50 protein-coding genes (1 of these 50 running past the window's edge) are annotated in these 57,671 nt (G+C 67.1%); 28 read left to right on the top strand and 22 right to left on the bottom strand.

The features are described 5' to 3' along the window. The 3 genes from OSB52_RS17030 to OSB52_RS17020 form a co-directional block, all read left to right on the top strand. Positions 1 to 1,347, top strand: partial view of a UDP-glucose dehydrogenase family protein gene (locus tag OSB52_RS17030; RefSeq protein ID WP_266062823.1) — the 3' portion only. It extends 63 nt beyond the left edge of the window; 1,347 of the gene's 1,410 nt are visible here — the last part of the coding sequence; the start codon falls outside the window, past its left edge; the stop codon is at positions 1,345 to 1,347. Positions 1,348 to 1,446: 99 nt separating this feature from the next. Beyond that, a complete protein-coding gene (locus tag OSB52_RS17025; RefSeq protein WP_266062822.1) occupies positions 1,447 to 3,066 on the top strand; it encodes a hypothetical protein in 1,620 nt (539 codons plus the stop codon). A 204-nt stretch (positions 3,067 to 3,270) separates the two neighbouring features. Beyond that, the gene (locus tag OSB52_RS17020) at positions 3,271 to 4,263 is read left to right on the top strand and encodes a hypothetical protein (RefSeq protein ID WP_266062821.1); all 993 of its coding nucleotides are present in this window, start codon (positions 3,271 to 3,273) and stop codon (positions 4,261 to 4,263) included. 25 nt (positions 4,264 to 4,288) lie between these two features. Here the strand turns inward: OSB52_RS17020 and OSB52_RS17015 are convergent, their stop codons facing one another. Both OSB52_RS17015 and OSB52_RS17010 read right to left on the bottom strand, forming a co-directional pair. Continuing rightward, positions 4,289 to 5,068, bottom strand: coding sequence for a MerR family transcriptional regulator (locus OSB52_RS17015; protein WP_266062820.1), 780 nt, complete (start codon positions 5,066 to 5,068; stop codon positions 4,289 to 4,291). 35 nt (positions 5,069 to 5,103) lie between these two features. Then, entirely contained in the window at positions 5,104 to 5,679 is a 576-nt protein-coding gene (locus OSB52_RS17010; RefSeq protein WP_235721903.1) for a TetR/AcrR family transcriptional regulator, read from the bottom strand. Between the two features lie 98 nt (positions 5,680 to 5,777). Here OSB52_RS17010 and OSB52_RS17005 point away from each other — a divergent pair, with 98 nt between their 5' ends. Next, positions 5,778 to 7,337 carry a DHA2 family efflux MFS transporter permease subunit gene (locus OSB52_RS17005; RefSeq protein ID WP_266062819.1) on the top strand — a complete coding sequence of 520 codons (1,560 nt, stop codon included), beginning with the start codon at positions 5,778 to 5,780 and terminating at the stop codon, positions 7,335 to 7,337. Here the strand turns inward: OSB52_RS17005 and OSB52_RS17000 are convergent. From OSB52_RS17000 to OSB52_RS16975, 6 genes are all read right to left on the bottom strand, one after another. Then, a complete protein-coding gene (locus tag OSB52_RS17000) occupies positions 7,302 to 8,438 on the bottom strand; it encodes a PDR/VanB family oxidoreductase (RefSeq protein WP_266062818.1) in 1,137 nt (378 codons plus the stop codon). The genes OSB52_RS17005 and OSB52_RS17000 overlap by 36 nt on opposite strands. A 4-nt stretch (positions 8,439 to 8,442) precedes the next feature. After that, positions 8,443 to 9,336, bottom strand: a complete 894-nt coding sequence (locus OSB52_RS16995; protein ID WP_235721906.1) for a metal-dependent hydrolase — start codon at positions 9,334 to 9,336, stop codon at positions 8,443 to 8,445. Between the two features lie 4 nt (positions 9,337 to 9,340). Further along, positions 9,341 to 11,128 (bottom strand): SDR family oxidoreductase, encoded by a 1,788-nt coding sequence (locus OSB52_RS16990; RefSeq protein ID WP_266062817.1) that lies wholly within the window; start codon positions 11,126 to 11,128, stop codon positions 9,341 to 9,343. A 240-nt stretch (positions 11,129 to 11,368) separates the two neighbouring features. After that, the gene (locus OSB52_RS16985) at positions 11,369 to 12,622 is read right to left on the bottom strand and encodes a pyridoxal phosphate-dependent aminotransferase (protein ID WP_266062816.1); all 1,254 of its coding nucleotides are present in this window, start codon (positions 12,620 to 12,622) and stop codon (positions 11,369 to 11,371) included. A 161-nt stretch (positions 12,623 to 12,783) separates the two neighbouring features. Then, positions 12,784 to 16,269: a (Fe-S)-binding protein gene (locus OSB52_RS16980; RefSeq protein ID WP_266062815.1), complete on the bottom strand. Its 3,486-nt coding sequence runs from the start codon at positions 16,267 to 16,269 to the stop codon at positions 12,784 to 12,786. 271 nt (positions 16,270 to 16,540) lie between these two features. Beyond that, a complete protein-coding gene (locus tag OSB52_RS16975; RefSeq protein ID WP_266062814.1) occupies positions 16,541 to 17,950 on the bottom strand; it encodes a WS/DGAT/MGAT family O-acyltransferase in 1,410 nt (469 codons plus the stop codon). Positions 17,951 to 18,108: 158 nt separating this feature from the next. Between OSB52_RS16975 and OSB52_RS16970 the strand changes: the two genes are divergently transcribed. Beyond that, positions 18,109 to 18,726, top strand: coding sequence for a SanA/YdcF family protein (locus OSB52_RS16970; protein WP_235721911.1), 618 nt, complete (start codon positions 18,109 to 18,111; stop codon positions 18,724 to 18,726). Positions 18,727 to 18,780: 54 nt separating this feature from the next. Here the strand turns inward: OSB52_RS16970 and OSB52_RS16965 are convergent, their stop codons facing one another. Together OSB52_RS16965 and OSB52_RS16960 are read right to left on the bottom strand one after the other, a co-directional pair. Next, the gene (locus tag OSB52_RS16965; RefSeq protein WP_235721912.1) at positions 18,781 to 20,037 is read right to left on the bottom strand and encodes an acyltransferase; all 1,257 of its coding nucleotides are present in this window, start codon (positions 20,035 to 20,037) and stop codon (positions 18,781 to 18,783) included. Positions 20,038 to 20,186: 149 nt separating this feature from the next. Then, positions 20,187 to 22,322, bottom strand: coding sequence for an acyltransferase family protein (locus OSB52_RS16960; RefSeq protein ID WP_235721913.1), 2,136 nt, complete (start codon positions 22,320 to 22,322; stop codon positions 20,187 to 20,189). Positions 22,323 to 22,526: 204 nt separating this feature from the next. Here OSB52_RS16960 and OSB52_RS16955 point away from each other — a divergent pair, with 204 nt between their 5' ends. From OSB52_RS16955 to OSB52_RS16945, 3 genes are all read left to right on the top strand, one after another. After that, complete coding sequence (locus OSB52_RS16955; protein WP_235721914.1) at positions 22,527 to 22,742, top strand: hypothetical protein; 216 nt, start codon at positions 22,527 to 22,529, stop codon at positions 22,740 to 22,742. A 128-nt stretch (positions 22,743 to 22,870) separates the two neighbouring features. Continuing rightward, positions 22,871 to 23,935, top strand: coding sequence for a hypothetical protein (locus OSB52_RS16950; protein ID WP_235721915.1), 1,065 nt, complete (start codon positions 22,871 to 22,873; stop codon positions 23,933 to 23,935). A gap of 123 nt (positions 23,936 to 24,058) precedes the next feature. Beyond that, positions 24,059 to 24,499, top strand: a complete 441-nt coding sequence (locus tag OSB52_RS16945) for an anti-sigma factor (RefSeq protein WP_235721916.1) — start codon at positions 24,059 to 24,061, stop codon at positions 24,497 to 24,499. 56 nt (positions 24,500 to 24,555) lie between these two features. On the opposite strand, the gene OSB52_RS16940 is transcribed toward OSB52_RS16945, so the two are convergent. Then, entirely contained in the window at positions 24,556 to 24,957 is a 402-nt protein-coding gene (locus OSB52_RS16940; protein WP_235721917.1) for an STAS domain-containing protein, read from the bottom strand. A 382-nt stretch (positions 24,958 to 25,339) separates the two neighbouring features. Here OSB52_RS16940 and OSB52_RS16935 point away from each other — a divergent pair, with 382 nt between their 5' ends. Then, complete coding sequence (locus tag OSB52_RS16935; RefSeq protein ID WP_235722017.1) at positions 25,340 to 26,107, top strand: SigB/SigF/SigG family RNA polymerase sigma factor; 768 nt, start codon at positions 25,340 to 25,342, stop codon at positions 26,105 to 26,107. 23 nt (positions 26,108 to 26,130) lie between these two features. Here the strand turns inward: OSB52_RS16935 and OSB52_RS16930 are convergent, their stop codons facing one another. After that, positions 26,131 to 27,309 carry a zinc-dependent alcohol dehydrogenase gene (locus tag OSB52_RS16930; protein ID WP_235721918.1) on the bottom strand — a complete coding sequence of 393 codons (1,179 nt, stop codon included), beginning with the start codon at positions 27,307 to 27,309 and terminating at the stop codon, positions 26,131 to 26,133. A gap of 207 nt (positions 27,310 to 27,516) precedes the next feature. Between OSB52_RS16930 and OSB52_RS16925 the strand changes: the two genes are divergently transcribed. The 3 genes from OSB52_RS16925 (at position 27,517) to OSB52_RS16915 (ending at position 29,769) form a co-directional block, all read left to right on the top strand. Next, a complete protein-coding gene (locus OSB52_RS16925; protein ID WP_235722018.1) occupies positions 27,517 to 28,314 on the top strand; it encodes an SDR family oxidoreductase in 798 nt (265 codons plus the stop codon). An 86-nt stretch (positions 28,315 to 28,400) separates the two neighbouring features. Beyond that, positions 28,401 to 28,790: a hypothetical protein gene (locus OSB52_RS16920; protein WP_235721919.1), complete on the top strand. Its 390-nt coding sequence runs from the start codon at positions 28,401 to 28,403 to the stop codon at positions 28,788 to 28,790. A 43-nt stretch (positions 28,791 to 28,833) separates the two neighbouring features. Further along, positions 28,834 to 29,769, top strand: coding sequence for an oxidoreductase (locus OSB52_RS16915; RefSeq protein ID WP_235721920.1), 936 nt, complete (start codon positions 28,834 to 28,836; stop codon positions 29,767 to 29,769). Here the strand turns inward: OSB52_RS16915 and OSB52_RS16910 are convergent, their stop codons facing one another. After that, positions 29,770 to 30,627, bottom strand: coding sequence for an MmyB family transcriptional regulator (locus tag OSB52_RS16910; protein WP_235721921.1), 858 nt, complete (start codon positions 30,625 to 30,627; stop codon positions 29,770 to 29,772). A 171-nt stretch (positions 30,628 to 30,798) separates the two neighbouring features. On the opposite strand from OSB52_RS16910, the gene OSB52_RS16905 reads away from it, so the two are divergent. Next, the gene (locus OSB52_RS16905) at positions 30,799 to 31,545 is read left to right on the top strand and encodes an SDR family oxidoreductase (protein ID WP_266062813.1); all 747 of its coding nucleotides are present in this window, start codon (positions 30,799 to 30,801) and stop codon (positions 31,543 to 31,545) included. Positions 31,546 to 31,649: 104 nt separating this feature from the next. Here OSB52_RS16905 and OSB52_RS16900 read toward each other — a convergent pair whose 3' ends face one another. The 4 genes from OSB52_RS16900 to OSB52_RS16885 all read right to left on the bottom strand — a co-directional run bounded on the left by OSB52_RS16900 (position 31,650) and on the right by OSB52_RS16885 (position 37,635). Next, complete coding sequence (locus OSB52_RS16900) at positions 31,650 to 33,245, bottom strand: hypothetical protein (RefSeq protein WP_266062812.1); 1,596 nt, start codon at positions 33,243 to 33,245, stop codon at positions 31,650 to 31,652. Between the two features lie 259 nt (positions 33,246 to 33,504). Further along, on the bottom strand, positions 33,505 to 33,846 hold the full coding sequence (locus OSB52_RS16895) for a DUF1801 domain-containing protein (RefSeq protein ID WP_235721924.1): 342 nt from the start codon (positions 33,844 to 33,846) through the stop codon (positions 33,505 to 33,507). A gap of 103 nt (positions 33,847 to 33,949) precedes the next feature. Further along, entirely contained in the window at positions 33,950 to 35,752 is a 1,803-nt protein-coding gene (locus tag OSB52_RS16890; RefSeq protein WP_235721925.1) for a thiamine pyrophosphate-requiring protein, read from the bottom strand. A gap of 113 nt (positions 35,753 to 35,865) precedes the next feature. Beyond that, positions 35,866 to 37,635, bottom strand: a complete 1,770-nt coding sequence (locus OSB52_RS16885) for a glycoside hydrolase family 15 protein (protein WP_266062811.1) — start codon at positions 37,633 to 37,635, stop codon at positions 35,866 to 35,868. Between the two features lie 87 nt (positions 37,636 to 37,722). Between OSB52_RS16885 and OSB52_RS16880 the strand changes: the two genes are divergently transcribed. Beyond that, on the top strand, positions 37,723 to 39,090 hold the full coding sequence (locus tag OSB52_RS16880) for a glucose-6-phosphate dehydrogenase (RefSeq protein WP_266062810.1): 1,368 nt from the start codon (positions 37,723 to 37,725) through the stop codon (positions 39,088 to 39,090). A 71-nt stretch (positions 39,091 to 39,161) separates the two neighbouring features. Here the strand turns inward: OSB52_RS16880 and OSB52_RS16875 are convergent, their stop codons facing one another. Next, positions 39,162 to 40,760: a hypothetical protein gene (locus OSB52_RS16875; protein WP_266062809.1), complete on the bottom strand. Its 1,599-nt coding sequence runs from the start codon at positions 40,758 to 40,760 to the stop codon at positions 39,162 to 39,164. Positions 40,761 to 41,127: 367 nt separating this feature from the next. Between OSB52_RS16875 and OSB52_RS16870 the strand changes: the two genes are divergently transcribed. Next, positions 41,128 to 42,528 (top strand): MFS transporter, encoded by a 1,401-nt coding sequence (locus OSB52_RS16870; protein ID WP_266062808.1) that lies wholly within the window; start codon positions 41,128 to 41,130, stop codon positions 42,526 to 42,528. Between the two features lie 22 nt (positions 42,529 to 42,550). Here the strand turns inward: OSB52_RS16870 and OSB52_RS16865 are convergent, their stop codons facing one another. Further along, positions 42,551 to 44,215, bottom strand: a complete 1,665-nt coding sequence (locus tag OSB52_RS16865; protein ID WP_266062807.1) for a PucR family transcriptional regulator — start codon at positions 44,213 to 44,215, stop codon at positions 42,551 to 42,553. A 227-nt stretch (positions 44,216 to 44,442) separates the two neighbouring features. On the opposite strand from OSB52_RS16865, the gene OSB52_RS16860 reads away from it, so the two are divergent. The 13 genes from OSB52_RS16860 (at position 44,443) to OSB52_RS16800 (ending at position 55,353) form a co-directional block, all read left to right on the top strand. Continuing rightward, positions 44,443 to 44,892, top strand: coding sequence for a GlcG/HbpS family heme-binding protein (locus OSB52_RS16860; RefSeq protein WP_266062806.1), 450 nt, complete (start codon positions 44,443 to 44,445; stop codon positions 44,890 to 44,892). Positions 44,893 to 45,075: 183 nt separating this feature from the next. After that, complete coding sequence (locus OSB52_RS16855) at positions 45,076 to 45,795, top strand: iron-containing redox enzyme family protein (RefSeq protein ID WP_266062805.1); 720 nt, start codon at positions 45,076 to 45,078, stop codon at positions 45,793 to 45,795. A gap of 71 nt (positions 45,796 to 45,866) precedes the next feature. Continuing rightward, positions 45,867 to 46,241 (top strand): Rieske (2Fe-2S) protein, encoded by a 375-nt coding sequence (locus OSB52_RS16850; protein WP_266062804.1) that lies wholly within the window; start codon positions 45,867 to 45,869, stop codon positions 46,239 to 46,241. After that, entirely contained in the window at positions 46,238 to 47,461 is a 1,224-nt protein-coding gene (locus OSB52_RS16845) for an NAD(P)/FAD-dependent oxidoreductase (protein ID WP_266062803.1), read from the top strand. Before OSB52_RS16850 ends, OSB52_RS16845 begins: the two co-directional genes overlap by 4 nt. A gap of 1 nt (position 47,462) precedes the next feature. Beyond that, the gene (locus OSB52_RS16840; protein WP_277615220.1) at positions 47,463 to 48,920 is read left to right on the top strand and encodes an aldehyde dehydrogenase family protein; all 1,458 of its coding nucleotides are present in this window, start codon (positions 47,463 to 47,465) and stop codon (positions 48,918 to 48,920) included. A gap of 28 nt (positions 48,921 to 48,948) precedes the next feature. Further along, complete coding sequence (locus tag OSB52_RS16835) at positions 48,949 to 49,305, top strand: Rieske (2Fe-2S) protein (protein ID WP_235721935.1); 357 nt, start codon at positions 48,949 to 48,951, stop codon at positions 49,303 to 49,305. Then, a complete protein-coding gene (locus OSB52_RS16830; RefSeq protein ID WP_266062802.1) occupies positions 49,302 to 50,903 on the top strand; it encodes a gamma-glutamyltransferase family protein in 1,602 nt (533 codons plus the stop codon). Before OSB52_RS16835 ends, OSB52_RS16830 begins: the two co-directional genes overlap by 4 nt. Further along, positions 50,890 to 51,327 (top strand): RidA family protein, encoded by a 438-nt coding sequence (locus tag OSB52_RS16825; RefSeq protein WP_266062801.1) that lies wholly within the window; start codon positions 50,890 to 50,892, stop codon positions 51,325 to 51,327. Before OSB52_RS16830 ends, OSB52_RS16825 begins: the two co-directional genes overlap by 14 nt. Continuing rightward, positions 51,324 to 52,022 carry a YoaK family protein gene (locus tag OSB52_RS16820; RefSeq protein ID WP_266062800.1) on the top strand — a complete coding sequence of 233 codons (699 nt, stop codon included), beginning with the start codon at positions 51,324 to 51,326 and terminating at the stop codon, positions 52,020 to 52,022. The genes OSB52_RS16825 and OSB52_RS16820 overlap by 4 nt, the downstream gene beginning before the upstream one ends. Before the next feature lie 54 nt (positions 52,023 to 52,076). Continuing rightward, positions 52,077 to 52,700, top strand: coding sequence for a VOC family protein (locus OSB52_RS16815; RefSeq protein WP_266062799.1), 624 nt, complete (start codon positions 52,077 to 52,079; stop codon positions 52,698 to 52,700). An 82-nt stretch (positions 52,701 to 52,782) separates the two neighbouring features. Further along, on the top strand, positions 52,783 to 53,145 hold the full coding sequence (locus OSB52_RS16810) for a nuclear transport factor 2 family protein (protein ID WP_266062798.1): 363 nt from the start codon (positions 52,783 to 52,785) through the stop codon (positions 53,143 to 53,145). 115 nt (positions 53,146 to 53,260) lie between these two features. Continuing rightward, the gene (locus tag OSB52_RS16805; protein WP_266062797.1) at positions 53,261 to 53,803 is read left to right on the top strand and encodes a hypothetical protein; all 543 of its coding nucleotides are present in this window, start codon (positions 53,261 to 53,263) and stop codon (positions 53,801 to 53,803) included. Between the two features lie 68 nt (positions 53,804 to 53,871). Then, positions 53,872 to 55,353 (top strand): MFS transporter, encoded by a 1,482-nt coding sequence (locus OSB52_RS16800; RefSeq protein WP_266062796.1) that lies wholly within the window; start codon positions 53,872 to 53,874, stop codon positions 55,351 to 55,353. Positions 55,354 to 55,377: 24 nt separating this feature from the next. Here the strand turns inward: OSB52_RS16800 and OSB52_RS16795 are convergent, their stop codons facing one another. From OSB52_RS16795 to OSB52_RS16785, 3 genes are all read right to left on the bottom strand, one after another. After that, positions 55,378 to 55,854, bottom strand: a complete 477-nt coding sequence (locus tag OSB52_RS16795) for an SRPBCC family protein (RefSeq protein WP_266062795.1) — start codon at positions 55,852 to 55,854, stop codon at positions 55,378 to 55,380. Positions 55,855 to 55,859: 5 nt separating this feature from the next. After that, a complete protein-coding gene (locus OSB52_RS16790; RefSeq protein WP_266062794.1) occupies positions 55,860 to 56,480 on the bottom strand; it encodes a dihydrofolate reductase family protein in 621 nt (206 codons plus the stop codon). Between the two features lie 89 nt (positions 56,481 to 56,569). Then, entirely contained in the window at positions 56,570 to 57,295 is a 726-nt protein-coding gene (locus tag OSB52_RS16785) for a cutinase family protein (protein WP_266062793.1), read from the bottom strand. Positions 57,296 to 57,671 lie beyond the last annotated feature (376 nt).

Below are 57,671 nucleotides of genomic sequence, written 5' to 3'. Positions count from 1 at the left end.
CTGGGACATGACGTACTGGGTGTGGATGTCGACGCCGACAAGGTGGCGCGGCTCCAGAACGGCGAGGTCCCGTTCTTCGAGCCCGGACTGTCCGATGTGTTGCGTCGCAATCTGGCCGCCGGACGGCTGCGCTTCACCACCGATCACCGCGAGGCAGCCGACTTCGCCTCGGTGCATTTCCTCGGCGTCGGCACCCCGCAGCAGCGTCGCGGGTACGGGGTCGACCTGTCGCACGTCGAGGCGGCGGTCGACGCCCTGACGCCGCTGGTCCGCGGCGACCACCTCATCATCGGCAAGTCGACGGTGCCGGTGGGGACCGCGGCAGCACTCGCACAGCGGATCGCGGTGCTCGCCGCACCTGACACACACGTCGAACTCGTGTGGAGCCCGGAGTTCCTCCGGGAGGGTTTCGCCGTCGAGGACACCCTCGAACCCGACCGACTGGTGCTGGGCGCCGATCCCGACCGCGACGACACCCGCGCGGCGCGAGTGCTCGCTGAGATCTACCGAGACATGCTGCAATCCGGCGTACCGTTCGTTCGAACCGACTGGGCCACCGCAGAGTTGGTCAAGGTATCGGCGAATGCCTTCCTGGCCACCAAGATCTCGTTCATCAACGCGGTCAGCGAGATCTGCGAGAACGTGGGCGCCGATGTCTCCACCCTGGCCGATGCGATCGGCTACGACAACCGCATCGGTCGTCGATTCCTCAATGCCGGACTGGGATTCGGCGGCGGTTGCCTGCCCAAGGACATCCGCGGGTTCCTGGCCCGCGCCGATGAAGTGGGCGCCGGGCGCGCGCTGCGGTTCCTGCGGGAGGTCGACGCCATCAACACCCGTCGCCGCGGCGCGCTGGTCGACCTGGTCGCCGACGCGGTCGGCGGCGACGTGTTGGGCACCAACATCGCGATCCTGGGGGCCGCGTTCAAACCGGAGAGCGACGACGTGCGGGACTCGCCCGCACTCAACGTCGCCGGTCAGTTGGCGCTGCGCGGCGCCACCGTGACGGTTTTCGACCCCAAGGCGACGGGAAACTCGCGTCGTCTGTATCCGACGCTGGGCTATGCCGACAGCGCGGTGGAAGCCTGTGAGGCCGCCGACGCCGTCGTCGTGGCGACCGAGTGGGCGGAGTTCGTGCACATGGTGCCCGAGGAACTGTCCGACGTCGTGCGCGCTCGGGTCATCGTCGACGGTCGGCGTTGCCTGGACGCCGGCGCCTGGCAGTCGGCGGGGTGGCGGTTGCATGCGCTCGGCGGCCCCATGCGGCCTGCGGTCTCTTACTTTCCCGCAGACCTGGCATCCGGCGGCGATCCGATGGCTCCGGAGATCGCCCGACCGCACGTGTGAGGCGGTCATGTTAGTGTCGTGACCGCGTGCCATGGAGCGACGTTGTCGCCGAGGCGCGCACCCGGGGGAAGTGTTCACGGACGCAGGGCATCGGATCGGATGACAGACGACTCGACGGATGACGATCGGTCGGTCGACGCGACCACCGACTTCGACGCACGTCCGATCGACCGGTCGGTTCTCGCTGACGTCTCGGCCCAGCAGAACGCGCTCGCCATCCCGCCAGAGCTGCCGTTCGTCGTGATCGACGTGCGGCCCGGCGGTCTACGAGTGGGGCTGGCCGACCCGCGACTGGAAGCGGTGATCGGGGAGCGCACCGCCGCCGGTATCCGTCCAGACGTGCTCGATCAGCTCCTCGCCGATCATCTCGTGAGCACCGGTCGTGTTGCCGAGCCGACCGGTGACGAGTGGACCGCGGAGTTACTCACGCTTGCCGCACGAGCCCGCGCTCGGCTGGCCACCGCGGATGCGACCTTCATCATGGGCCGTGAGCACGTGCGGTTCTTTCGTGTCGCCCAACGTGACCTGGACGAGGCGACGGCATCACTGGCCGACGAGGTCGTCCGACTCTGCGACGAGGTGGCCACGACCACCACCGAATCCGTGCGGTCGGTGGTGCTCGCGCCAGGACACCAGACATGGCCGGGTCTGCTCACGGCGCTCGCCGCGCGCACACCGTGGCCCGTCCTGGCGATCGGGACGGCGGTCGACGCGGGCCCGCGTAGCCGCCATGACGCGCACGATGAGGTCGGTGAATCGGTCGTCGAGCGGCCGGCCGGTCCGATGCCGAGCGAGGCGATCGGGGCGCAGCTCATCGACTCGGCGACAACCGAATTCCCGCACAGTGACGGTGGTTCGGAGGCTGTCGACGCGGAACTCCTCGGCGCCGACACCGTTGCCCCCGAATCCGTTACCCCCGAACCGATTCCCGCAGAATCCGTTGCCCCCGAACCGATTCCCGCAGAATCCGTTGCCGCGGAATCCGTTGCCGCAGAACCTGCTGACGCCGAGCCGGTCGCGCAACCCACTCAATCGGGGGACTTCCCCGTCGCGTGGATCGATGATGTGCTGACACCGATCACCGAGCCGATTGCAGTGGTGACCGCCACCCACGATCGCCACGGTCATCGGCCGGACGATGTCGCGGCGCGTGCCGGTCAGCCACCTTCGCCCCACGGCGAACCCGAGCGGAGCACAGCCGGCGACCCATATCTGCTCGATGCCCCCGCGACGCTCGACGACCCGGCACCGCGCACGGTCACCGACGTTCCGTCCCCGCCCCCGGGTGGTTACGACCCGCGCGACTGGTCTCTCGAACCCGCCGCTGCGGTGCCGTCGGTGCCCGCCGGAAAGTCGCGGCCGCGCATGCCGACAAGGCTGCTGGTGGGCGTCGGCGCTGCGGGAGTGGTAGCGGCGATCGCGGTGACTGTCGCATTCGGGGCCAGCGGTGACGGCGACCCGGCCGAGCGGCCGACCGCATCGTCGGCTGCCACCCACACCACTGACGCCCCCACGTCGACCTATGCGGACCCGGCCGATGTGGTGGACGCGGGGGTGGCGGCGGCACGTTACACGCCGCCCCCGCCACCACCGCCGTCCACCACCACCAGCGAGCCGACCCAACAGCAGCAGAATCAGCCGCGTCCACGCCCGCGTCCGCGTCAGCGCGTGATCCCCAACCCGATTCCCGGGTTGCCGCCGATCATCTTGCCCGGCTGACGGGCACCGGCCCGGCAAGGCTGTGCCGGCGATGCGGCTGTAACTGTGTCCTGCGATGATGCGTGTTACTGTCGGGAACGCGGCACGCTGGGACGATCCGTCGTGCCGAGGTCGGTTGATCGATGATCGCCATGTCATTTGGAGAACCGGCAACCAGCCGGCGTGCGGTCCGGAACTGCTCGAAACCGCAGGGCATCAGGTCCCATGACTCATTCTGTGACAACCGTCGGTCGCGGCGCCGCCGCCACGACCAGATCTCCGGTGCGCCGACTCAGTGCCGGCTTTCTGCGTGAGGTCGCGGAGAGTCAACGGGCGCGGGACATCGACCCGTCGCCGCTGTTTCTGCTGGTGAACATCACCGAGAACGGTGCGCACGTATCGACGATCGACCCGGAGACCGCGGCGGTGGTCGCTGATCGCCGCGACCGCATGCGCCGACCTGGCCAACGCGATGTCGCCGCAATGTGTCACACGGCGGAACTGACCGCGCCGGGACACGTCGGCTCGGTAGTGCTCTCGACCGGTCACGACTCATCTCCCGATCTCGTCGCGACGATCGAAGCGCAGACCGAGCTACCGGTCCTGGTAGTGGAGCCGCGCTCGCCGCATGCCGGTGGCGGCGCGATGCCGACACCGGCCCCCACGGCGCAGACGCCGCCCGATCCGGCCACGGATCCGACGTCGGATCGGCCTGCCGAGAAGCGGCAGTGGCTCGCCAAACCTCGGGTCGCCCTCGGTATCGTCGCGGTCTGCGCCATCATCGGCGTCGGCACCGCACTGGTCTTCGCTGCGGTGATCGCAGCGTTCGCCGGCGACGATGTCGACAACCCCGACGGATTGTCCGCATTCGTCGGCGACGAACAGACGTCGGCCCTGGCCGACCCTGCCGGCGGTGGCGACGACGATTCGGGGCCGAAGCAGCCCGATCCGGTGAATCCCGGTCAGGTGGAGCCGACGCAACTCGACGCGGCGCGGCGACCGGCCGCGCAGTACGTCCCACCCCCACCGCCAGAGCCCACGTGGTCGGCCACCGATCCGGCGCCGGGTGGTCCGCCACAGCGGCGTACTCCGGGCGAACCGGCGCCACCGCCTCCGCCGGCCCCCGCTCCGGCGCCGATCCCGGCACCGCCTCCACCCCAGCAGCGGACCATTCCCAATCCGATTCCTGGGCTTCCGCCGATCGTCGTGCCGTTCTGACGAGGCGGAGGTCGCGGGCCCCGGTCTATTGTGCGGGCGGAATGTCCGCAGGGCCCGTGGCCGACGCGCGCGCCCGGTTGAGGTAGTCGTTGAGCTGGCGAGCCAGGTCGCGATCGAGAGCACGGTCGAGCGCGTTGTGCGCCGACACCGAACCGGCTCGTCTCAGCTCCCCCAAAAGTTGTGCTGCCCAGTCAGATTCGGCTGCGGTGCGAGGTATCCACCCATCCTCGTGGCCCTCGGTCACGGCGCGTCGGCCGGCCGAGATGACGATCTCCGCGACGGCCGACATCTCGTGGTCGAGCCGACCGTGTACATCGAGGATGCCGCTCAACGGCAGACCGAGCTTCACCAGACGTCCGTAGGCGGACACGGTCTCCTGGTCGAGGATCGTGTACCGCTCTGGTGGGTCGCCGGGTCCGTCGGCCTCGATCAGCCCGTAGGCGGCCAGCCGCTCGTAGTGTGCGGGATTCCCCGAGTTGAGCAGGTCGCGCAGCTCGTCGGCGGAGATCGTCGTCGAGGTCGCCGTCGACCACGGCTCGGAGACGAGCTCTTCGACGCCGAGTACCTCGGCCAGATTCTCGCCACGCTGCAAACCCGACAGGAACTCGCCGATGTGGCGGATCGTGAAGCCTCGTTTGAGAAGGTCGTTGATCACTTTGAGGCGCGCCAGATGTGCGTCGGTGTAGATCGCGATCCGGCCGCGGCGCAACGGCCGGGGCAGGAGACCGCGGTCCTGGTAGCCGCGGACGTTGCGGGTCGTGGTGCCGGCGGCGCGTGCGAGATCGTCGATCCGGTATTCGGTCACCGCGACATTCTCCCAGATCGACTGCCGCTCTCGGGTCACGGTGCCAGGCCCCGGGCGATCAACAGCAGGACGTCCTCGTAGTTCGCGGCGGCGTCGACGAACGGCGGATGCGCCGACGTCAGTTCCAGGCTCACCGCCCCGTGAACGCAGGCCCATGTCTGCGCGGCCAGCGCCACGGGGTCGCCGTCGCGGATGACGCCTGCTGCCTGGCCGTATCGCACGATGTCGACGAGGACCCCGAAGGCGGCCGCCGCCACTTCGTCGTCGGCGTGGCACTCGGTGGAGAACATCAGCTCGTAGAGACGGGGGTGGGCCACCGCGAACTCGCGATACCTGTGCCCGCTGGCCAGAAGTCGCGCCGAAGCATCGGCGTCGACCGCCGCGATATGCGTGCTGAAGTCCCGGAAACCGTCGGTGACGACCGCGTCGAGGAGGCCGTCCTTGCCGTCGAAATGGTTGTAGACGCCCATCGGCGCCACGCCGGCTTCGGTCGCCACCGCCCGCACGGTCAAGGCCGACGGACCCTCCCGCTCGAGCAATGTGCGCGCCGCGGACAGCAGGTTGGCGCGAACCTCCGTCGCGCGGGTGCGCGGATTCTTGGTCGGCGACATGTTGACAACCCTACTAGCACGGCGTTCTACTTGAATAGAACAACGTGCTACAACACTATGACAGCGTTCTAAATATCCGCTTCTTCGGAGGAAAGACCATGCGTACTCGTTGGTGGGCCCTGGCGGCCCTCTGCTTTGCCGAGCTGTTGGTGATGGTCGACAACACGATCGTCAACGTCGCGCTGCCCACCATGGCGCGCGATCTCGATGCCGGGATTTCCGGGCTGCAGTGGATCGTCGACACCTACACCCTGGTGTTCGCCGGGTTGCTGCTCACCGGCGGCTACCTCGGTGACCGCTTCGGACATCGGCGGATGCTGCTGAGCGGCATCGCCGGTTTCGCCGCGGTCTCCGCCCTCGCCGCGTCCTCGCAGACCCTCGGGCAGCTCATCGCGGCACGCGCCGGACTCGGCCTGTTCGCCGCGCTGGTGTTTCCCGCCACCCTCGCCATCATCGTCTCGATCTTCGTCGGGTCACGCGAACGTGCTGCGGCGGTGGGTATCTGGGCCGCGACCTCGGGTATCGCGGTGGCGATCGGTCCGGTGCTGGGTGGCTGGCTGCTCGAGCACTACACCTGGGCTTCGGTGTTCTGGGTGAATCTGCCGCTCGCCGCACTCGCCGTGATCGCCATCGTCGCGGTGGTCCCGGGCACCCGGCCCGCGCGCGTCTCCCGGTTCGATCTGCCCGGACTCGCCTTGTCGGTGGTGGGCCTGGGCCTGCTGACCTATTCGGTGATCGAGGGGCCGCACTTCGGGTGGACCGACCCGCGGACGATCGGCGGTCTGGTGGTCGCAGTGGTGGCGCTGGGCCTGTTCGCGTGGCGTGAGCTCACCGTGGACCATCCGATTCTCAACGTGCGGCTGTTCGCCAACCGCCACTTCGCCACCGCCGCAGCGATGATCAGCGTCGCCTTCTTCGCACTGTTCGGCTTCATCTTCCTGATCACCCAGTTCTTCCAGGCGGTCAAGGGCTACGGTCCGCTCGAGGCCGGCCTGCGCACGGTGCCGTTCGCAGTGGTGATGGCCGTGTTCTCACCGGTGGCGATGGCGCTGTCGCATCGGTTCGGGCCGCGACTGGTGGCGGTGGCCGGGGCGCTGCTGATGTCCGGCGGCTTCGCCCTGGTCGAGGTGTCGTCGCGAACCTCGGGGTATTGGGAATTGATCATCTGGTCGATGTCGCTGATGGCGATGGGCCTCGCGTTCATCTCCGGGCCGTGCACACAGGTGATCATGGACGCGCTCGACCCCGAGCAGGCCGGCGCGGGGTCGGCGGTCAACGACACCACCCGCGAGATCGGCGGCACCCTGGGCGTTGCGGTGTTGGGATCGGTGCTCACCTCGGTCTACACCACGGGGGTGGCGGATCGACTGTCTGCGTTGGGTTTGCCGCAGACCGTGTCGGGCCTCGCCGAGGACTCGGTGATGGCCGGCGTGGAGGTGGCGCGACAGGCGCCCGCGACGGTGGCCGACCCGATCCGGATCGCGGTGCAGGAGGTGTTCGTCGACGGACTCCACGGCGCGGTGTGGGTGGCCGTCGCCATCACTTCGGCCGCTGCGCTCGCTGCGTTGATTCTGCTGCGGGGCGCACCGCGAGGCCACCGCGCCCAGCCCGACACCGAAGCGTCACAGCTCGAGCGTGAGGTCCCCGCGACCGCGTGACACGCAGGTGAGGAATGCGCCGCCGGCTCGTTCGGGTTCGGTGAGGATGTTGTCGCGGTGATCGGGCTCGCCGGACAACATTCTCACCTTGCACGTGCCACAGAAGCCCTGCTGACACGAGTACGGCACCGATCCGACCTCACGCCGCAAGGCCGCCAGCGCAGTCTCGTCGGCGCTCACCTCGACCTGCCGGCCGGTCGAGGCGATGGTGACCGTGAACGGCTCGCCGTCCTCGACCGGGGGTGGGCTGAACCGTTCGTAATGCAGTTCGATGTCCGGTCGGTCGGCGAGATGGGCGCGTAGGGACTCCAACATGGGCACCGGTCCGCAGCAGTACACCGCGAGTCCGGACGGGGCGCGGCCGGTGTGCGGGTCGAGCGGTCCCAACAGGTCGTCCATCGAGGGTAGTCCGTGTTCGTCGTCGGTGCGGATCACCACCCGATCGTCGTAGCGGGCCACCTCGTCGACGAACGGGATCGACGCGCGACTGCGCCCGGTGTAGACCATCGACCAGTCGAGTTCGAAGCGCTCGGCCGCGGCGAGCATCGGCAGGATCGGGGTGATGCCGATGCCGGCGGCGATGAAGCGAACCGTGCGTGCCGGCGATCCGTGCCCGGGGATCGACAACGGGAAAGCGTTGCGTGGTCCCTTGACCGACACATCGGTGCCCACGGTCACGGTATCGTGGACCTCGATCGATCCGCCACCGCCGTCGGGGATGCGCCGCACCGCGATCCGGTAGTGGAGGCGGTCGGCGGGGTCGCCGCACAGTGAGTATTCGCGCATACGGCCCGAGGCCAGCAGCAGGTCGAGGTGCGCGCCGGGATGCCACTGCGGGAGCGGACCGCCATCCGGGGCGCCGAAGGTCAGGGCCACCACATTCTCGTCCTCGGCCACCACGGTGCGGTCGATGACCCGCAGGGTCCGTACGCCGTCGTCGGTGGGCGGCTCGTGCAGCGGTGCCAGTGGACGCCAGAACGGCCACCACATCTTCGCAATCATGGTGCCGGCCAACAGCAACGGATCGTGCCGCCAACGGCCATAGAGATGCGGTGGGGGAGAAGTCATCTCGGTGCTGTGCGGGTGCGCGCGCTGATTCACCGGATCACCTTGCGTTGCGCGCTGCCGGTGATGCCGCGAGGTAGGCCACCGCCTGCGCGGTGCTGCCGATCTCGTTGGGATGGAAACCGGGGCGGAAGTAGCTGAAGGTGGCCCACACGATCTTGCGCATCTTCGGCAGCACACCGGCACGCACCCCGCGGTAGTAATGGTACTGGCGCTGAAAGAAGTTGTAGTGCACCGTGCAATCCTGCTTCATGATGAATCCGAACCCTCGATGGATCAGCACGAGCAGGATGGGTAGCACCACCAGCATCGCGCGGCCGCGGCGGAGATAACTGTCACCGAAATGGACCGCCACATCGTGGGCCACCGCACGGTGCTCCACTTCTTCGGCGCCATGCCAGGTGAACAGGTCGGTCATTGCGGGGTCGGCACCTGTCTCGACCCAGGTGTTGTTGAGGGCGAAATCCCCGAGGATGGCGGTGTAGTGCTCGAGCGCCGCGATCAGCCAGAGGCGTTCGATCAGGTGCTTGCGCCGGGCAACTGGTGTTCCGGAGTCCATGGGACCCAACACTTTGCGGAAGATCCATTCCATCTGCCGCTGATATGGCCGGGGGTCGATGCCGTGGATGTCCAGGAATTCCCACAGCACATGGTCGTGGGCTTCGGCGTGCATGGCCTCCTGGCCGATGAATCCGCGCATCGACGCCGCGAGCTCGTCGTCGGCGACCAGGGGCAGCGCCTCGTTGTAGGTCTGCACGAACCATCGTTCGCCCTCCGGCAGCATCAGATTGAGCACGCTGATGAAGTTCGATGCGACCGGGTGGCCGGGTATCCAGTGCAGCGGGGTCTCGGTCCAGTCGAAGGTCACGTTGCGGGCATGCAACTCGACCGGCCCGGGATCGGAGCTGTCGACATCGAGCGGTTGGCCGATCATGGGGCTACCCCGTCACTTTCCGGCGCGCGGCGATCCGCGACAGCCACGGCGCGAATCGATAGATGCGGTAACCGATCGCGGCTTCCGGGGTGACCGGCACGACGGCCTTGTTGTGCACGATCGCGTCGACGATGGCGCGGGCGACGCGGTCGGGTGTGAATCCCCGGCGACGGTACAGGCCGTCGAGGCGTCGCCGTTCGGCGTCCTCATCATCGGCCTGCAGGCCCGCGATCGGGGTGGCGCCGACGATGTTGGTGTCCACGATGCCGGGGCAGATCGCCGACACCCCGATCCGATGCTCGCCGAGCTCGGCGCGCAACGATTCCGAGAACAGCAGCACACCCGCCTTGGAAGCGGCATACAACCCTAGGGAGCGCTGCGGGGTGAAGGCCGCCGCCGACGCCACGTTGACGATGTGCCCGCCGATCCCGCGTTCCACCATCTGCCGGCCGAACGCCCTGCTGCCGGAGATGACCCCGCGCAGATTCACGTCGAGTAGTCGGTCGACCTGATCGTCGGTGGCGGCCAACGCGCCTCCGGCCAGGCCGATCCCGGCATTGTTGACGACGAGGTCGGGGGTTCCGTGTCGATCGCGCACTCGCGTGGCGAACTCGGTCACCGCCTCGACATCGGCGACGTCGACCTCGTAGGCCGTGGCCTGCGCGCCCAGTGCCTTGCTCTGACGGGCCGTCTCGTCGGCCCTGGTGAGGTCGATGTCGGCGACGACCAACTCACATCCCTGCTCGGCCAAAGCGAACGCGGTCTCGCGCCCGATGCCGCTGCCGGCTCCGGTGATCACGGCCAGCTTCCCCGACAACGCATGCGGTGCACCGAACACGCGGGTGCGGTCCATCCGGGCGGCGATGTCGGGCGTCGACCGCGCGGCCTGCGTTGCGATGAAGTCGGATGCGCTGCGCACCAGATGGTCTGGGTTGGTGTAGGGCAGCCAGTGACCGGTTGGGGTAGAGCGGCGCCACAAGCGCTGCGCGTACTGGTAGGTGTCATCGAAGATTGCCGGTCGCAAGGCGATGTCGCGTTCGTTGACCAATTCGAGGGTCGGGACCAGGGTCGATCGGGTCCGCGGATCGATCAGCTTGGCGCGAATGTTGGCGCGGTACAGCCGAAGCCCTGAGACCATGTCCTGTCGCAGGGTGTCACCCACGATCACCCGGTCGCGTGGGGTGCCCTCCACCCGGTGCAGGAACTCGCGCCACACCGCCGCAGAACCGGCGACACCGAAGAACATCCGCGGTAGCACCGGCAGCTGGAAGAACACGGTGTACGCCGACGAACCCACCTGCGCCGCGGCGTGACCCAGGTTGCGCGGAGTGGGTCGCCGTAGTTTCTGCCGGGCCCACGTGCCGAGCTGATCGAGGTTGGGTCCCGATACCGAGACGAAGGACGCGATCCGGTCTTCCGCGCCGGGCCGGGTGACCGCCTCCCACGCCTGCACCGACCCCCAGTCGTGGCCGATCACATGGACGGGCCGATCGGGGCTCACAGCGTCGGCGACTGCGAACAGGTCGTCGGCGAGCGCCTCGAGCCGGTAGGCGGCGTCCCCGTCGGGTCGGTCGCTCTGGCCGAACCCGCGGCAGTCATAGGCGACGACGTGGTTGTCGGCGGCCAACGCCGGTGCGACATGTGTCCACAGATGGTGGGTGTCCGGCCAGCCGTGTACGAGCAGCACCGTTGGCCGGTGCCTGTCGTCGGCGGAGGTGGCCGACCCTGCCACCTCGAAGACGGCCAATGACACGCCGCCGTTGTTGACTCGCTGCATACGCCAATCGACCATGCGACTCCCCTTCGAGACGATCGAATGGTGTTAGACGTTACCAAGCGTCACAGCAATACGTCCAGAGTTGTCTGTGACAAGGAGTCACAGTGAAGGAGCGTCGGGTGAGGACTGGTCTCGATACACCACCTCGCCTAGCGGCTCGGCGGTTACTCGACCAGCGGTTTGGTAGTTACTGCGTGGATCGAGTAGCCGCGAACGAAGTGAGTGGCGTATCGAGATCGACCAGCGGTTTGGCGGTCACTGTCGGTACGACGACAGGAAATTGCCGATCCGATCGATCGCCTCGTCGAGGTCACGCGCCCACGGCAGAGTGACGATCCGGAAGTGGTTGTGGTCGGTGAGGTTGAAGCCGGTGCCCTGCACCACCAGGATCTTCTCCTGTAGCAGCAGGTCCTGGACGAACAGCTCGTCGTTGTGGATCTCGTGCACGTTGGGGTCGAGTTTCGGAAAGGCATAGAGCGCGCCCATCGGTTTCACGCAGCTGACACCGGGGATATTGTTGAGCTTCTCCCAGGTCACGTTGCGTTGCTCGAACAGGCGTCCGCCCGGTGCGACGAGTGCGTCGATGCTCTGGTAGCCGCCGAGGGCCACCTGGATGGCGTGCTGGCCGGGGACATTGGAGCACAGGCGGGTCGACGCGAGGATGCCGAGCCCCTCGATGAAGCCGCGCGCATGGTCCTTGGGGCCGGTCAGTACCAGCCAGCCGGCGCGGTATCCGCACACCCGGTAGGCCTTGGACAATCCGTTGAAGGTCAGGCACAACAGATCCGGCGCCAGCGAGGCGACGTTGATGTGCTCGGCGTCGTCGTAGAGGATCTTGTCGTAGATCTCGTCGGCCATGATCAGCAGCGAGTGCTGCCGGGCGAGTTCGACGAGTTGCTCGAGTACCTGGCGGGAGTAGACCGCGCCGGTCGGGTTGTTCGGGTTGATGATCACGATCGCCTTGGTGCGATCGGTGATCTTGGAAGCGATGTCGGCGACGTCGGGGTTCCAGCCGTTGTCCTCGTCGCAGCGGTAGTGCACCGGCCGACCACCCGACAGTGACGTCATCGCCGTCCACAGCGGATAGTCCGGCGCCGGGATCAACACCTCGTCGCCGTCGTTGAGCAAAGCCTGCATCGTCATGGTGATGAGCTCGGACACCCCGTTGCCGAGGATGACGTCGTCGACGTCGAAGTAGGGGAACTCGGGGAGGAGCTCGTAGCGGGTGACCACGGCGCGGCGCGCCGACAGCACCCCCGCGGACTCCGAATAGCCCTGGGAGTAGGGCAGCGCATGGATCATGTCGCGCATGATCACGTCGGGGGCCTCGAACCCGAACAGCGCCGGATTGCCGATGTTGAGCTTGAGAATCCGGTGTCCCTCGGACTCGAGCCGCGCCGCGTTCGCGTGAACCGGACCTCTGATCTCGTAGCACACGTTCTGCAGCTTCTGGGACTGCTCGAGCGGCTTGAGGTTCTGGTTCAGGTGGGATACATGCGGTCTACTCACGAGTTCAATTGTGACAGTCCAGCGCAAACGGGTTTTCCGCGACACCGTGACCACGACGACGCGGCGAGCTCACGGTGTCACAACAGATACCCCGAAACGCCAACACCACCTTGGTTCGGTTCCAAGGTGGTGTTGGCGAATAAGGGGTGGCGACCCGATGACTAGGAGTGGCCGGGCCGCTTCTTGCCCGCGGCGATGCCGAATCCCTTGGCCTTGGATGCGCCGGTCTCGGCGATCGTCTTGTCCGACGACCCGTTCGGCGACGGGGCCGATTCCTCGGCAGGCGAATCGGCTTCGGTGTCGGCTGGGGTTTCGGCCGTCTCCGGTTCCGCCGGGGGTGCGGGTTGGGTCGGCTCCGGTTCGCTCGCGGGCTCCGGTGTCGCGGGCTCTGCTGTCTCGGGAGACGGTGCGGCTGCGGCCGGTGCCGCCTTGCCGATGCCGCCGGGACGCTTCTTGCCCGCCGCCATGCCGAAGCCCTTGGCCTTGCCGGGCTTCGCTTCCGTGGCAGCAGCTGCGGAGGTCGTCGCGGATGCATCCTCGGCTGCTGCGGCCCCGCCATCGGCAGGAGCCCCGGCGGTCTCCGCCGGAGCGGACGCCTCAGCCGGTGCCGCGGTCCCCGCCGGTGCCGCCGACGCGTCCGGCGCGGCGGCCTTGCCGATGCCACCGGGACGCTTCTTGCCGGCGGCCATGCCGAAGCCCTTGGCCTTCCCCGCCTTTGCCTCAGTGGCTGCGCCGCCGGAGGTCGCGGCGGTCTCGGTGTCGGCCGTGGCTGCTGCCTCGGGCGCCGATTCCGCTTCGGCCACCTTGTTCTCCGCCGGCGCGGTCACCCCCGCGGCCGGGGCCGCGGCGTTCGACGCCGCACCCGGGCGCTTGGCCTTGCCCATGCCGAAGCCCTTGGCGGCCGGCTTCTTCTCCACTGGCGGGTTGTCGGCGGAGGTGGCCGCCGCGGTGGATTCGACTGCCGCCGACGACTCGGCCTCGGCGGGCGCGGGTGCCGCGGACCCGGCGTCGGCCTTGGCCGTACCGGGCTTCTTGGCTTTGGCGCCCATGCCGAAGCCCTTGGCAGCGGGCTTCTTCTCGGCGGGCTTGCTCTCGGCGGGCTTGCTTTCGGCTGGTGCGGAATCGGCAGGCTTGGCCTCGGTCGGCGCCGTGGCCTTCGCCGACGCCCCCGGCTTCTTGCCGCCCTTCATGCCCAGGCCGACCTTCGGTTTCGGCTTGGCCTCGGTGGCCGTCGCGGTTGCCCCCGCCGCCGTCGCAGCCGCAGCCGGCTCCGGTTCGGATTCCTGCGCTGCCGCGGGCTCGGGTTCGGTGGTCGGCACCGATGCGGGACCGAGGTACCGTCCGCCACGCTTGACCTCGGGGGCGCCGCGCTTGACCGACTCCAGCAGCAGCTGGGCCACGTCGACGACCTCGATCTTGCCTTCTTGCTCGGTATTCGCCGTGCGGGCGGTCACGCCGTCGGTGAGCATCACGCGGCAGAACGGGCAGCCGGTGGCAACCTTCTGCGGCGCATCCCCGTTCGGCGTGCCGAGAGTATCGAGCGCCTCGTCGACCCGGTCGATGTTGATGCGCTTGCCGATCTGCTCTTCCATCCACATGCGGGCGCCACCGGCACCGCAGCACATGGACCGTTCGCCGTGCCGCGGCATCTCGGTGAGGTTCGAGCCGGATGCGGCCATCAGCTCACGCGGGGCGTCGTAGACCTTGTTGTGGCGGCCCAGGTAGCAGGGGTCGTGGTAGGTGACGCCCTCGCCGAGCGGGGCGACCGGCACCAGGCGCTTCTCCCGGACCAGTTTGTTGAGCAGCTGCGTGTGGTGTACGACCTCGTACTTCGCGCCGAGCTGCGGGTACTCGTTGCCCAGCGCGTTGAAGCAGTGCGCACAGGTGACGACGATCTTCTTGCGCTGCTGCGGCGCGGTGGCGAACACCTCGCCGAGCATCTCGATGTTCTGCTGGGCGAGCATCTGGAACAGGAACTCGTTGCCCGCGCGGCGTGCGGAGTCGCCGGTACAGGTCTCGCCCTCGCCGAGCACCAGGAAGTTCACCGCCGCGACGTCGAGCAGCTCGGCGACGGCCTTGGTGGTCTTCTTCGCGCGATCCTCGTATGCGCCGGCGCAACCGACCCAGAACAGGTACTCGAAGCCTTCGAAGGTCTCCACGTCCTGGCCGAAGACCGGGATCTCGATGTCCATCTCGGAGATCCAGTTGGTGCGCGCCGAGGCGTTCTGGCCCCACGGGTTGCCCTTGTTCTCCAGGTTCTTGAACATGCCGGCGAGCTCGGTCGGGAAGTCCGACTCGATCAGCACCTGATAGCGACGCATGTCCAGGATGTGGTCGACGTGTTCGATGTCGACCGGGCACTGCTCCACGCAGGCACCGCAGGTGGTGCAGCTCCACAGGGTCTCGGTGTCGATGACGGCACCGAGGGCGGCCGGATCGAACTCGCCGTCGGCGGCCTCGATGCCGTTGCCGCCGCCCAGCGCGCCGTGCGATTCGCCGACCAGCTTGCGCGCTGCCTCGGCGCGGGCTTCCTCGGGAATCGCGTTGAGCTTGGCTTCATCGACGTTGCCGTCGGCGTCGACCAGTCCCACCTCGTCGCCGGCCATGTCCTGCTTGCCGCCCGCGAGCAGGTAGGGCGCCTTGGCGTAGCCGTGGTCGCGCAGCGACATGATCAGCAGCTTCGGCGACAGCGGCTTACCGGTGTTCCATGCCGGGCACTGACTCTGGCATCGGCCACACTCGGTGCAGGTGGTGAAGTCCAGCCAGCCCTTCCAGGAGAAGTCCTCGATCTTGCCGGCACCGAACGCGTCGACGTCGGGGTCGGCGGTCTCCATGTCGAGGACCTTGCCCTGGCTCATCATCGGCTTGAGCGCGCCCAGAGCGACGCCCCCGTCGGCCTCACGCTTGAAGTAGATGTTGACGAACGCCGCGAACCGGTGCCAGGCCACACCCCAGTTGATGTTGCGCCCGACCACGGCCAGCCAGATCATCGCCGAGAGCAGTTTGATCACGGCCATCGCCGAGACGGTCCACTCGGGCGCGCCTTCGAACGGCATCGCCAGGTAGTGCAGCGTCGGTGACGCCCAGATCGGGGCGTGCTCGATGCCCGAGGCGATCTTGAAGAACTTCACCCCGAGCATGCCCAGGCCCTCGATGATGACGACCGCTTCGACGAAATAGGCGGCACCGAAATTCGAGCCCGAGAACCGCGACAGGCGCTCCGGGACACGGGGGTGGTTGAGCTGGCGCACGATCACCAGTGCGACACCGCCGATGACAGTGGCCCAGCCCAGGACCTCCTCGGCCAGCACGTAGGGGCCCCAGGTGCCCAGCCACGGCCAGTGGAAGTGCGGATCGAAGGCCTGCCCGTAGGCCTCGAAGACGAAGATGAAGCCGAGTAGGAAGCCCACCATCACCAGCCAGTGCGCCCAACCGACGGTTCGGAACTTCGCCATCCTGGTGTGCGCAGCGAACTCGACGACGACCGTCTTGATACGCGGCAGGATCGGGAAGATTCGCGCTGAGTCGATCTTCTGGCCGTGGCTGATGGTGCGGACCATCTTCCCGACGCCCTGGAAGAAGATCGCCCAGCAGACGAGACTGACGAGGGTCGTGATGGTACCGATGGCGATCGTCGTGGAAGTCACGGGCGCGTCCCGGCCTTTCTTTGGGTCGGCATCGGCCCATCTGCGCAGGGCTTTGGCGCACGCGGGCCGACGTGTACTACAGGTAACCGTAGTTCCTGGCGGTGGATCGGCGCTGCCAAGGCTCACCTAACTAACGCTCGGTGTCCACCGCCGTGGTCCACTGGATAATACTCGCGAGTAACTTACTGTCGAGTCAGGTCGCGGTAGGTGGCGCTTCTTGTGGCAAGCGTCACCGGAAGGGAGCGGCGATGCGGGTCTCATGGGGTGGATCTCATGGGACCGACCTCAGCGGGCGAACCCCGGCGACCTTCTCCAGATCGTCGAGCGCGGTGTCGAGGTGGGTGAGGATGCGCTGCAGGCTCGGCAGTTCCTTGCGAGCGCCGATCAATCCGAAATTCACTTGATCGGCGGTGGTGGTGAGGGTGATGTTGAGCGCTTGCCCGTGCATCGCGATCGACACCGGATAGCAGCCGTCGAGGGCCGCACCATTCCAGTACATCGGCCGCGACGGACCGGGCACATTGCTAATCAGCACATTGAACTGCGGCGGTGTGGATCGAACGAATCCCGGGATGGGCGCCAGCGCCAGCGGAGCGAATGTCGCCGCACCGAACGCCAGTGCCTGCAGCGGTGAGAGCCCGCGAATCACCTGTTTGGCCTTGCGGGTGGAGGCGATCACGGCGGCGAGGCGGCGCTCCGGGTCGGGCTGATCGGTCGCGAGATTCGCCATGATGGCGGTGACCGCGTTGCCCTCGGAGCTCTTGTCGGTGCGCGTCGAGACCGGCATCGCCGCGATCAGCGGGTCATCCGGAAGCGCGTCCTGGTCGATCAGGTAGGCGCGCAACGCGCCGGCGCACATTGTGACGACGACGTCATTGAGGGTGATGTCGAGCGCCTGACCGACCGCATCGAGGCGCTGCCGCGGCCACTGTTGGGCGGCGAATCGGCGAGCACTGCCGATCGGGACGTCGAGGATCGTGTTGGGTGCGGGCACGAACGGCGGCGCGAAGGCGTCGTCGGTGATCCCCGCCCATGCGATCTTCGCTGCGGCCGGACCGGCGCCCACGATCTGCCCCGTCAGGTTCAGCGCCTGACCGAGCGGGGCGGTGAGCCGCGAGCGCAGGGAAGCGCCGGTGGTCTCGCGGGGCGGTCGGCGGCGCAGCAGTGCGGTGTCCCACCACGCGGTCCCGGTGCGGTCGTTGGGATCCGGCGACAGCGAGTTCTCCAACAGTCGCAGTGCGGAGATCCCGTCGACCAGTGAGTGATGGATCTTGGTGTAGATCGCCACCCGGCCATCGTCGAGGCCTTCGATGATGTGCAGTTCCCACATCGGCCGGGTGCGGTCGAGCAGCGCGCTGTGGTTGAGCGACACATAGCGCAGTAGTTCGCGGATCCGGCCCGGACGGGGTAGGACCGCGCGTCGGACGTGATAGTCGACGTCGATCTCGTCGTCGTACGACCAGGCCAGCGTCCCGAGCAGCGCGGCCGGTGACGCCGGGCGTTTGCGAAACAGTGGCCGAATGTCCGCGCATGAGTGAAACGTCTCGACGATTTCCTCGGCGAGCTCGGTCGCCGACTGCCCCTCGCGCGGGATGAACAATTGCAGTCCACCCGCATGCATCGGCTGTTCCCGGGTCTCGGCGATGAGGAACATCGATTCGGTGACCGGCATGTAGGGCATCGTTAGGACCTCCCGGGATCATCGAGCAGGGTGCTCCGCGACAATGCGTTGTTCCAGTATCGGCCCGGGTCCACGCCGCGCGGGCGTTTTCGGCCACTTGAGTTGGTGGGGTTCGTGTCACGGGGATCGGTGGCTGCGCTCGGGTATCGTGATCCCCGATGCAGTCGGCGGCGCGGTGGGTGGTGCTCATCGGGTTGGTGGCGGTGGAACTGATCGTCACCAGTGCGGGGACCTGGATCTATTTCGCTTCCGCCGGAAGGGTTCTCGAGATCGACGACGTGCCGGCCGGGTCCACTGCCCTCGTTCTGGGGTCGCTCGTCGAGGACGGTACACCCGGTTCCTACGTCCAGGGCCGCCTCGACACCGCTGTCGAACTCTACGAATCGGGCCGGGTCAGCCGCATCATCAACTCGGGTAACGGCACTGCCGCGGCCGGCGACGAGCCAGCGGTGATGCGCCGCGACCTCAAGTCACGCGGTGTCCCGGCCGACGTCATCGTCGACGACCCGCTGGGTATGGACACCGATGCCAGCTGCCGCCGCGTCCACGACGACTTCGGCCTGCGCGCCGTGGTGATCGTCACCCAGGACTTCCACCTCACCCGCGCCATCGCACTGTGCCGGGCGCATGGGGTCGACGCGACCGGAGTCACGGCTCGGTGTGAGTGCGCCACCTGGACTGTCGTCCGCAACCATTTGCGCGAACTGCTGCTGGCGAGACCCCGTGCGTTGCTGGGATTGCCGGTTCGCGGCTCTCTGTTCTCGGCGGCTCGGTAGGCCGCAATCCGTCGACGCCTGGCAGTCAGATGAGGCCCACCGGCCCGGCCGGCGTCACGCCGCGGTGCGTCGCAGGCGCAGTCGGGGGCGACCGGTGAGATACACCGAACCGGGCAGGCGACGCAGTAGCTCCATCAACAGCAGCGAACCGGCGATGGTGAGCACGTAGGTGCCGATCGTGCCCCACGGCTGACCGAGGGTGGCCAGAATCCACGGCTGATCGCCGGACTGCGGTTTCAGTACGAAATACAACACCAGCACATGTGCCAGGAACACCCCGAACGACCGGTTGGAGGCGAAGGCGACGACGCGGGCGAACCGAGGCGTGAACTCGCGCCACGTCTTTCCCCAGTGTGCGGCCGCCGCGTAGAGGCAGGTGATGGCCACGATCAGAAAAGGCAACAGCCACGGGAAGAACGCGGAGTCGTGGTCGTGCACGGGCTGCCCGCCGAACCAGACGCCGCCGAGGTAGATGCCCACGGCGAGCGTGCCGGTCGCGACCAGCGCACCGAACAGCCACCACCCCTTGCCCTGCAGCCACCGGCCGATGGCGTCGCGGTGCACCGCGGCCACCGCGCCGTAGAGGATGAAGAACTGATACGGCACGAAGGTCGCGTAGTGATGCCACCAGTACTCGGCGACCGTCGGCGGGGGCGTCCACCAGGTGATCGTTATGGTGATGGCGACCTGCACGGCCAGGCTGGCGCCCAGCAACAGCGCGTGGCGGCCGGCGGTACGCCGCACCAGCCACAGGATGAGCGGAAAGAGTAGGTACACCTGCAGCATCACGAACAGGAAGTACATCTGGAAGCCCGACAGCCCCCAGGCCGCGAGCTCGGCGAACTCGCGGAGACCGCCGATCGGGTCGGCGGCCAGCTCGCCGATTCGGCCGCGCGCCCACACCTGCTGCACCAACCAGTAGATGGCCGACCAGATGAGGTACGGGAAGATCACCAACTTGATGCGGCGCCGCCAGAACGTCGTGGTTTGGAAGTCGGCCTTGTCGTAGTTCTGATACATCAACACGAAACCGGTGAGGGCGAAGAACGTGTTGCGGGTGAAGTGCAGCAGCAACGAGGTGGTGTTGACCGGCAGGTTGTTGAATTCGTCGGTGGTCTGGGTCAGGCAATGCACAAAGATGACCAGCGAGAATGTGGTCGCGCGGATGAGATCGAGATGGTGGAGGTAGGCACGTTTGCCGACCCGGTGGATTGTCGCGGCGGCCCTTGCCGCGCTGGTGTCAGTGGGAGCGGACTCACCGCCGGTGGACGTGGAGTCCCCGTCGTCGTGCCGTGGTGTGTAGGTCGTCATGCGTGTGCCAGGGCCCCAAAACCGTTCGATGGCCGATCCGCCGTGGCGCGGATCGCGTCGCTCAAGTTAGCAACCCGACCTGGGTGCAGGCTGAGGCGTCGTCGCCGGCCATCCCGCGGGCTGCATCCCATTGTCGGTGGTGTCGCGTGTCACCACCACTGCAGCGCCGGGCCGAGGTCGGCGTCGAGCGCGGGGACGAGACTGCGCACGAATGTCGCCGACAGGTGGTGATAGTCATGCCAGAGCAGGATGTTGCCGACCACCGCCGGACAGTAGGTGGGGTCGCACATGGCGTCGGTGTAGTCGAGGAAACTCATGTTCGGGTAGTCGGCCGCGATCGCCTGGGCCGGGTCGGTGGGGGCGAGCGCCACTTCGCGCGCAACCCCGCACACCTCGGGTTTCTTGCCTTCGGCCAGACATTCCGGTGGTGTCAGCTTGCCGTGCGCCCATGGGTTGTCGCGCACGGCGACTACCCGCTGACCGCGGTCGCGGAACTCGGCGAAGATGTCCTTGTAGTCCTGCGGGACGAAGTCGCCGCGAGCCCCCTTGCCCTCCACCGGGCGGGTCGAGTTGGTGAACACCACGTCCGGTTTGTCGACGGCAAGGCGGTCCATCACGCGCCGCGACCAGTCGTTGCACTGGTAGTACTTCTGGCCGAACCAGATGAAGACGTGGCTGGTGGTGAGCGCGCAACCTACCTTGAGGTAGGTCGTCACCTTGAAGCCGCGTTGTTTGCCGACGGCGTCGAGCGCGGTGATCCAGTACTCGGCGTGTGAACCGCCGACGAGGGCGACGGTTCGGGTCGCGTTGGGGTCGCCGTAGACGCCGACCTTGATCGACGGGTCCTTCCATCCGGAAATCACCGAGTCGTAGGAGGTGATCGGCCAGTCTTTGTCGACGACCTCGGGGCTGGGCTGCGGATCGACCTTCGGCACCGCCGCGCCGTCGAGGAAGGCCCGGGCACCCGGGTAGAGCCGCGGGTCGAGGTTCTCGGTGTTGACCGTCGCGTTGGCCGCGTCGCGCTGCCAGACGACGGCGGTGGTGCCGGCGATCACGGTGGCGATGACGATCAGCGCGACCAGGCCGCGTCGGACGCCTCGGGAAATGCCGCTGGTGCGACCGGCCCGCAGCGGCGCTTCGATGAAACGGGTGGTGGCCCACGCCAGCACCACCGATACCGCGAGGATGCCGGTTCCCTCGAGCCAGTTCACGTCGTCCTGGTAACGCCAGCTCAAGTAGAAGATCAGCAGCGGCCAATGCCACAGGTAGAGGGCGTAGGCGATGGAGCCGAGCCACACCAGACGGGGGTGGGCCAGGCCGCGGCTGACCGCCCCCGGCGCCGAGGTCGCATCCGGCAACGTGGTCGCCGAACCGGTCCAGATCAGCAGCAGGGTGGCGCCCACCGGCACCAGTGCCATCGCGCCGGGATAGGCCTGCACGCCGGAGATCCACCAGCCGCAGGTGACGATCAGCCCCAGCGCGATGATGCCGAGCGCGTTGCGCAGCCACCCCGGCATCCGTACCCGCGGTATCCACACGGCGAGCAGGCCGCCGGCAAGGGGCTCCCACAGTCGGGCGACGGTGTCGTAGTAGTTGAACGGTTGGTTGATGCCGTGCCGGTAGTTGGCCCAGGCGAAGGACACCAGCGCCACGGCCAGCAGCGACCCGCCCACGACGGCTCGGATGGCCGTCGGGTTGGCGAATACGGTGAATCGGCGCGACAACGCCCGCAGCACCCCACCCAAGGCGAGTGCGCTCAGCAGCGTCAGTAGGAAGAACTGTCCCTGCATCGACATCGACCACAGGTGCTGCAATGGGCTGATCGCCGAATCGGCGGCCTGATAGTCCTGCGAATCGAACGCAAGATGCCAGTTCTGGTAGTACAGCGCGCTGGCCTGGATCTCTGAACCCAGCGGACCCCACCGGGTCTTCGGCATGATCAGCGCGATCATCGCGGTTACGAAGACCAACACCACCAGCAGCGCCGGCAGGAGTCGGCGCACCAGCCGCCACAACCGCGGCCACGGGTCGATCGCGCGGCGCCACGACACCGTCGCCGGCTGGGTGGCCACCACGTGTTTGAGCAGTGATGCGACAAAGAAGTAGCCCGACAGGGTCAGGAACACGTCGACGCCGCCGGACACGCGGCCGAACCACACGTGGAAGATGGCCACCAACGCGATCGCCACACCGCGCAGGCCGTCGAGGTCATGCCGATATCCCGAGGTGTTGCCGGTGGCGGCATCCTCGTTGGGGGTCCGGGTAGGGGTGACGGCCGTGCTCACAGCCAGGGATGTTACGGGGCGCGGCCGCCAGAACCCGCATTTGGCGGCGACACTCCCGGGCTGTTGTGGGTGGTCAGCGGCGTCATTCGCGACCAACCTCACAAACCGGTCACACCCCGGAGGGCTTCGCCTATGCGCAACGTTTCGTCGGTGCCGTCGACGGGGACTCTGGGCTCATCTGATTCCGACAGCAAGGGGCCTGACATGACCGACCCGGAATCGACCAACGGCGGGGGCGTCCCGGAGGGTCACGAGGAGCAGCCGGACCCGCGTTCGGCCCGCGAGACCGTGGACCGACTCGAGGAGGAAGTGGTCAATCCGCCCACCGAGGAGACGACCGTCGACCCCGAGGCCGCCACCGATTCCGAGACCGGTGACCCGGACAGTCCCGAGGCCGGCGATGCCGAGCCGCCGGACTGATCATCGGTCTGGAGTGAGGTGAACGTGTCGGATTTCGACACGTTCACCTCACTGTCCGATGTGGACGCCCGGCACCGCCGGTAGAGCATGTATCGAAAGCGCGTCTGGTGGGTACGCTCGCCCGCGATATGGACAAAGCACCCACACCACGACGCCCCGACGGACTGCGCATCGTGACCGAACCCGGCTTGCCTGCGGCCCTTGTCGACCACGCCGATCTGCGTATTCATCAAATCCTCGAGGACAGCGCCGTCACCTACCGCGAGTTCGCGGTCACCGAGCAGACATCTCTGCACATGTCGCCGCAGGGTGACCTCGATTCGGGCTGGGCCGGAGAAGCAGCAGGTGAATCCGATGCGGTGATCTTCGTGACCGAACTGCCGCGCGCGCAAGGGCGCGATGTGGTGGTCGTCGAGCTCGACCACACGCGGTCGGCGGCGGTGATCTGTACGCCGGCACTGGGCCTGTTGCCGTCGCGCGCCTTTGTCGCGTGCATTGAGGCGGTCCTCGCAAGGCTGGCCGGTGGACCGCGTGACGCTACCGGGCCGGTGGGTGGTCGCTGGCGCAGCGAGGACAACGGGGACACGGAGCTGTTGATCGCCCGCGGTATCTCGAGCCGGGTGCGGTTGATCTGCGGAATGATCCGCGGAAATCGACCCTGGCGGATGATTCCCACCCTGACCGGGATGACCGCAGCAGCAGCCGCGACGGCGTCATTCGGCGTCTTCTTCTCGTCGATCTGGTCGATGGCCAACGCGCTGAGCCCGGTACGTCTGAGCCTGATCAGCGTGCTGTCGATCGCCATGGCGTCGGTCTGGCTGATCGTCAACAATCGGCTCTGGGAAACCGCCGGGGTGATGCCCAGGTGGCGGCGTGTGCTGTACAACACCGCGACCATCGGGACGGTCGGATTCAGCGCCATGGTGCTCTACGTCGGATTGTTCGGCGCGACGCTCGTCGCCGCATTGGTGGTGATCGAGTCGGATTTCATGGGCCAGACGCTCGGGCAAGACGTCGGAATCCGCGAATACGCTTATCTGGCGTGGTTGGCGACATCGATGGGTATGGTCGCCGGCGGATTGGGGTCCAGTACGGATAGCTATGACGACGTCCTGCGGGCCACCTACGGGCATCGTGAGCGCATCCGTCGTCAGCGCGCCGACGAACGGGAGCGACGCCGAGAGGAGTCGTGACGCCCTCGGGTGGTGACCCGCGGTACGCGCGCGGTTGAGGTTTTGGTTCCGCCGCCGAGGGGTAACAGTCGAGGGGTAACAATGGTTCGATTGCACCGAGACCGTCGTTTGAGGAGATTTCCAGTGGCCGACTTCGGAGGGATCACCGACGAGCACTCTGTGATCGACGTGATCACGGAGGCTGCTGCAGCCCCGGTGAAACTGTCGGTCGCCGCCGATGCCGATCGCTTGACTATCGTGCGGTCGGTGGTGGAACGGACCCTCTTCGTCGACGACTGGAACGTCGACGACGTGGCCGATGTGAAACTCGGCGTCGACGAGATCTGTTCGCAGCTGATCGCGGCCGCAGAACCCGGCAGCTGCATCGAGGTAGCGGTCGCGGCCGGCCCAGTCGGAGCGATTGTTCAGATCGACGGCTGGCCGGAGGGTGATTTCGAGGTCGACACCAACGGATTCGGTTGGCGCGTGGTGGAAACGGTCACCGACGCCCAATCCGTCGCTTATGTGGGGGACGGGCGTCGGCGTCAGGTCGTGGTGCGGGTGGCCAAGAGTCGTACGCCCTGACCACTGATCCGACCAACTTGGCCGACGCCGGGTTGGTCGGATCAATGATCGGGTGTCTACGCGCTCAGCGCGTTGCCCGCATCCTCCATTGTTTCGTACACGGCGATGAAATCGGTCAGTCCGCACGCCTCGAGCGGACGCGCAACCACGCGTGGGCACACCATGGCCACCGGGATGTGCAGATCAGCTGCATCAGAGGCGAAACGCGCCAAGACCGGAAGGCCCGAGGCGCCGAAGAAACCGATTCCGGTCATGTCGAGCACCACGCATTCGGGGTCTCGGCTGATCACCCGGTCCAACGCTGCCGCGAAGTCGGCGGCGCTGTCCATGTCGATCTCACCGGAGAAGCGTTGCACACAAAAGGAATTGTCTGCCCGCAGGCCGGCGGTTGAAGTGCGGTGACGCGACTCTGCGGCGGTGTGCGACGGCTGGAAGGTGGTTTGAGTGTCGAGGTTCATCGAGCACGCCCGTTCATATCGGGATGAGCGCGAGCGACCCGGCATCGACAAGGTCGTTCGCCTGCAGCTTTTCACTGAACCGCTTCGTCTACCGTACGGCGACGACGTCTGCGCAGCAACCCGTGTTTCCAAACGGTTCGCGCGGGGTAGTCGATAGTGTCTCAATCGTCGATACGCCACAGTCGACACCCAACGCCACGCAGATCGGAGGGCTCGCTTGCAGTCGTCGCCATCGGCCGAACAGGGGTCGGCCGTGCACTCGGAATCGGAAGGTGATTCCGCGTCCGAGACCGTCGGCAACGCACTCGACGACAGTTCATCTGCGCCCCGTCGGAGCTCGACAAACGACGATTACGCCGATGTGCCGGGATCTTTGCAGCGCATGCACGAGCAGTCCGATGACGAGCAGCGGGCAGCGCTGCGCGCGCAGATCGTCGAGCGATGTCTGCCCCTGGCCGAGCACGTCGCCCGTCGCTTCAGTGACCGCGGCGAAGCGTTCGAGGACCTGTTGCAGGTGGCGCGTGTAGGTGTGGTCAACGCCGTGGATCGGTTCGATGCGGATCGGGGCAACAGCTTCCTGTCTTTCGCCGTGCCCACGGTGATGGGTGAGGTTCGGCGGCACTTCCGCGACACCATGTGGTCGATGCGGGTGCCGCGACGGGCCAAGGAGACGTCGCTGCGCATAGGGCGGGCGAGCGACGAACTCGTACAGCAACTGGGTCGGTCGCCGCGGCCGACAGAACTGGCTGCGCATCTGGACATGCCGGTCGATGAGGTCATCGACGGGCTGATGGCGCGCTCGGCCTACAACGCCATGTCCATCGACGCCGAGCCGGAGGGCGACGACGACAGTCGTTCCATCCGGGACACACTGGGTGAGGAGGACGAGCGCTTCGACCAGGTGGAAGAGTTCGTGATGCTGCGCCCGGCGCTGGAGAAGCTACCGGAGCGGGAGCGAGAGATACTGTCGCTGCGGTTCTTTCACTCCATGTCCCAAAGTGAGATCGCTGCCAAGGTGGGGATCTCCCAGATGCATGTGTCGCGGTTGCTTTCGCGCACGTTGACCCAACTGCGCGCGGAGATGGCGCCGAAGGGCGCCGCGGCGGGCCCCGATGGCGAGGCAGCCGCCGCGGCAGCGACCGAGGCGTGAGCCGACGATCTCTCCGGGGACGATCAGGGCTTCAGGATCACCTTGACCGCTCCATCGGCCTTGCGCTGGAAGATGTCGTAGGCATGCGGCGCATCCTCCAACGGCAACTCGTGTGACGCAAAGGAATCCACCCCCAGTGGATCGTCGTCGCCGAGCAACGGCATGATGGACGGCACCCACTTCTTCACGTTCGCCTGGCCCATCCGGATCTGTATCTGCTTGTCGAACAACGTCATCAGCGGTAGTGGGTCGGCCGTGCCACCGTACACGCCGATCAGCGACAATGTCCCACCGCGACGGACGATGTCGATCGCGGAGTAGAGCGCGGACAGCCGGTCGAGGCCGGCATGCTGCATCAGCGGTTCGGCAACGGCGTCGGGCATGGCGCCGACGATCCGCTGCATCATCTTGTTGACCGGCGAACCGTGGGCTTCCATGCCGACCGCGTCGATGACGGCATCGGTGCCGCGCCCCTGGGTGCGCTCGCGGATCTCGCTGCCGAGGTCGTCGACCCGATCGAGGTCGATCGTAGTGATGCCACGAGATTCGGCCCGTGCCAACCGTTCCGGTACTCGATCGACACCGAACACCTGTGCTCCGCGGTGCTGGGCGATACGCGCGGCCATGTCCCCGATCGGCCCGAGGCCGAGGACGGTGACCGACCCACCCGGCGGGATGTCGGCGTACTCGACTGCCTGCCAGGCGGTGGGCAGCACATCCGACAGGTAGACGTAGCGCGAATCGGGGGCATCGCCGGGCACCTTGATATGGGTGAACTGCGCCTGAGGTACCCGAAGATACTCCGCCTGACCACCAGGCACGGATCCGTAGAGCTCCGAGTAGCCGAACAGGGCCGCGCCGCTGCCCTGTTCACGCACCTGCGTCGTCTCGCACTGGGTGTACAGGTCCTGAGAGCACATATAGCAACTGCCACAGGAAATCTGGAATGGGATCACCACCCGGTCGCCGACGCTCAGATCGCCGACATCGCTGCCGACTTCCTCCACGATGCCCATGGGTTCGTGGCCGAGAATGTCGCCGGGATTCATGAACGCGCCCAGGACCTCGTAGAGATGGAGATCGGAGCCGCAGATATTGGTCGAGCTCACCTTGATGATGGCATCGGAGGGTTCCTCGATCTTCGGATCGGGAACGGTGTCCACACTGACATTTCGCTTGCCCTGCCATGTGACTGCGCGCATCGCGTCACTCCTGTCTCCGGTCCGCGCTGCGGAGCCCGGTCGATGTCGGTTCGTGGTGAGAGTGCCCACCAGATGGTGGGGGCAAACACTTCTCGGTCACGTGTCGCAACGGTTTGTGCCCGCCGCGGCGCGGGTAAGCGTTGAAGCGTGAGTAGCGAGAAACCACACGCAGAGAAAACAATCGAATATCCCGGTCGAACGCAGGAGATGCCCGATCAGCCGCACGACGAGATGCGTGCGTATCGTGGTCGCGACCTGCTGGCGGGAAAGGTTGCCCTGGTGACCGGTGGGGATTCGGGGATCGGCCGAGCAGTGGCGGTGGCCTTCGCGAAGGAGGGGGCCGACGTGGCGATCGCCTACTTGACCGAGACCGACGACGCGCGCCATACCGTGGAGCTGATCGAGGCAGAAGGGCGTAGTGCGCGTTCATTTGTCGGTGACCTGGCGGATCCGGAGCACTGCGCCGATGTGGTCGCCCGGACCGCCGACGAGCTGGGAGGTCTCGACGTGCTCGTCAACAACGTGGCGTTCCAGAGCCCGGTCGACGATTTCATGGAACTGACGCCGAGTCAGTGGCGTCGGACGTTCGACGTGAACATCGACAGCTTCTTCCACACCATCCGCGCCGCGGTTCCGCATCTCACCGGCGGCGGGGCCATCATCAACACCGGATCGATCAACGGTCTGCGTGGCAACAAGCAACTCATCGACTACTCGGCCACCAAGGGCGCTGTCACCGCGTTGACCTATTCGCTGGCGCAATCGCTGCTCGAGCGCGGAATCCGGGTCAACTGCGTCGCGCCCGGCCCGGTGTGGACGCCGTTGATTCCGGCGACTCTGCCCGCCGATCAGGTTGGCGAGTTCGGCCGTCAGGTGCCCTACGGACGAGCGGCGCAGCCGGATGAGATCGCGCCGTCGTACGTGTTCTTTGCTGCAGAGCAACTGTCGTCGTACTACAGCGGCGAGGTCTTGGCCCCGATCGGCGGTGAGACGCTTCCGGGGTGAGCGCCGCGATGCGTTTGTCGTGGCCGAGCAGCGGTACGGCTGTGTAACTGTCCATCACAGAAGCCAACATGTGGAACTGATCGACCATGGAAATCACTGGTGATGTCTCGGTCCAGGTCACGGCGCCGGCAGTGGCCGAGCAGGTCGGTCTGGTCCGGCATGCGATCTCCGGTGTACTCACCGATTCGGCCGTACCCGACAGTACCGCCCTGGACGTGCTGCTGGCTCTGGACGCGATGTGCAGCGTGGTCATCGCGTCCTCGGGCGAATCCCGTCGGCTGAGATGCGTCTGCACGGTGGGTGATGACTGTGCGGAACTGCAGGTGACCGGTCACCTCCTCGGTGATGTCGCTTTGGTGCGCCGCGGATACGCGTGGCGTCTGCTCGACCGCGCCGTCGAGGGCCTCATGGTGGCGACGCACGATGACGGCGTGGTGCAGCTGTCCGGACGCAAGGCCTATCGCTCGAACCGGTGACGGCTCGGTATCGTGAACCATCCGTCGATATCAGGGGTGGAGCATGGCCAGGAGTGGATGGGGACCGGCTCAGGCGCCGCGGCTGGACGGTCGCGTGGCGGTGGTGACCGGTGCCAACTCCGGGATCGGCCTGGAGACCGCCAGACATCTGGCCCGTCTGGGTGCCCGCGTTGTGATGGCCTGCCGCAACGTCGACAGCGCAGACGCCGCACGGTCCGACGTGCTGGCCACGGTTCCGGATGCGAATGTGCACGTGGTGCAGACCGACCTCAGCGAACTCGGATCGATACGCAAAGCGGCACATCAGATCGAGCTCGACCATCCCGTGGTGGACGTGTTGATCAACAACGCCGGCGTGATGGCCGGCCGGCGGGAATTGACCGCCGACGGTTTCGAGATGGACTTCGGCACCAACTTTCTGGGGCACTTCGCGCTGACGGGCCTGTTGTTCGAACGTCTGCTGGCCGCCGATGCCGGTCGGGTGGTGACGGTGGGCAGCAACGCCCACCGGGGCGGCACGGTGGATTTCGACGATCTGACCCTGGCCCGGAACTTCAGCACCTCGCGTGCGTATCAGCGAGCGAAGTTCGCCCAGCTGGTCTTCGCCGTCCAGTTGCAGCGTCGACTGACCGCGACCGGTCACACAACTCCGATCTCGGTGGCCGCCCACCCGGGCGCCACGCACAGCGGCGTCATGCGTGACTCCGGCCGGGTGCTGAGCTGGCTGTTCACCACACCGTCGCTGCATCGGGTACGCAGCACCTTCATCATGGAGGCACCTGACGGCGCTCTGCCGTCACTACGGGCGGCCACCGATTCGGAGGTCACCGGCGGACAGTACTTCGGCCCATCGGGTGTGATGGAATTCAGCGGGCCACCGGTGCTGGTGCGACCGAGCCCACGTGTGCAGGACCCAGCCCTGGGACGACGGCTGTGGGAGGTCGCCGAAGCGCTGACCGGTGTGCGCTACCCCTTCTGATCAGACGCTCACGGCGCTGAGCATCGCCAGCTTCTCGTGGTCGTCGCTTCCCGGGGTCGCCGTGTACACCAGCAGCACCTGCGCCGTATCCGGGTCGAGCAACGTCTGGCAGAACACCTCGATCACACCCAGCTCCGGGTGCAGCAGCCGTTTGCGCTCATCGGTGAGTCGGGCACCGACATCGTGGCGATGCCACAACTCGGCGAAGGACGGACTGATCGGCAGCAGTGCCTCGGCGATCTCCGCGGCGCGTGAGTCCGGTCCTTCGCGGGTTGCCGCCACGCGCAGACGACCGGTGTGTGCGCGAGCGTGATGATCGTGGTCCTCGGCCGGGAAACGGTCTCGGGTCGCCGGATCGGTGAACCACCGATAGGCGATGCTGCGGTCGAGTCCCCGGAACGCCATGTCGTCGCCGACGAGTGCGGCCGCCGGGCCGGTCTGGAACAGCGTCTCCCCGGCGCTGTTGACCACCATTGCCGGGGTGTCGGCGAGGCGGTCGACGATCCGCATCATGCCCGGCCCGATGTGGTCGATCCGTGCGCGCCGGACGGGGCTGTGCTGGCCCGCGAGCTCGAACAGATGATCCCGTTCGTCCAGCGAGAGATGCAGGGCGCGAGCCAGCGCGGCCAGCATCTGTTCGGACGGATGCGGTCCACGCTGCTGTTCGAGGCGGGTGTAGTAGTCGGTCGACATTCCGACCAGCATCGCCACTTCTTCGCGGCGTAGTCCGCGGGTGCGGCGCCGCGCGCCTACGGGCAGACCGACGTCGGCCGGTTGCAGGGCCTCGCGCCTGCGGCGGAGAAACCCGGCGAGTCCCGCCCGATCCATCGCCATCGGTGGCTCCTCTCCTGCGGTCATTCGTCGATCGCATCGTCGACATCCACTGTGGCTTATCGGCAGCCCGTCATCCAGGGATCGGCGATCCCCCGATCGGTGCGTCCTTGTTGTCACCGGCGACTCGGATTGGACTGGATCCCATCGATCGATGCACTGGCATCGATCGGGAACCGACAACGCAGGAGACGAGATATGCGCATCCACGACAACACCATCTTCATCCCGGGCGCCACCTCCGGTATCGGCCTGGCACTGGCGGCCCGGCTGCACAGCGAGGGCAACCATGTGATCGTCGGTGGCCGACGCACCGAACTGCTCGCGCAGGTCGCACAGGAGTATCCCGGCATCGACACAGTTCGGATCGACGTGGCGGATGCCGCTGACGTAGATCGCGCCGCAACCGAGGTGCTCGAACGGTTCGGCGGTGTGAACGTGCTGATCACCATGGCAGGTCTGATGCGTGCCGAGAACCTCCGCGACCGCCACTTCCTGTCGACAGCGGTCACCGAGGTGCAGACCAACATTCTCGGTCCGCTGCGCCTGATTGCCGCCTTCGTGGAACATCTTGTGGCGCAACCGCAGGCAACCATCATCACGGTGTCGTCGGGGCTGGCGTTCACACCGATGGCCACCACTCCCACCTACAGCGCCAGCAAGGCGGCGATCCACTCCTTCACCGACAGCATGCGTCTGCAACTCGCCGACACCGGTGTGGAGGTGCTCGAACTCGCACCGCCGGCGGTGCAAACCGATCTGATGCCCGGGCAGGCCGACGCCGAGTGGGCGATGCCCCTCGACGACTTCGTCGACGAGGTCATGTCGCTGCTGCCTTCCGCGACGCGCGAGATCCTGGTCGAAAATGTGAAGCCGCTCCGCTTCGCCGAGTCGGCAGGTAACCGCGACGACCTGATGGCGGCCCTGGCACATCAGACCCACTGAAACACGCTGCAGATCAACGGGAGACATGACTCAACGACCGGCCAGGAAGGTCGGTTGCGGAGCGTCATGCACAGGTGGGGCGGGCCTCGCCGAGACCCTGCAGGCTATGGGTGTCGGCAGCAGTAGTCGCGGTAGCGCACGATCCGGTGGGCGCGTGGGGTAGCCGCGCAGCGGGACTTGAGCACTGCAGGTGCCGGTGGGAGGACGGCAGGTGTGGCCTGGTTCGAGCGCACCCGCCGCACGTCGAGTGGGCGCCGTTCTCCGTCGACTGGGTGCCGTTTCCCGTTGACTGGGTGCTGTTTTGCGTCGAGTGGGCTTTGGTGGCCTGGGCTTTCGTCGTCGACTGTGCGTTCGGCGGCGTGGTGGTGTGCGAGTGGGTCGACCTCGGTGGGGTTGTGTTCGGACCCCACGTTGTCGGGGCAGGCGTTTGACGACCCGCGCACGTCGGGGGTCGGTGCATCGCAGCGCGCGGTCCACGTTGTTGATTGGCTACCGTCGCCGGGGTCGTCGTCGGATGTCGGATCAGGGGTGGTGTCGGTGGTATCCGACTGTGTAGCAGAAGGTTCGACAGTGGTGGTGCCGGGTTCGGCGGAGTCCGTGCTCTGGTCGACGGGCGTGGCCGTGGTCTCGGGTGTGACCGCGTTGTCGTCGGCCGCCACCGTCGGGGTCGCGTCGGCGGCCCGCTTGCGGGTGCGGGCGGTGCAGGTGTCGTAGCCGCATTGGCAGTCCAGGCGCACGTCGGGGACGCCGTGGATTTCGGCGAGGGCGATGGCGCGTCGGTGTCCGACGCGGCGCGGGTCGCGGCGGCAGACGCGTTCGGCGATGAGGTCGGCGATGCGGTGTTGGAGGTGGATGGCGTGTTCGGCGCTCAGGCAGGCCGACATTTGCATGTGGCCGAAGGCTTCTTTGGCGAAGGTGACGTTCTGGAAGGCTTGGGCCACGTCTTCGCGGGCTTGGGCGTGCGCGTCGGGGTCCAGGCTGATCAGTGCGCTGTCGAGTTCGTCGCGCAGCACGGTGTCGGGGGTGGGCCGGTAGGCCAGTTCCAGGGCGATGTCTTCGAAATCGACGGGCGCCTGCGCTGGGTCCTCGGGTGCGTGGTCCTCGACTGCATCGCCTGTATCCGGGTCGTCGTCGGTGCACGCGTCGTTGTCGGCGCTCGCGTCTGCGTCAACGCTTGCGTCACTGTCGGCGCACGCGTCTGCGTCTGGGGTGGGTTCCTCGATTGGGATGTCGGGTCGGGGACCGAGCGCTTCGTCGAGGATGTCGTTGAGGCGTGGTCGCAGGTTGCCTTTCGGGGCGGTCTGCGAGCTGGTGGCCAGTTCGGTGACGCGGTGGGTGCTGAAGTCGCCGGCGAGGTAGGCCAACCGGATTTTGGGCAGGTCGGCCAGCATGTGTGCCAGCGACGCCCATTCGCCGGCTTTGCCGCGGGTGATGCCCAGTTGCAGGGAGATCTCGCCGATGGCGAATTTGTGGGCTTTGGTGTGGGAGCCGGAGTTGGCGTGTGGGCCTTGTCCGTTCATGCGGTCGTTGTAGGCGCGGTCGCCGATCATGCCGGCACCGAGCACGGTGCGGGCCTCGGATTGGCGGCTCAAGCGCAGCGTGTCGCGCACACCCTCGGCGTAGGCCATCTGTTCGGCGACACCATCGAGCGGCGCCGACAACACGGTGTCATCGGCGTCGTGATCGGTGAAGGAGAACACCAGACGACCCTTCTTTTGAGACGGCGGCGGCCAACGAATCAGGAACTACCATCAGGCTAACGATGGGGTCCGACAACAACGGTCGAGCAGCATCGGAGGATGCGGCACAGGCGCGGCGTCGACGAACAGATTCAGAGTATCGAGGGGGTACGACAACAACCGATCGACGATCGGCACACTGAGGCAACGCATGAGAGCAGGGTAGGGATTACCCCCGACAAGGTCCCGCTGCGTGGCGTGCGCCGGTCGACCTCCGCGGCTACTTCCGGTTGAATGCCACTGCGGCACGGATCAAGTCGGCAAAAGCGTCATCGTCCACGGAGTCGGACTCTCTGATGTCGACGGCGCGGCGCGTACCGGCAGTCAGGCTGGCGTTGAAGACGCCGGCCGGATCGGGTAGTGAGGCGCCCTGGGCGAAGGTGACCTTGATCTTGTCCTTGTAGGTCTCCAGCGTGCACACCAGCCCGTCCAGCGAGAAGGTCGGCACCCCGCCCGGGTTGGACGGCTTGCGCCACTTGATCTCTTCGGTGATGTCGGGTTCGGCCTGGACGATGAGTGTCCGAATCTGCTGGGCACGCGTGTCACGCCAGTCGGTCGTCATCCGATCACAGTACTCGGCGGGGTGACCCGGTCCTGGCCGTTCGGCCGCAATCCGAGCAGCGACCGCACGCCCGATCGGACGTGCGGTCGCTGAGGGAATCCCTTCACCTACTGACGTCTCCCTTGGTTCCCGGCAGATACTGTTGCACCTTCTGTTTGGCGCCTTCGCGGATGATGCCCCAGGCGTCTTCGTCGCCCTTGACCAGTGCGGTGCTCAGCGACATCGCCTGCTCGAGCGTGGCGTGCGGCGGAATGGGCGGGATATCCGGATCGCACCGCACATCAAGGAGCGTGGGCCGGTCGGCCGACAGTGCGTGGTCCCAGGCGTCCCCGAGTTGGTCGGTCTCGTCGACGTTGATGCCGTGTAGCCCGATGCTGCGCCCGAAAGCTGCGTAGTCCATCTCGGGGAGATCCTGGGAAGCAGCAAATTTGGGCGAACTGGACATGGCACGCTGTTCCCAGGTGACCTGGTTGAGGTCGTTGTTGTGCAACACGACCACGATGAGGCGCGGATCGGCCCACTGCCGCCAATAGCGTGCGACGGTGAGCATCTCGGCCAATCCGTTCATCTGCATCGCACCGTCACCCTCGAAGGCGATTGACGGCCGGTCTGGGTGTGCCCACTTGGCGCCGATCACGTATGGCACGGCGGGGCCCATGGTGGCGAGGGTGCCCGACAGTGAGCCGCGCATCTCGTCGCGAAAAACAATGTGACGGGCGTACCAGTTGGCTGCGCTCCCCGAGTCGGCGGCGATGATGGCATTCGACGGTGCGCGCTCGGAGAACTCGTGGAAGATCCGCATCGGGTTGATCGGGTGCGCATCGGTCATCGCCTGGCGTTGCGCGGTCTTGTGCCAGCGCGCCACATTCGTTTCCACCGACTCGCGCCAGGAGCGGTCCTGCTTGTACTCGAGTTTGGGAATAAGTTGCTGCAGCGTGCGTTTGGCGTCGCCGACGAGGTTGACCTCGTTCGGGTAGCGCATGCCGATCCACTTGCCGGACCGGTCGATCTGCACGCCGCGCGCCTGGTCGAGTTGCGGGAGGAACTGGGTGTAGGGAAAGTTCGACCCGACGGTCAGCAGGGTGTCGCAGTCACGCATCAGGTGATAGCTCGCGGTGGTGCCGAGCAGTCCGATGGAGCCGGTCACCCACGGGAGCGTGTCGGGCAGGACATCGCGGCCCAGCAACGCTTTGGCGCACCCGGCCCCGAGTTTGTCTGCCACCTCGGTCAGTTCGTCGACGCATCCCCGCGCGCCCTGGCCCACCAACATCGCGACCGTCCCGCCCGCATTGAGGACGTCGGCAGCCCGCGCGACCCCAGCCGGATCGGGGTCCGGCGTGGCCTCCTCGATCCCGAGGCTCGACGGCACCTGCTTGAACTCGTGTTGTGGCGGCGAATAGTCGAGTTCGAAGACATCCGACGGGAAGATGAGCGCAGTGGGCGCCCGTTCGGTCATCGCGATCCGGAAGGCCCGGTCGATCAGATTGGGGATCTGCTCGGGCACCGTGCACATCTGCACGTAGTCGCTGCACACGTCCTTGTACAGCGAGAGCATGTCGATCTCCTGCTGATACGAACCACCCATCGCCGACCGCTCGGTCTGCCCGACGATCGCCACGACCGGCACGTGATCGAGTTTCGCGTCGTAGAGACCGTTGAGCAGGTGAATCCCGCCGGGGCCGCTGGTGGCCGCGCACACCCCGACGCGACCGGAGAACTTCGCGAATCCGACTGCTTGGAAAGCGCTCATCTCCTCGTGCCGGGACTGCACGAACTGTGGATCGTCGTCGGCGTCAACCCACGCAGCGAGGAGGCCGTTGATCCCGTCACCGGGATAACCGAAGACCTGCTTGACATCCCACTCACGCAACCTCGACAGAACGACGTCGGCGACCGTGTCACCCATGAAATCTCCTACGCATCTCGTGATTCGTGGTCGCCCTTCGACTACCCGGTCGAGACGGTTTTGACACCTACGGAAATGAGATCCGCGCAGACGTTATCCAGTTCGGGCGGTTCCTATCCGTCGCGCAGCGCGTCTGCCGCCCGCACGAACGCGAGATGCGACAACGCCTGCGGGGTGTTGCCCGCTTGGCGCTGTTCGTCGACGTTGTACTCCTCGGAGAACAGGCCGACGTCGTTGGCGGTGGCCAGCGCGGACTTCATCAGTGCGGTGGCGTCGTCGTGGCGCCCGCTGCGGGCATATTGGGTGACCAGCCAGAAAGTGCAGGCCAGGAAGGGATGCTCGTCGCCGGCCAGGCCGTCCACGCCTGTGCTTGTGCGGTAGCGCAGCACCAGGCCACCACGGAGCAGCGTGCGTTCGATGTGCTCCACGGTCGCCACCATCCGCGGATCATCCGGCGCACAGAAACCGACTTGCGGCAGCAGGAGCAACGAGGCGTCGACCTCGTCGGTACCCGCGTACTGCACGAACCGACCGGAGGCGGGATCGACGCATTCGGTGTCGATCTCGTGACGGAGCCGGTCTCGCAGCTCGCGCCAGTGATCGACCGAACCGTCGAGCCCGTAACGCTCCACCGCGCGGACACCCCGGTCGAACGCGGCCCACTTCATCACCCGGGACTGGGTGAACATCCTTGGCTCACCACGCATCTCCCAGATTCCGTTGTCGAGCCACTCGAGTTTGGCCTCCACCTGTTCGAGCAATGCCTTCTGCAGCGACCACGACAGCGGCGTCTCCGCCAGGCCGGCGGCGCGTGCGTCGTCGAGGCCCACCATCACCTCGCCGATCACATCGCCCTGATACTGATCGACCGCACCGTTGCCGATGCGCACGGGCGCCGAGTTCTCATAGCCGGGCAGCTGCGGCAGCTCGCGTTCGAGTAGATCCCGTTCGCCCGCAATGCCGTACATGATCTGGATGTCCTCGGTGTCGCCGGCGATGGCACGCATCAGCCACATCCGCCAGTGCTCGGCCACATGCAGGAAGCCGTGATTCACCAGCGCCTCCAGCGTCAGCGACGCATCACGCAGCCATACGTAGCGGTAGTCCCAGTTGCGGGCGCCGCCGAACTGCTCGGGAAGTGATGTGGTGGCCGCCGCGACGATCCCGCCAGTATCCAGATTGCTCAAGGCGCGCAAGGTGATCAGCGATCGGATCACCTGGTCGTGATACGGCCCGCTGTGGTCGATCCGACTCGCCCAGGTGGTCCACCAGTCGCGGGTGCGGGCCAGCGCGTCGTCGACAGGCAACGGTCCCGGTTCCTCGCGGTGCGAGTGATACCAGGTCAGCGTGAGATCCACGGTGACGTCGGGCTCTACCGTGAAGAACCCGCGATGAACGTCGCCGTCGGCATGCAGCGCGACACCGCGGACGACGCACGCGTCGGGACCGGCGATCCCGCGCAGGGCCGGCCCCATGGTGCCGCCGACCTGCAGTACCCACGGAATCGACTTCGCGTAGTCGAATCGCATCCGTAGTTCGGTCGCGAAATCGACGTATCCCGAGACGCCGACGACCCGGCGGACCAGGTCGACCCGGCCGCCGTCGACCGGCATGAACTCGTGGACCTCGGCGGTGCCGGTGGAGGTTTCCCAGCGGGTGGTCAGAATCAGCGTGTCATCGTCGTAGCGCCGGGTCATCCGGGCCTCGGGGTCGCGGGGTGCCAATGTCCAGTGGCCGTGCTCCGCCGAGCCGAGCAGGGCGGCGAAGATCGACGCCGAGTCGAATCGGGGGACGCACAGCCAGTCGATGCTGCCGTCCGCGGAGATCAGCGCGGCAGTCCGGCAATCGCCCACCATTGCGTAATCCTCGATGCGTGCACCCATGATCTCGATTGTCCTCATCGGTGACGATTCGTGCGGCAAGGCGACGAGATCCGCGCGCCCGAATCCACTGGAGGGTTACCGTCGGGTATGGCGACCACAACGTTGTTCATCTTCGGTGCGATGGGGGACCTGACCTCACGCCTGCTGCTACCGGCCCTCGCCCAACTCCTCGCCCTCGAACCCGACCGCTCGGTGCGGTTGGTGGGAGTGGGCCGGCGCGACGTGTCCGACGATGAGTGGCGCGAGCGCGTGTCGGCCGCCTTCGGCGATGACGTGGCTTCCGCGACGCGGCAGGTCGCCGACCAGACCACGTTTCTCCAGGCCGATGTCGGCACGGCCGATGGCATGCGGACAGTCCTCGATCAGGCGGGCGACGGTCGTTCGGTGCTGTACTTCGCGGTGCCGCCGTCGGTGGCGCAGCAGTCGTGTGACGCCATGGCCGAACTCGACGATCTCCCCGACGGCCTGATGCTCGCCCTGGAAAAACCGTTCGGCACCGATGACGACAGTGCACGGGATTTCAATGCCAAACTCGCCCGGCTCGTGCCGGAGAACCAGGTGTTCCGCGTCGATCACTTCCTCGGCCAGTCCATCCTGCTCGACCTGTTCGGCATCCGGTTCGCCAACCGCGTGTTCGAACCGGTGTGGTCGGCCGAGCACATCGAGTCGGTGGTGATCCGCTACGACGAGACCTTGGGGCTGGAGGGGCGAGCCGGCTACTACGACAAGGCCGGCGCATTGGTCGACATGATGCAGAGTCATCTGCTGGAGCTGCTGGCAGTGGTCGCGATGGACCCGCCGGCGTCGTTGAACGAACGCGATCTGCGGGACGCGACCGGGGCGGCACTGCGCGCCACCCGTGTCATGGACGGCGACCCCGTCCGATCATCGCGTCGCGCGCGCTACACCTCGGGTCAGGTCGACGGCAAACACCTTCCGTCCTATGTGGACGAGGATGGCGTCGACCCGACCCGGGACACCGAGACGTTGGCGGAGGCGACCTTCGAGGTGAACACCGCCCGCTGGGCAGGGGTCCCGTTCACCTTGCGGTCGGGGAAGGCTCTCGAGCCTGCCGTGAAGGAGATCGCTCTGCACTTCCGTCCGGTACGTCACCTGCCGCAGCAGTTCAGCGGGGACGTGGCACCCAATGTGCTCCGCCTGACTTTCGGTCCCGACGCGATGTCGTTGCGGCTCAACGTACATGACGGCACCGACCCGTTCGATCTGGCGGCCACCGAGCTCGGCGCGGATCTGGGCGAGGGCTCCATCCGCGCCTATGCCGAGGTGCTCTCGGGCATCCTCGACGGCGACGCCACCCTCGCCGTCCGGGGCGACGCGGCCGAACAGTGCTGGCGCATCGTCGGTCCCATCATCGACGCCTGGCAGGCCGATCGCGTACCGCTCGAGGAATACCCCGCCGGTTCGGCGGGGCCGGAGGGATGGCCTTCGGTGTGACCTGAAAGCACCGAACCCCGTCCGGCGCAACGACTTGCGCGCACGAACGGGGTTGCGACGAGGCGATGGCGCTACAGCAGGTAGACCGCCACGATGGTGGAGATCACCAGACCCGAGACCACCGGGACGAAGCACTTGCGCGCCAACGTGAGTACCGGCACCCGGGCGAATCCCGCGACCGCCACCAGCGAGGACCACGCCACCAGCGTGCCGCCACCGGACCAGATGTTGCCCATCTGGCCGATCGCGGCCAGCGTGGCCGGGTCCATGTCGACGCCGGGTTCCAGCGCGCCTGCCAACGCACCGGTCAGTGGCAGACCCGAGAAACCCGAGCCGTCGAGACCGGCGACGATACCGACCAGCAGGACGCCGAGTCCGGTGAGGATCGGGATGTTCGGCAGGTGTGACTGGGCGGAGCTGACCAGGTCGAAGAGGAAGGCCGGGCCGGTCACGTCTTCGGGCAGCCCCAAGATCTGGCTGGAGAAGTCGGAGTTGCCGATGAGGAAGAAGCCTGCGATCGGCAACACGATGCCCATGGCCTTGAACGCGAACACCAGGCCGTCGACCAGGTGATCGGCGGTCGTCTCCAGGAAGTTGCGCGGTTCGTGCGCCGCACAGACGGCGAACAGCATCAGGGCAGCGATCCCGCCGACCATCGCGGCTGCCTCACCGCCTTCGAGCGCGGGGACGACGCCGGCCTTACCGAGGATCAGGAAGACGATGAAGGCCAGGTAGGCCAACGGAACGAGCGCCGCGAACAATTTGGCGGTACGCGTTGCCCGAGGTTCGGCTCCCGGATCGTTCGGCTCCGGGCGGTCGATCACGGCGGTACCCGCCGAACCCGAACCGCTGCCGGCATCTGATCCACTGCCGCTGTTGCCGGTTCCGGCCGCGACCGAGCCGCCGGCCCCCGTACCGGAACGCCCCGCCGACCCGTCGGTCTCGGCGACCTCGAGTTCGGCCTCCACATCGGCGGCCCCGCGGTCGGCCTCGGCTTCCCATTCGCGCAGCAACTCCGCCGACGGTGCGCGCCACGTGCGACGCTGCATCACCCAGGTGATCACCACGGCGACGAACCCCACCACCAGCGACAGGACGAGTGCCTTGTCGGCGACGGCGTCGGTGTCCACACCGGCGGCGGTCGCGGAGATGCCCGGGGCAACCTTCATCACATAGTCCGACGACAGTGCCATCCCCTGTCCGGCGATTGCCACCACCATGCCGACCGAGATCGGTGACAGACCCGCCCGAATCGCGACCGGAATCAACACCGCGCCCACCAGGGGCACCGCGGGCGTCGGCCAGAAGAACAGCGAGATGAGGTAGGTGACCACCAGAAGAACGATGAAACTTGCTGTGGCACCACGCATCACGTGCCGGAACGGGGCGATCATCAGTCGATCGGCGCCCATCTGGCGCAGTGCGCCGAGCATCGCGGTCACCATCGCGATGATGAGGAAGATGTTGAACAGTTCCTTGGCCGCGACAAGGCTCGCGTTGAAGATCGACGCGATCGCGGTGACGATGCTGTTGGAGAAGGCGAAAGCGGTGAGGAACGTGGCGATCACGGCAGGGACGACGATGTTCTTGCGCATCACCATCGTCGCGATGACGACGAGTATGCCGGCCAGGTAAATCCAGTGGGCGGCGGTGAGATTGATGGGCTGCACGTTGAATCCTTAGCGGGAGATGAACGAAAGGGGCTGTGCTGGTGAAGACCCTCCTCCCGCCGTCATCGGCGGTCAATCGATACGATGCACACCTCCGGTCGGTGTTCGCTGTGCACGATGCCGTCGAACGACAGTCTCACGATCGGTTGTGTCACGCCGGTAAATCGTCGGATACCTCAGTGTTTCGTCACGTCCGCAGATCCTGGTGATGCTGACCAGTCGGCTGTGCAGGTTGTCCTCATCGGACGTGGCATCGTGTGCACTCTGACATGCGCACGAGGTGCCGACCGCTCCATTCGGATGGAAAAATTCTCGGTACCCACGGCGGTTGGTCGCGGGCGGATCGCGATGACCGGTAGGAGTGCAGATGGTGGAGCGCCGTGACGACGAGCAGGCGCGCGGAGACGATGCAGGCACCCCACTGGCCCTTGCCGCGTTGCTCACCGGCACGCTCGTCGGCACGGTCAGCAACAACGTCGTCAACGTCCCGCTCACCGACATCCTCGACGACTTCGACGCACCGTTGGGACGTGGAGTGCTCGTCGTCGTCGGGTTCCTGCTGACCTTCGCCGCCACCATGCCGCTGGCCGGCTACATCGCCGACCGGTATGGCCGACGACGCGTGTACTGTGCGGCCCTGGTGGGCACGGCGGTGTGTTCGGCCGGTGCGGCCACCGCGCCGACGCTGGAGGTGCTGATTGCCTGGCGCGCACTCGGGGGGCTCGCGGCGGCGGTGTTCGCGCCGGCGGTGATGGGACTGATCGCCTGGCTCTTCGGTCCGCGACGTCGGGCGCGCGCGGTGGGGGCGTGGGCCAGTGTGAACGGCATCGGCCAGGCCGTGGGGCCATCGCTGGGTGGGCTGATGGCCGACGCCTGGGGGTGGCGTTGGGTGTTCGTCCCGCTGATCCCGTGCGCGTTGATCGGACTGATACTGACGCTACGCAGCGTGCCCCGATATCCGGCGCGGGTGATGCGGTTGGACAAGTTCGGCGCCGCCACCTTGACCCTCGGTTCGGCGCTGCTGATCCTGGCGGTCACATTGGTGGGGTCCGGCGGTGTGCCACTGTGGATTTCCGGTGTGCTGGCGCTGGGGGCGGCGGTGCTGCTGACGGTGTGCGTGGTGCATTGTCGCCGCGTGCCCGTGCCCTTCCTCGATGTCGGCGACATCGTCGAACCGCGGTTCGTGCGGAGCGCGCTGGCCGCCTTCGCGCAGATGTTCGCGTTGGGTGCGACGCTGCTGGTCATCCCGCTCTATGTGGTGGGTGACGGCGGTAGCACCAGCGTCGCCGGGGCACTGCTGTTCGCGCTGCCGGCGACGATGGCGATCCTTGCGCCGATCGTCGGCACCATCTCCGACCGTCTCGGCGCGCGCCGGGTGCTGCGCACCGGACTGGTGGTGTTGTGTGCTTCGCAGATCGCGCTGGGGGTGGTCATCGTCGCCGACGCCGGATTCATCTGGCTGGTAGCAGTTCTCATAGTCGGTGGAGCGGGGATCGCGTTGGTGCAGACGCCTGCGGCCGCAGGTTCGACACGCTCGGCCGCCGGGGCACGCGGCACCGGGCTGGGCCTGTTCAATCTGATGCGATTCGGCGGGTCCGCGCTCGGTGCGGCGTGGGTGGCCGTCGCCTTGGCCCACGGTGGTCACGCCGTCCTGTTCGCGGTCACCGCCGCGATCGCCGCCGGTGGCTTCGCCGCCTCGTTCCTCGGTCGCACCCCCACCCCGGATGCGCCCGCCCCGGACGATCACCTCGAGCCGGCGGCCCGCTGACCGCAGGAACGGTCGCGGTCAGCTAGACGAAGTTGACCTCTCGGGCCACCGAGACGCCGAGATTGTCGAGCAGTTCGAGCCGAACGGCCAGCCACACGGTGAACTGATTCTCCGGCTCCCGGATGTCGAGTCCGATGGTCCGGGATATCCGGTCGAGCTTGGACAGCATGGTGTTGCGGTGCATGTTCAGCACGCGCGCAGCGGCATTCACGTTGCCACCCTGCTCCAGGTAGGCGAGCAGCGTGGCATGCAGTTCCGTGCCGAGCCGGATGGGGCCGAGCACGTCGGCCACGAGTTGGCGGCTCCGGTCGGTGTCGGCGATCTGCTCGAGCACGCCGTAGGACCGCAGATCGCGATACGCGACCGCACCCTGCAGGTGCATCCGCGAGGCGATTCCCAGGGCCACACGGGCCTCGCGATAACTGTCGCGGATCTGCGATGCGCCGACGGCGACGGCGCCGTAGGCGACCGGGGATCGCACGTCGTGACCGCGGGCGGTCAGTTCCTCGGCCATGGCCTGGGCGTAATCGGCCACCTCGATGTCCACCTCTGACGGTGCCGTGGACCGGACGGTCCGCACCACCACGAGCACGTCGCCGAGCACGGTCACATATGACCGCACGTCGCGGTGGGGCAGCAGGCTGGCCGCAAACCGCGCCAGACGCAGCAACCGGCTGCTGCCGCGGGGATTTTCGTCGGAGTCCGGTGCGCGACTGTCGTCGCGGGTGATGAACACCGCGAACGTCGCGTCCAGGTCGATGTCGTGATAGCCGGCGCGCGTGCGCATCTCGAGGTCGGACGCGAACCCGCCGTGCACCAACGCCTGCACGAAATCGCCCCGCGCACGTTCCTCGGCTTCCTCGACGCTGCGTTGACGCAACATCTCCGAGCCGATGATCGCGGTGGCCTGCTCGGCCACCACGGCGTGCTGAGCGAGGTCATGTTCCCCGGGGCGTTCGCCACGGCGCAGGATCGCCACCCACCCCTCGAAGTACTTGCCGAGCAGGATCGGACTGGCCGTACATGTCCACCGCACACCGTCGGCCGTGAGGTCGGCAACGACAGCGGTGTGGTGGTTGTCGGGAGCGTCTCCACGCTCGAGGAGTGTCGTGCGTACCGCGGCGAGCACCGCCTCGGCGCAGTCTGCCGGGATGGCGTGGTCGGCGACGGGTTGGCAGTGCGAGTCGAGGGCGACGGCGGGGGAATGCGACAACGCCGACACCTCCCGTAGCAGTAGTGGCATCCCGGCGCCGCGATGCAGCATGCCCGCCAGCGACTGATGCACATGTGTCGCATAGCGCATCACGTGCACCTCCTGGGTGAGGGCACGTTCGGCGAGCAGTCGATTCAGCGGCCCGAAGCCGATGGGAAATCCCATCTCCACCACGACGAGGCCGGTGGGAAACGAGTCGGCGGTCATCGTGGACGGCAGCGGCCCGTCGACGATGACCGCCGGGGCGCCGCGCGCCAACAGGGAGCCGAGACTCGACGGCTTGGCGGCCAGCGACTCCGGCCGGGAATAGACGACGGTTGCGGTGAGATCGTCGTAGCGGCTCATGACCTCGGTGAACGGTAGCGCCCAGGTCACCGGGGTGTCGGTGGCGGCAGTGCCCGCCACCACACGGGCGCCCTCCATCAACGGTTCGTCGAGGAGGCCGGCGAGAGTCAATCGGGGATGCGGTTCCATCGGCCTGCTTCCTGTCGTCCTGCGTTCGGCACTGGTCCTCGTTCGGTGTCGGTCCTATTGTGGATTACCAGGGCACTTCGCACCGCTCTATGTGCAGATTGGCCTATAAGACCACGATCCTCAGGTCACTGTGACCCTCACGCTTCGTGGCTCTGTCCGGTTACATGTCGAGTACGCCATTCCGGCGGCAATCCTCCCCGAGAAGCCTCACAGGAAAGACGACAGCCATGCATCGAATCTTGCGGATCACCCTCGACGACGCGCTCCCGGTCCTCGCGGCCGGCCGCGCCAAAGCCGAGGAGATCGGCGTCCGGCAAACCCTCTGCGTGTGCGACGACGGCGGCAATCTGATCGCGCTGCACCGACTTCCGGGGGCGCGGCTCACCGGTGTGGAGATCTCGATCGCCAAAGCGTTCACCGCGGCCGGCCACGAACGCGCCACCCACCTGTTCAACGAGCCGCCCAACGGTCCGGCCCTGCCGGGCAACGAGGCCTTCGGCATCAGCCACATGCTGCCCGGCAAGTTCGCCACCTTCGTCGGTGGGTTCCCGCTGGTGGTCGACGGGCAGATCGTCGGCGGCGTCGGGATCAGCGGCGGCAACGGTGAACAGGACAAGGCTGTCGGTGCTGCGATGCTCGCCGAATTCGACGCCGTCGTGGCTGCGGCAGCGCACTGACCGTGCACTCTGGCCACCTTCGGGCTCATCGTCGGGTCATTGTGACCGTGGAGCGCTCGCGCCGACGTACCTAGCCTGAAGTTGGTCGAAACAGCCTGGTTCATTTCGGTTTTCGACAGTCCTACTCGCAGCGTTGCGAGATCTCGGCCGATCCCCGGCCACCAGTCCATGAAGGGAATACCCATGACGACTCTGCTCGGGCGCGATGAGTTCCGCGCCGCTCTCGAAGACGCCATCAAGGGCCGCGAGGCGAAGAACGCCTCGTTCAGCAAGGCCTGGGCCGAGGGCAAACTCGAGAAGAAGCACTTCGCGCGGTGGGCGGAGAACCACTTCCACTACGTGGGCCCGTTCGCCGATTACCTCGCCAACATCTACGCCAACACCCCCGACGAGTTCACCGATGCCAAGGATTTCACCTTGCAGAACATGTACGAGGAGGAGCTCGCCGACATCCGGCACACCGATCTGCTCATCAAGTTCGGTGAGGCCTGTGGCACCACCAAGGAGCGAATCGAGAACCCCGACAACATGAATGCGATCACCCGCGGTCTGCAGTCGTGGTGCTACGCGGTGTCGCAACGTGAACACTTCGTGGTCGCCACCGCAGCGCTGGTGGTGGGACTCGAATCGCAGGTGCCCAGCATCTACAAAAAGCAGATCATCCCGCTGCGTGAGGTGTACGGCTTCACCGAGGACGAGATCGAGTTCTTCGATCTGCACATCACCTCCGATGTGGTGCACGGCGAGCGTGGCTACCAGATCGTGCTCGACTGCGCCGATACGCCTGCGCTGCAGCAGCGTTGCCTGAAGCTGGTGCAGTGGGGTGCGGAGATGCGGTTCTCCTACACCAAGGGTCTCTACGACACCTACGTCGCCGACGACCTGGAGCTGGCCGCAGTGTGACCCGATCATCCGTGGGAGACGTCGCCTGCGGTGTCTCCCACGGGTACGGCGATTTGACGAAAGTGAGTGACATGGCCAGCGAACCCATTGCGCCGTCCGGTGGCGACACGTGGCGGCCGGCGGCCACCATCAAGGAACTGGGTCGGCGACGCAAACTCCGCGTCGAGATCGACGACACCGCGATCGCCCTCTTCGCTGCCGGCGATCGCATCTACGCCTTCGCCGATCTGTGTGTGCACCAGGACCGTTCGCTGGTCAAGGGCACCATCCTGCACGGCCGGGTGATCTGTCCCGGCCACCAATGGCAATTCGACCTGGAGAGCGGTTACGAAGCCGACCAGGATCTCTGCCAACCAACCTACGACGTACGTCTCGACGGCGACACCATCTATGTGAACCTGGCTGCGCGCGCTGCGGCCGCCGGCGACCAGAGGAAGATCTCATGACGATTCAGAGTGTGACCGTCGTCGGCGGCGGACAGGTGGCCGCGGTTCTCGCCCGCACCCTGCGCCGACGCGGGTTCGACGGTTCGATCACCATTCTCGGTGACGAGCGACATCTGCCGTATCAGCGACCGCCGCTGTCCAAGGAATTCCTCGCCGGCGACGGCGCACTCGAACCGCTTGCACTGCTGGCGCCGAAGTGGCTGGCGAACAACGACATCGACATCCGCACCAGCGCACACGTCACGAGTCTCGACGCCGGCGGGCGGACGCTGACCCTCGCCGATGGTTCGTCGATGAGTGCCGACGCCATCGTGCTGGCCACCGGTGGCCGACCGCGGCGGCTTGCCGGGATCGCCGACTCGGCACGTATCCATCATCTGCGCACCGTCGACGACGCGGAGCGCCTGCGCGCAACACTGGGCGCCGGCAGTCGGATCGCGGTTGTCGGAGGTGGCTTCATCGGCCTCGAGATCGCGGCCACCGCCACCGGTCTCGGAGCGCAGGTGACCGTTGTCGAACAGGAACAGACCATCCTGGAGCGACGACTCGGCCCGCAGATGGCGCGCTACTGTGCCGACCTCCACCGCAGCAACGGTGTCCGATTCCACTGTGGCGTGGGTATCTCCGACGTCGATGCCGGAGCGAACGGGGTGCGCCTGGTCTTGACCGACGGCACCGTGATCGACGTCGACGACGTTATCGTCGGTGTTGGGATCGAACCGAATGTCGAACTCGCCGTCGATGCGGGCCTTGCCGTCGGCAACGGCATCCTCGTCGACTCGGTCGGCCGCACCGATGCGCCGGGTGTCTATGCGGCCGGCGATGTGGCGGCCCGCTTCTCCGATGCCGCCGGCCGGCACGTGCGAGTCGAACATTTCGACAACGCCAACCGGCAGGCCGCCGCGGTGGCCCGCGCCATCCTGGGCGACCAGGTTGTCGAGGACGGACCACACTGGTTGTGGTCGGATCAGTACGACCGCAACCTGCAGTTCGCCGGGAACACGAGCACTGCAGAGGAGATCGTCGTGCGCGGTGACATGGCCGACCACGAGTTCACCGCGTTCTACCTCACCGGCGGGCAACTCAGTGGCGCGTTCGCCGTCGACCGCGGCGAGGACATCATGGCTGCGCGGGAACTCATCGGCCGTAGTGTCGATGCCACCGCGCTGACCGACGAGGACGTCGACCTCTGGGAACTCGGCGAGGAGATGGTGAGCTGAGATGACGAACATCGAGATCACGACCGGATCAAATCTGGTTGACGGCCAATGGGTGCCCTCGGCATCGGGAGCCACGTTCCGCAGCGTCGACCCCGCGCACCCGACCGAAGTGCTCGGCGTCTTTCCGGACTCGACCGCACAGGATGTGGCGGCCGCGGTCGACGCCCTGGAGAAGGCCGCACCCGAGTGGGCCGCGACGCCGCCGGAACGACGCGCCCGCATCCTCGAACGCGCTGCGGATGCCCTCGAGGCCCGAGCAGACCAGTTGATCACCGAACTGATTCGTGAAGAAGGCAAATCGCGGGCCGAAGCGACCACCGAGGTCAGCCGCACCCCGATGAACCTGCGCTTCTACGCCGCCGAGGCGTTGCGTTCGGGTGGCTCGACTTATCCCGCGGCGGGACAGACCATGGTGTACACCGTGCGCGAACCCGTGGGCATCGTCGGCGCCATCACCCCGTGGAACTTTCCCCTCAACATCCCGTCCCGCAAGCTGGGTCCGGCACTCGCGGCCGGAAATGTGGTGCTGTTCAAACCATCCGAGGTCACCCCGCTGATGGGACAGCGTCTGGTGGAGGCATTACTGGCCGGCGGATTACCGCCGACGGCGATCGCGCTGGTTCAGGGCGGCGGTGGCGCCGGAGCGGCCGTCGCCGCCGACGACCGGGTGACCGCGGTGACCTTCACCGGTTCCACGGACGTGGGCGCGGCGATTCACGCCGGCGTCGGACCGCAACGCCGGGTACAGCTGGAGATGGGTGGCAAGAACCCGACCGTGGTGCTCGGCGACGCCGACCTCGACTTCGCCGCGACCACCATCGTGAAGGGTGCCTTCGGCCTGTCCGGGCAGGCGTGCACCGGAACGAGCCGGGTGGTGGTGGTCGACGAGATCCACGACGCCCTGGTGAAAGCGGTGGTGGCGAAGGCCTCGGCGCTACGCCTCGGACCCGGCATCGACGACGGCGCCACGATGGGTCCACTTGCCAGCGCGGCGCAGCTGGCCAAGTACCGCGAGTACGTGTCGATCGGTGTCGCCGAAGGCGCACTGCGACATGATGTCGACATCCCGGTCCCGGAGTCCGACGGCTACTTCGCCGCCCCAGTGGTGTTCACCGACACCACCCCGGACATGCGGATCGTGCGCGAGGAGATCTTCGGGCCCGTCCTCGCCTTCCAGCGGGCGCGGGACGTCGACGACGCCCTGCGCATCGCCAACGACACCCGCTTCGGCATGAGTGCCGCGGTCATCACTGCCGACCTCGGCCGGGCGATGGCGTTCGCCGCGGCGTCGAAAACCGGACTGGTCAAGGTGAACCAACCGACCACCGGGATGGCGATGAACGCCCCGTTCGGCGGCTACAAGGCGTCGAGCACGCAGACCTTCAAAGAGCAGGCCGGATCTTCGATGATGCAGTTCTATCAGGCCGAGAAGACCATCTATCTGACCCCGGCCGGCTGACGCCGACGGCACGACACGGAGTATCACCATGGATTTCAGAAGAGTCGCCCGATCGGGTCAGGTGCCCGAGGGAATCGTCCGCCGGTTCTACGCCGACGACTACGAGTTCGCCATCTCACGCCTCGACGGCACGGCGTATGCCACCTCGAACTACTGCTCGCATCTGGATTGCCTGCTCTCGTCGGGCAAACTGGTGCAGGACGGCATCGGATGCTCTTGCCACGGCAGCGCGTTCGATCTGGCGACGGGTGAGCCGATCTGCCCGCCGGCGACCGAGCCCATCAAGACCTACCCGTGCGAAGAACGCGACGGCGAGATCTTCGTCGGTATCGACCCCGCCGAACCCCCGGAGGGACCGCGACGTCGCAAGGCCCGGCAGGCATGATCGACGGGCAGGGCAGACCACCGACCATCGCGACGCGCGGCATGGTCGCCACCAGCCATCCGCTCGCCAGCGCGGCCGGGTTGGAGGTGCTGGCCTCGGGCGGCAATGCCATCGACGCGGCGCTTGCCGCGGCGGCGACCACCTGGCTGACCCTGCCAGGGCAATGTGGCATCGGCGGTGACGCGTTCGCTGTGGTGCGCGAACCCGACGGCCGGGTGTGGACGGTCAACGGCAGCGGCTACGGACCCGACGGCGGCACTCCGGAGTTCTATCGCGCGCAGGGTCTCGAGGCCATCCCGCTCGACGGTGCGCTGGCTGTGGCCGTGCCGGGTGCGCCGGCCGCCCTGGCCGCCCTGCATGCGGGTGGGGCGTCGCGGCCGCTGCCGGAGTTGTGGGCGGGGCCGGCCCGTATCGCCGAGCGGGGCATCCCGTGTTCGGCGAAGACCCGCGATGATGTCGCCGACGCGATCGACGCCATCGGTGCCGATCCGCTGACCCGTGCGGTGTTCACCGACGGCGGGCGGGTACCGATCGTCGGGCAGCGGCGTCCGCAACCCGAGTTGGCCCAGACGATCCGTTTGCTGGCCGACGATCCGCAGTCGATGTACACCGGCGAGCTGGCGCAGCGCTGCGTCGACGCCCTTATCGCTGCGGGCGCCCCGTTCTCCGGCGACGAGTGGTGCGCCGGTGGGGATGTCGAGCCCGAGGACGCGATCACCCTGCGCTACGCCGGGACCGTCATTCATCAGACTCCGTCGCCGTCGGCGGGGTGGATGGTGTTGCACCAGGCTGCGTTGCTCGGCGACGACCTCGGTCTGGTGCCGTGGCTCAGCGTCGACGCGGTCGACCGGATGGTGCATGCCGCGCGGGTCGCATTCGAAGACCGATTCGCCCTGTGCGGCAGTGACAACGGCGGGATCGCGCAGATCCTCGACCCCGCCCGCCTGGCCGAGCAACGGATGCAGCTCGCCGACGACCCGGTCACCGAGCGCGAGTTCGCAGTGACCGGCGGCGACACCACCTCTCTGGTCGTGGTGGACGACGAGGGACGGTCGGTGAGCTTCATCCACTCACTTGCGTTCACCTTCGGGGCGAAATTCAGTGTGCCGGGTACCGGCATCGTTCTGAACAACCGGCTCGGTCGAGGGGCCTATCTCATCGACGGACACCCCAACGAAGTGGCCCCGCGGCGCAAACCGTTGCACACGCTCAACGCCTGGGTGGCCACCGACGACGACGGCGGCCTGGTGTCGGTGGGCAATACCCCCGGCGGCGACGGGCAGGTGCAGTGGAATATGCAGGTGCTCTCGCATCTGCTCGACCACGGTCTCGACCCGCAGGAAGCGGTGGCGGCGCCGCGGTTCACGGTGTTCCCCGGCTCGGATGCGGACGTTGTCGGGGCGCAGCCGCGGCTGCGTGTCGAGGACACGATGCCCGAGGGCACGCGCGCGGCGCTGGCCGAGCGCGGCCACGACGTACGGGTGCATCCGGCCGGCGCCATCGGCGGCAGTGCCCAGGTGATCACGGTCGACCCCGGCGGGTTCCTGCTCGGCGGCAGTGACCCTCGACAGGAAGGTGTGGCACTTGGTCTCGAATGAGACTGTCGCGGTACCGGTTCCACGCGGAAATTACATCCCGGCGACCCGCACGGGAAACACGATCCGTACCGCCGGGATGACCCCGCGCCGCTCTGGTGAACTCGTCGTGGTGGGCCGCGTCGGTGACCGGGTGGACCTGGACCGGGCCCGGGAGGCGGCCGCGCTCGCGGTCACCAATGCGCTCGCCGCGGCGAGCACCATGCTCGAGCCACACGAATACCTCCGTTGCGCGGAGATGACCGTCTACATCGCCTGTGCCGCAGACTTCACCCGGCTGTCGGCCGTCGCCGACGGGGCCTCCGACGTGCTGGCCGCGCATCCAGATCGGCCGGGCCTCCCGGCGCGCAGTGCCGTCGGGGTGTACGCCTTGCCCGACGCTGCTCCGGTCGAGGTCGCACTGATCGCCGAGGCGGTCACCCGATGACGACGACCACCGTGAGCCCGACGGAGTCGGTGAGGCGCCGCGACGACGCGTCGCTGCACCTGGGGCTGATGGTGGCGCTGACCTTTGTCACCGGCATCGTCGACGCCGGCGGTTACCTCGGGCTCGACAAGGTGTTCGTCGGCAACATGACCGGCAACGTCGTGATTCTTGGCATGGGTGCCGCCGGTGCCGACGGCCTGCCCGTATTGGGGCCCGTCCTGGCCCTGGTCGCGTTCGTCGTCGGTGCCGGCCTGGGCGGACTCGTGTTGCGCGGGCATGGGAGCGGATGGAGCACTCGGGTCACCGTGATGCTGTTGGCGTCGTATGCGATGGTCGCGGCCAGTGCGGGTGTCGTCGGTGTCGTAACGCTGACGGAGACAACGCAGATCACCGCGGCGGTGTTGACCGCGGCCGCGATGGGTGTGCAGGCCGCGGTGGCGCGCAAGGTGGGGGTGGCCGAGATGACCACCGTCGTCGTCACATCGACGATCACCGTGTGGGCCATCGAATTCTGGTCGCGACCGGGCTGGCGCACGTTGGCGAACCGGCGTCTGCTGGCGATCGGCGCCATCTTTCTCGGTGCTCTGGTCGGGGCGTTCCTGCTGACGATCGGGCCACTGTGGCCGGTCTTCGTCGTCGCCGCCGCTGTGGGGGTGAGCGCCACCGTCGTTGGGCATGTCCGATCGCAGCACTGATCGGTCAGGAATCGAGAAGCCGAGGTGCCCTCGGGCGGCCTAGCGTCATCGCCTATGACATCCATCGACGCACTCACCCTCGACGTTCCCGACACTGCAGCCGCGAAGGCGTTCTACGACAACGCCTTCGGCATCGTCGACCGCCTCCGGTTCCGCACCTCCGACAGTCCTTCCAGCGGCTTCCGCGGCTATGTGCTGTCGCTGGTGGTGCCCGATCCTGCCGTGGTCGACTCCCTCATCGGCCCCGCGATCGACGCCGGAGCCACCGTGATCAAGCCAGCCAAGAAGTCGTTCTGGGGCTACGGCGGTGTGGTGGCCGCACCCGACGGGGCGTTGTGGAAAGTCGCCTCCTCGAGCAAGAAGGAGACCGGCGCGCCCGCGCGACAGATCGACGACATCGTGCTGCTCATCGGTGCCGCCGACGTCGCTGCGAGCAAGAAGTTCTATGTCGACCACGGGCTGACCGTTGCGAAGAGTTTCGGCCGCAAGTATGTCGAGTTCGCCGGCGGCGCCGACGCCATCACCCTCGCCCTCTACGGGCGCAAGGCAGCCGCCAAGGACGCCGGTGTCGATCCCGCCGGTAGTGGCGCCCACCGTCTCCAGATCACCAGTGATGCAGGCGCGTTCACCGATCCCGATGGTTTCGTCTGGCAGGTGCATGCCGACGTCGCGGGCTGACATTCGCCCATCCCCGATCGTCGACCTTCTGTTGGTGCGGGCCGTCGGCGTAACCTGGGAGCGAACAGCCCAGGAGCAGCACATGGCACTTCCCGATCTCTATCGCCGCTGGATCGACCAATTGTGGAACGGCCCGTCCGACGCCGACGACCTCGCCGAGATCGCCCACGGCCTGGTGTCGGCGGGCTTCGTCGGGCACTGGCCGGGCCACGATGTACACGGCCCGACCGAACTCGCCGCGGTCGTCGCCGAGTCCAAGGAGATGTTCACCGCGATCGAGTTCACCATCGAGGTGCCCCCGGTGACCGACGGCGTGTACGTCGCCGCCCGGTGGATCGGGGCGGGGATGCGCGACGGTCAGCGACACCGCTTCCTGGGCAACGACATCCTGCGTGCACGTGACGGCCGGTTCGTCGAGTACTGGGTGGCGACGGTGCAGGCATAGCCCGGGTATGGCCGCAACTGGGTCGGTCGTCCCGATTCTCGCGAAAACGCCTCGCGTCTGGAGTGGCACCACTACGGTGCGGCTACAGGGGGAAACATCTGACCCAGGAGTCTCGATGCGTCGCAATGTCCTCGTCCGTAACGTCCTCGTGCGCAGTGCACTCGCGGTGGTGGCCGTGTTCACCCTGGCCTTCTCGGCCACCGCCGTCGCCCACGCTCAACCACTCCGACCAGGCACGACGCCAGTGGTGGGCCTCGCCGACGGCGTCGGCTACTCCATTGATGTGAGCGGTCGAACCATCAGCTACACGGTCACCGACGTCCCGCGCATCAGCCGACTGGCTCCGGGCTTCTGCACCTCGGCGGTGATCGACGCGGTCAAGGCGGCGCCGATCATCGGTCCCGACATCATCGCCCTGGTGCAGGGGCAATCGGTGAACGTGGTCGCCCTCCTGGCGGCGCTGCGCGATGCCGACGCGATCACCGCCACCCACCTGGGGCGGTTCGCCAATGGTGACGGCGTCGTCACCGGCACCTTCGAGGACATCCCCGACGGACTGTATGCCGTGATGAGCGTCTGCAACCTGGACCCGGACCTCTACGGTCTGACCGGTGCATTCGTGCTGGGTGACGGCCTGGATTACGGGTCATCGGCCTAGTGCTCCGCGTCGGTGACACCCACTCCTACCGGGATGTCGCGACGTAGACTCGCCGACGTGGGCAGATCATGACCGCGTCCGAGCCCGTCCGGGCGACACTCTCCGGTGTCGCTGCGTCATCTCCAGAGGGCCGATGGCTGATCGGGGCAGCCGTGCTCGGTTCGGGTGTCGCATTCCTGGACAGCACCGTGGTCAATGTGGCGCTACCCGCCGTCGCCCGTGACCTCGACACCGGGCTCACCGGACAGCAGTGGGTGCTCGACGGCTACCTGCTGACACTGAGCGCGTTGCTGCTGGCGGGTGGTGTGGCCGGTGATCGATACGGTCGTCGCCGCGTCTTCGTGCTCGGGCTCGGTGTTTTCGCGATCGCATCGATGGCCTGTGGCCTGGCCCCCACCGAAGGGGTGCTGATCGCCGCCCGCATCCTGCAGGGCCTCGGCGCGGCTGCGGTGGTGCCGGGCAGCCTCGCCCTGATCGACGCCGAGATCTCCGAGTCCGATCGCGGTCGCGCCATCGGACTGTGGGCGGGGATGTCCGGTGCGACAAGCGCGCTGGGTCCGTTCGTAGGTGGATGGCTGGTGGATACCGCATCTTGGCGGTGGGTGTTCTTCCTCAGCGTTCCGCTCGCTCTCGGCGCGATGGCGATCGCGCTGCGACATGTCGCCGAGTCGCGCGACGCGCGGATGGTCGGTCGCCTCGACATCGGTGGGGCAGTGGCGGTGACGCTGGGTTTGTCCGGCGTGATCTATGCCCTGATCGAAGGCCCGACGCGTGGGTGGGGGCCGCTCATCATCGGCTCGGCAGTCCTCGGCGCAGCCGCGCTGATCGCCTTCGTTGCCATCGAACAGCGTGCGCAGTCGCCGTTGCTGCCACTGGGACTGTTTCGATCCTGGCAGTTCGCCGGTGCCAACCTCACCACCCTCATGGTCTACGCAGCGCTCGGGGGTGCGCTGTTCCTGCTGGCGTTGCAGCTGCAGCAGAGCCTGGGCTATTCGGCGCTCGAGGCCGGCGTGGCGACGGTTCCGGCCACGGTCATAATGCTGTTCGGTTCGCCGTGGTCGGGCAAGTTGGCCCAGGTCACCGGTCCGCGGCTGCCGATGACGGTGGGACCGTGCATCGCCGCGGTCGGGTTGGCGTTGATGGCGCGCATCGTCCCCGGAGCCGGCTATGTGAGTGCGGTGTTGCCCGCGGTGATCTTGTTCGGGCTCGGCATGACGGTGACCGTCGCGCCGCTGACCGCGGTGGCGCTCGGTGCGGTGGAGCCCGGCCGGGCCGGCACCGCGTCCGGTGTCAACAACGCCGTGGCGCGGGTCGCCGGTTTGCTGGCCGTGGCCGTGCTCCCGGTGGTCGCCGGGCTCGATGCCGGCCCGGGCGCGCCGCTCGGCCCGGGCTTTTCGACCGCGATGTTGATCGCTGCCGGGTGCTGCGCACTGGGCGGCCTGATCGCGGCCATCAGTATCCGCACCGCAGCCGGGTTCACCCCGCACGTGCAACCCGCGGTCAACCACGGTTGCCAGCAACCCGAATCTCACCGCAGCTCGGTTCGATGACCATGCGCACGGCGCAGACTCCGGTCAGAGGACGGCCAGCTCGGCGAGATGTCGTAGCGAGTTGGCCAGATGGTCCGGCCCGAACGGCGGGAACTGCAGGTACTCCCGGATCCGGTCGGGCACCGCCGACCAGTCGTAGGTGAGTGTCACCGCGGTGCGGCGCGGCCCGATGACGGCGAGATCGTAGCGCCAGATCCAGCCGCCGAACTCCAGCGTGCCGTCACTGTTCTCGGTGCCGGGAGTCCACGCGATGGTGCGCGGCGGGTCGAACTCCCGCAGCTGATTGGCCACCTGGTAGTCGCCGTCGGGGTGATTGCGGTGAAACATCGACATCCGGAACACCTGTCCCGCGTGGTCGAGGGGAGAACGATCGACGGATGCCTGCACCCAGCCGGTGCCGTCGATGGCGGCATGCGTCCCGGGGTCGCACAGCACCGCGAAAACACGGTCGGCCGCCGCCGCAACAATGAGCGTGGCGCTGGTCGTGTCGTCGGTGGGCATCGCGGTCACCTGGCGCCGGTTGCGGTGACGTCGTAGGTGAGATGGGTGGCCGTCGACGTCGCGATCACGCTCTGCTGTTCCAGACCGCACGGCGCAGAGGTGAACAGCGGTGTCCCCGATCCCAGCACCACCGGCGCGAGATGCAGCGACAGCACGTCGACCAGCCCTGCCGCCAGGGCAGAACCGATGAGCGCACCGCCACCCATGAGCACCACGTCGAGATCGTTGTCGCTCGCCGCGGCCTCCACTCGATCGCGTGCGACGGCGACGGCATCGGATGGTCCGGTGGTGACGAACGTCCAGTCGAGGTGGGTGAGTCGGATGTCGGTCGGGGGCGTACTGGTCACCACGACGAATGGTGGGGTGGCGGCTTCGGTCGCGCCGTAGCCGACAGTGTCGTCCCAGCCGCCCGGTCCGTCGACCACATCGAACAGATTCCGGCCCATCACCACCGCACCCGAGCGCGAGGTCGCCGTCTGCAGGATGCGCTGATCCTCGGGATCGTCGGAGAATGCCCATGTGTGCAGGGCGTCGCCGCCGGTGCCCAACCCGTTCTGCGGCCCCGGGTCGGGGCCGGTCACGAAGCCGTCGACCGACATCGAGATGTCCGCGATGATTCGGGTCATGTTGATGCAGACCGAGCGGCGCCGCGTAAATCATCGCCGCCCCGGCGACCTGGTCGGTCGGCGGGGTGGCGATGGCGCGTTCGGTTGGGTCAGAGGTGCGCCTTCACATAGTTGGCGGCGTCGAGGGTCATCCCGTTGACCGAGTACAGCACGTGCAGACCGTTGGGCTGGCCGACCGGCGACCCGTCGCAGATGTTGTCACCGGGTATGCAATAGGTCTTGGTCTTGGCCCGGTACTCGCTGTCGACCTGGATGGCCGGCGAGCCGATGTCACGCAGGAAGCGGTCCGACGGCGGCGCGAACAGGATCACCGAGGAGACGTTGTCGGCGACGTCGGCCGGCAGCGGCGGCGGCACCTGGTTGCGGTACTGGCGGTACTCGTTCGGGACGTCGATGCCGGTCGCCGTGGTGAACCCGGCGACGGCCGCGCCCTGCGAGTAACCGCCGAGCACGATCTTCGTGTCCGGGCACGTGGCGGCAAGATACTTTATGCGCGTCTGCGCCGACCGCACGCCCACGGCCACCGAGTTCGCGATGGCGAGGCGATTGTTGAACTGGTCGCTGGCGGGATAGTTCACGCCATAGCTGCTGACCGTCTTGCCGGGCAGCTGCGAGCGCACCGCCTCGGAGAACGACAGCCCGGTCAATCCCATCGGCGGCGCCGGTTCGATAGTGCCGCGCGCGAAGATCACCTCCACGTCGGCGCAGGACGCGGCGCCGGCCGGGGCATTCGAGAACACAAGTCCGCCGCTCAGTGTCGTGGCCAGGCAGGCCATCGACACCGCGGCGCGGCGGGCGAAGGTTGAGATGGTCATAGACGCACTCCTCGGGTGAGACAGCAGAACGGACCCATACGTGCTCCATTCGTCTGGGACTGAGCGGCGGATGGGTCGTTGTGATGTCGAATGTAATCGGCGCCACACGAACTTGTAGGATCTCATCCTCTTTGTCAGTCGCGAACTGGGGTTTCTCATGATCTTGTCACCTGTGGGTTCTCACTAACTTGTCAGAATCCTCAGGCCAGCACTGCTCCCCGGCCGGCGCGTCATAGTTCGAGGTTGCAGTGCTGAAGCGGCGGGTTGCTAGGAGACCGCTACGCGACGTGAACTGCGGCTTGTGAATGGTCGAACCGTCCGACCGGCTGAACAAGGGCGATCGAACGCCGGCCGGTGTCGTGGCGATGTTCCCGGA

The sequence above is a fragment of the Gordonia aquimaris genome (assembly GCF_026262595.1).
Lineage (GTDB): Bacteria > Actinomycetota > Actinomycetes > Mycobacteriales > Mycobacteriaceae > Gordonia > Gordonia tangerina.
The sequence above is the reverse complement of the archived record's forward strand: the minus strand, read 5'-3'. Positions and strand labels throughout refer to the sequence as shown.

Coding starts and splice junctions, on each gene's coding strand:
- OSB52_RS17025 (WP_266062822.1), top strand. CDS start 1,447: ATGACAGACGACTCGACGGATGACGATCGGTCGGTCGACGCGACCACC.
- OSB52_RS17020 (WP_266062821.1), top strand. CDS start 3,271: ATGACTCATTCTGTGACAACCGTCGGTCGCGGCGCCGCCGCCACGACC.
- OSB52_RS17010 (WP_235721903.1), bottom strand. CDS start 5,679: ATGTCGCCGACCAAGAATCCGCGCACCCGCGCGACGGAGGTTCGCGCC.
- OSB52_RS17005 (WP_266062819.1), top strand. CDS start 5,778: ATGCGTACTCGTTGGTGGGCCCTGGCGGCCCTCTGCTTTGCCGAGCTG.
- OSB52_RS16995 (WP_235721906.1), bottom strand. CDS start 9,336: ATGATCGGCCAACCGCTCGATGTCGACAGCTCCGATCCCGGGCCGGTC.
- OSB52_RS16990 (WP_266062817.1), bottom strand. CDS start 11,128: ATGGTCGATTGGCGTATGCAGCGAGTCAACAACGGCGGCGTGTCATTG.
- OSB52_RS16975 (WP_266062814.1), bottom strand. CDS start 17,950: ATGCCCTACATGCCGGTCACCGAATCGATGTTCCTCATCGCCGAGACC.
- OSB52_RS16970 (WP_235721911.1), top strand. CDS start 18,109: ATGCAGTCGGCGGCGCGGTGGGTGGTGCTCATCGGGTTGGTGGCGGTG.
- OSB52_RS16965 (WP_235721912.1), bottom strand. CDS start 20,037: ATGACGACCTACACACCACGGCACGACGACGGGGACTCCACGTCCACC.
- OSB52_RS16955 (WP_235721914.1), top strand. CDS start 22,527: ATGACCGACCCGGAATCGACCAACGGCGGGGGCGTCCCGGAGGGTCAC.
- OSB52_RS16950 (WP_235721915.1), top strand. CDS start 22,871: ATGGACAAAGCACCCACACCACGACGCCCCGACGGACTGCGCATCGTG.
- OSB52_RS16940 (WP_235721917.1), bottom strand. CDS start 24,957: ATGAACCTCGACACTCAAACCACCTTCCAGCCGTCGCACACCGCCGCA.
- OSB52_RS16935 (WP_235722017.1), top strand. CDS start 25,340: ATGCACGAGCAGTCCGATGACGAGCAGCGGGCAGCGCTGCGCGCGCAG.
- OSB52_RS16930 (WP_235721918.1), bottom strand. CDS start 27,309: ATGCGCGCAGTCACATGGCAGGGCAAGCGAAATGTCAGTGTGGACACC.
- OSB52_RS16925 (WP_235722018.1), top strand. CDS start 27,517: ATGCCCGATCAGCCGCACGACGAGATGCGTGCGTATCGTGGTCGCGAC.
- OSB52_RS16920 (WP_235721919.1), top strand. CDS start 28,401: ATGGAAATCACTGGTGATGTCTCGGTCCAGGTCACGGCGCCGGCAGTG.
- OSB52_RS16915 (WP_235721920.1), top strand. CDS start 28,834: ATGGCCAGGAGTGGATGGGGACCGGCTCAGGCGCCGCGGCTGGACGGT.
- OSB52_RS16910 (WP_235721921.1), bottom strand. CDS start 30,627: ATGACCGCAGGAGAGGAGCCACCGATGGCGATGGATCGGGCGGGACTC.
- OSB52_RS16905 (WP_266062813.1), top strand. CDS start 30,799: ATGCGCATCCACGACAACACCATCTTCATCCCGGGCGCCACCTCCGGT.
- OSB52_RS16895 (WP_235721924.1), bottom strand. CDS start 33,846: ATGACGACCGACTGGCGTGACACGCGTGCCCAGCAGATTCGGACACTC.
- OSB52_RS16890 (WP_235721925.1), bottom strand. CDS start 35,752: ATGGGTGACACGGTCGCCGACGTCGTTCTGTCGAGGTTGCGTGAGTGG.
- OSB52_RS16885 (WP_266062811.1), bottom strand. CDS start 37,635: ATGGGTGCACGCATCGAGGATTACGCAATGGTGGGCGATTGCCGGACT.
- OSB52_RS16880 (WP_266062810.1), top strand. CDS start 37,723: ATGGCGACCACAACGTTGTTCATCTTCGGTGCGATGGGGGACCTGACC.
- OSB52_RS16870 (WP_266062808.1), top strand. CDS start 41,128: ATGGTGGAGCGCCGTGACGACGAGCAGGCGCGCGGAGACGATGCAGGC.
- OSB52_RS16865 (WP_266062807.1), bottom strand. CDS start 44,215: ATGGAACCGCATCCCCGATTGACTCTCGCCGGCCTCCTCGACGAACCG.
- OSB52_RS16860 (WP_266062806.1), top strand. CDS start 44,443: ATGCATCGAATCTTGCGGATCACCCTCGACGACGCGCTCCCGGTCCTC.
- OSB52_RS16855 (WP_266062805.1), top strand. CDS start 45,076: ATGACGACTCTGCTCGGGCGCGATGAGTTCCGCGCCGCTCTCGAAGAC.
- OSB52_RS16850 (WP_266062804.1), top strand. CDS start 45,867: ATGGCCAGCGAACCCATTGCGCCGTCCGGTGGCGACACGTGGCGGCCG.
- OSB52_RS16845 (WP_266062803.1), top strand. CDS start 46,238: ATGACGATTCAGAGTGTGACCGTCGTCGGCGGCGGACAGGTGGCCGCG.
- OSB52_RS16840 (WP_277615220.1), top strand. CDS start 47,463: ATGACGAACATCGAGATCACGACCGGATCAAATCTGGTTGACGGCCAA.
- OSB52_RS16835 (WP_235721935.1), top strand. CDS start 48,949: ATGGATTTCAGAAGAGTCGCCCGATCGGGTCAGGTGCCCGAGGGAATC.
- OSB52_RS16830 (WP_266062802.1), top strand. CDS start 49,302: ATGATCGACGGGCAGGGCAGACCACCGACCATCGCGACGCGCGGCATG.
- OSB52_RS16820 (WP_266062800.1), top strand. CDS start 51,324: ATGACGACGACCACCGTGAGCCCGACGGAGTCGGTGAGGCGCCGCGAC.
- OSB52_RS16815 (WP_266062799.1), top strand. CDS start 52,077: ATGACATCCATCGACGCACTCACCCTCGACGTTCCCGACACTGCAGCC.
- OSB52_RS16810 (WP_266062798.1), top strand. CDS start 52,783: ATGGCACTTCCCGATCTCTATCGCCGCTGGATCGACCAATTGTGGAAC.
- OSB52_RS16805 (WP_266062797.1), top strand. CDS start 53,261: ATGCGTCGCAATGTCCTCGTCCGTAACGTCCTCGTGCGCAGTGCACTC.
- OSB52_RS16800 (WP_266062796.1), top strand. CDS start 53,872: ATGACCGCGTCCGAGCCCGTCCGGGCGACACTCTCCGGTGTCGCTGCG.
- OSB52_RS16795 (WP_266062795.1), bottom strand. CDS start 55,854: ATGCCCACCGACGACACGACCAGCGCCACGCTCATTGTTGCGGCGGCG.
- OSB52_RS16790 (WP_266062794.1), bottom strand. CDS start 56,480: ATGACCCGAATCATCGCGGACATCTCGATGTCGGTCGACGGCTTCGTG.
- OSB52_RS16785 (WP_266062793.1), bottom strand. CDS start 57,295: ATGACCATCTCAACCTTCGCCCGCCGCGCCGCGGTGTCGATGGCCTGC.